This is a genomic window from Bacillus mycoides, from assembly GCF_001757995.1.
GTDB classification, from domain to species: domain Bacteria; phylum Bacillota; class Bacilli; order Bacillales; family Bacillaceae_G; genus Bacillus_A; species Bacillus_A mycoides_B.
The window spans coordinates 115344-173014 of sequence record NZ_LXLV01000035.1; the positions used below are offsets into that span (position 1 = coordinate 115344).

At 32.9% G+C, this 57671-nt stretch carries 61 protein-coding genes and 4 pseudogenes (1 of these 65 only partly in view); 20 read left to right on the forward strand and 45 right to left on the reverse strand.

What is annotated here, in order from left to right; genetic code table 11:
* Window positions 1–374, reverse strand: the 5' portion of a protein-coding gene (locus BWGOE10_RS13605; RefSeq protein ID WP_070143385.1) for a proline racemase family protein. The gene continues 664 nt to the left of window position 1, outside the view; 374 of the gene's 1038 nt are visible here — the first part of the coding sequence; its start codon is at window positions 372–374; its stop codon lies beyond the left edge, outside the window.
* On the reverse strand, window positions 371–1546 hold the full coding sequence (locus BWGOE10_RS13610) for an NAD(P)/FAD-dependent oxidoreductase (protein ID WP_070143387.1): 1176 nt from the start codon (window positions 1544–1546) through the stop codon (window positions 371–373). The genes BWGOE10_RS13605 and BWGOE10_RS13610 overlap by 4 nt, the downstream gene beginning before the upstream one ends.
* A 184-nt stretch (window positions 1547–1730) precedes the next feature.
* Here BWGOE10_RS13610 and BWGOE10_RS13615 point away from each other — a divergent pair, with 184 nt between their 5' ends.
* The 4 genes from BWGOE10_RS13615 (at window position 1731) to BWGOE10_RS13630 (ending at window position 5453) form a co-directional block, all read left to right on the forward strand.
* The gene (locus BWGOE10_RS13615) at window positions 1731–3392 is read left to right on the forward strand and encodes a sigma-54 interaction domain-containing protein (protein ID WP_070143389.1); all 1662 of its coding nucleotides are present in this window, start codon (window positions 1731–1733) and stop codon (window positions 3390–3392) included.
* 227 nt (window positions 3393–3619) lie between these two features.
* Complete coding sequence (locus tag BWGOE10_RS13620) at window positions 3620–3892, forward strand: (2Fe-2S)-binding protein (protein ID WP_070143391.1); 273 nt, start codon at window positions 3620–3622, stop codon at window positions 3890–3892.
* Window positions 3889–4221 (forward strand): (2Fe-2S)-binding protein, encoded by a 333-nt coding sequence (locus BWGOE10_RS13625; RefSeq protein WP_070143392.1) that lies wholly within the window; start codon window positions 3889–3891, stop codon window positions 4219–4221. The genes BWGOE10_RS13620 and BWGOE10_RS13625 overlap by 4 nt, the downstream gene beginning before the upstream one ends.
* Window positions 4218–5453 (forward strand): NAD(P)/FAD-dependent oxidoreductase, encoded by a 1236-nt coding sequence (locus BWGOE10_RS13630; protein ID WP_070143394.1) that lies wholly within the window; start codon window positions 4218–4220, stop codon window positions 5451–5453. Before BWGOE10_RS13625 ends, BWGOE10_RS13630 begins: the two co-directional genes overlap by 4 nt.
* Window positions 5454–5559: 106 nt before the next feature.
* Here BWGOE10_RS13630 and BWGOE10_RS33425 read toward each other — a convergent pair whose 3' ends face one another.
* From BWGOE10_RS33425 to BWGOE10_RS13645, 3 genes are all read right to left on the reverse strand, one after another.
* On the reverse strand, window positions 5560–6033 hold the full coding sequence (locus tag BWGOE10_RS33425; RefSeq protein ID WP_070143396.1) for a hypothetical protein: 474 nt from the start codon (window positions 6031–6033) through the stop codon (window positions 5560–5562).
* Between the two features lie 363 nt (window positions 6034–6396).
* On the reverse strand, window positions 6397–6705 hold the full coding sequence (locus BWGOE10_RS13640) for a YxcD family protein (RefSeq protein WP_000447767.1): 309 nt from the start codon (window positions 6703–6705) through the stop codon (window positions 6397–6399).
* Entirely contained in the window at window positions 6693–7142 is a 450-nt protein-coding gene (locus BWGOE10_RS13645; protein ID WP_002012966.1) for a hypothetical protein, read from the reverse strand. The genes BWGOE10_RS13640 and BWGOE10_RS13645 overlap by 13 nt, the downstream gene beginning before the upstream one ends.
* 260 nt (window positions 7143–7402) lie before the next feature.
* Here BWGOE10_RS13645 and BWGOE10_RS13650 point away from each other — a divergent pair, with 260 nt between their 5' ends.
* Window positions 7403–8167, forward strand: a complete 765-nt coding sequence (locus tag BWGOE10_RS13650; RefSeq protein ID WP_000447223.1) for a DUF1836 domain-containing protein — start codon at window positions 7403–7405, stop codon at window positions 8165–8167.
* 126 nt (window positions 8168–8293) lie between these two features.
* Here BWGOE10_RS13650 and BWGOE10_RS13655 read toward each other — a convergent pair whose 3' ends face one another.
* Complete coding sequence (locus tag BWGOE10_RS13655) at window positions 8294–8803, reverse strand: GrpB family protein (RefSeq protein WP_070143721.1); 510 nt, start codon at window positions 8801–8803, stop codon at window positions 8294–8296.
* Window positions 8804–9111: 308 nt separating this feature from the next.
* On the opposite strand from BWGOE10_RS13655, the gene BWGOE10_RS13660 reads away from it, so the two are divergent.
* The gene (locus BWGOE10_RS13660; protein ID WP_070143398.1) at window positions 9112–9717 is read left to right on the forward strand and encodes a DedA family protein; all 606 of its coding nucleotides are present in this window, start codon (window positions 9112–9114) and stop codon (window positions 9715–9717) included.
* A 57-nt stretch (window positions 9718–9774) separates the two neighbouring features.
* Here BWGOE10_RS13660 and BWGOE10_RS13665 read toward each other — a convergent pair whose 3' ends face one another.
* A complete protein-coding gene (locus BWGOE10_RS13665) occupies window positions 9775–10242 on the reverse strand; it encodes a DinB family protein (protein WP_070143400.1) in 468 nt (155 codons plus the stop codon).
* A gap of 144 nt (window positions 10243–10386) precedes the next feature.
* Here BWGOE10_RS13665 and BWGOE10_RS13670 point away from each other — a divergent pair, with 144 nt between their 5' ends.
* On the forward strand, window positions 10387–10611 hold the full coding sequence (locus tag BWGOE10_RS13670; RefSeq protein ID WP_002032598.1) for a hypothetical protein: 225 nt from the start codon (window positions 10387–10389) through the stop codon (window positions 10609–10611).
* 41 nt (window positions 10612–10652) lie between these two features.
* Here the strand turns inward: BWGOE10_RS13670 and dltD are convergent, their stop codons facing one another.
* The 14 genes and pseudogenes from dltD to BWGOE10_RS13735 all read right to left on the reverse strand — a co-directional run bounded on the left by dltD (window position 10653) and on the right by BWGOE10_RS13735 (window position 24739).
* Window positions 10653–11834: a D-alanyl-lipoteichoic acid biosynthesis protein DltD gene (gene dltD, locus BWGOE10_RS13675; RefSeq protein WP_070143401.1), complete on the reverse strand. Its 1182-nt coding sequence runs from the start codon at window positions 11832–11834 to the stop codon at window positions 10653–10655.
* A 336-nt stretch (window positions 11835–12170) separates the two neighbouring features.
* A complete protein-coding gene (locus BWGOE10_RS13680; protein WP_070143403.1) occupies window positions 12171–13793 on the reverse strand; it encodes a peptide ABC transporter substrate-binding protein in 1623 nt (540 codons plus the stop codon).
* A gap of 20 nt (window positions 13794–13813) precedes the next feature.
* Window positions 13814–14815: a C40 family peptidase gene (locus tag BWGOE10_RS13685; protein WP_070143405.1), complete on the reverse strand. Its 1002-nt coding sequence runs from the start codon at window positions 14813–14815 to the stop codon at window positions 13814–13816.
* Between the two features lie 39 nt (window positions 14816–14854).
* Window positions 14855–15916: a dipeptide epimerase gene (locus tag BWGOE10_RS13690; RefSeq protein WP_171903112.1), complete on the reverse strand. Its 1062-nt coding sequence runs from the start codon at window positions 15914–15916 to the stop codon at window positions 14855–14857.
* A 110-nt stretch (window positions 15917–16026) separates the two neighbouring features.
* Window positions 16027–16353 (reverse strand): DUF3870 domain-containing protein, encoded by a 327-nt coding sequence (locus BWGOE10_RS13695; protein WP_070143408.1) that lies wholly within the window; start codon window positions 16351–16353, stop codon window positions 16027–16029.
* Between the two features lie 279 nt (window positions 16354–16632).
* Window positions 16633–16989 carry an FtsB family cell division protein gene (locus BWGOE10_RS13700; protein ID WP_070143409.1) on the reverse strand — a complete coding sequence of 119 codons (357 nt, stop codon included), beginning with the start codon at window positions 16987–16989 and terminating at the stop codon, window positions 16633–16635.
* Window positions 16990–17646: 657 nt separating this feature from the next.
* Window positions 17647–17877: a hypothetical protein gene (locus BWGOE10_RS13705; protein WP_000789035.1), complete on the reverse strand. Its 231-nt coding sequence runs from the start codon at window positions 17875–17877 to the stop codon at window positions 17647–17649.
* Between the two features lie 169 nt (window positions 17878–18046).
* Window positions 18047–18185: pseudogene (locus tag BWGOE10_RS30040) on the reverse strand (invasion protein); the annotation flags it as partial.
* A 529-nt stretch (window positions 18186–18714) separates the two neighbouring features.
* Window positions 18715–18981, reverse strand: a complete 267-nt coding sequence (locus BWGOE10_RS13710; protein WP_070143411.1) for a hypothetical protein — start codon at window positions 18979–18981, stop codon at window positions 18715–18717.
* A gap of 144 nt (window positions 18982–19125) precedes the next feature.
* Window positions 19126–19686, reverse strand: coding sequence for an AAA family ATPase (locus BWGOE10_RS13715; RefSeq protein WP_070143413.1), 561 nt, complete (start codon window positions 19684–19686; stop codon window positions 19126–19128).
* A 112-nt stretch (window positions 19687–19798) separates the two neighbouring features.
* On the reverse strand, window positions 19799–20560 hold the full coding sequence (locus BWGOE10_RS13720) for a class I SAM-dependent methyltransferase (protein ID WP_070143415.1): 762 nt from the start codon (window positions 20558–20560) through the stop codon (window positions 19799–19801).
* A gap of 229 nt (window positions 20561–20789) precedes the next feature.
* On the reverse strand, window positions 20790–22586 hold the full coding sequence (locus tag BWGOE10_RS13725) for a Xaa-Pro dipeptidyl-peptidase (protein WP_070143416.1): 1797 nt from the start codon (window positions 22584–22586) through the stop codon (window positions 20790–20792).
* 136 nt (window positions 22587–22722) lie between these two features.
* Entirely contained in the window at window positions 22723–24099 is a 1377-nt protein-coding gene (locus BWGOE10_RS13730) for a sensor histidine kinase (RefSeq protein ID WP_070143418.1), read from the reverse strand.
* A complete protein-coding gene (locus BWGOE10_RS13735) occupies window positions 24092–24739 on the reverse strand; it encodes a response regulator transcription factor (RefSeq protein WP_070143420.1) in 648 nt (215 codons plus the stop codon). The genes BWGOE10_RS13730 and BWGOE10_RS13735 overlap by 8 nt, the downstream gene beginning before the upstream one ends.
* Window positions 24740–24860: 121 nt before the next feature.
* Between BWGOE10_RS13735 and BWGOE10_RS13740 the strand changes: the two genes are divergently transcribed.
* Complete coding sequence (locus BWGOE10_RS13740) at window positions 24861–25277, forward strand: hypothetical protein (protein WP_070143422.1); 417 nt, start codon at window positions 24861–24863, stop codon at window positions 25275–25277.
* A gap of 67 nt (window positions 25278–25344) precedes the next feature.
* Here BWGOE10_RS13740 and BWGOE10_RS13745 read toward each other — a convergent pair whose 3' ends face one another.
* The 5 genes from BWGOE10_RS13745 to BWGOE10_RS13765 form a co-directional block, all read right to left on the reverse strand.
* A complete protein-coding gene (locus BWGOE10_RS13745; RefSeq protein ID WP_070143424.1) occupies window positions 25345–25836 on the reverse strand; it encodes a DinB family protein in 492 nt (163 codons plus the stop codon).
* Window positions 25837–25928: 92 nt separating this feature from the next.
* The gene (locus tag BWGOE10_RS13750; protein WP_070143723.1) at window positions 25929–26357 is read right to left on the reverse strand and encodes a GNAT family N-acetyltransferase; all 429 of its coding nucleotides are present in this window, start codon (window positions 26355–26357) and stop codon (window positions 25929–25931) included.
* A gap of 129 nt (window positions 26358–26486) precedes the next feature.
* Window positions 26487–27161: an NIF family HAD-type phosphatase gene (locus BWGOE10_RS13755; protein WP_070143426.1), complete on the reverse strand. Its 675-nt coding sequence runs from the start codon at window positions 27159–27161 to the stop codon at window positions 26487–26489.
* 29 nt (window positions 27162–27190) lie between these two features.
* Entirely contained in the window at window positions 27191–27892 is a 702-nt protein-coding gene (locus BWGOE10_RS13760) for a 5'-methylthioadenosine/adenosylhomocysteine nucleosidase (protein ID WP_070143428.1), read from the reverse strand.
* Between the two features lie 33 nt (window positions 27893–27925).
* Window positions 27926–29551, reverse strand: coding sequence for a M3 family metallopeptidase (locus BWGOE10_RS13765; protein WP_070143430.1), 1626 nt, complete (start codon window positions 29549–29551; stop codon window positions 27926–27928).
* 407 nt (window positions 29552–29958) lie between these two features.
* On the opposite strand from BWGOE10_RS13765, the gene BWGOE10_RS13770 reads away from it, so the two are divergent.
* Complete coding sequence (locus BWGOE10_RS13770) at window positions 29959–30546, forward strand: GNAT family N-acetyltransferase (protein ID WP_070143432.1); 588 nt, start codon at window positions 29959–29961, stop codon at window positions 30544–30546.
* A 216-nt stretch (window positions 30547–30762) separates the two neighbouring features.
* Here the strand turns inward: BWGOE10_RS13770 and BWGOE10_RS13775 are convergent, their stop codons facing one another.
* Window positions 30763–32031, reverse strand: a complete 1269-nt coding sequence (locus tag BWGOE10_RS13775; protein WP_070143434.1) for a helix-turn-helix domain-containing protein — start codon at window positions 32029–32031, stop codon at window positions 30763–30765.
* 466 nt (window positions 32032–32497) lie between these two features.
* On the opposite strand from BWGOE10_RS13775, the gene BWGOE10_RS13780 reads away from it, so the two are divergent.
* Both BWGOE10_RS13780 and BWGOE10_RS13785 read left to right on the forward strand, forming a co-directional pair.
* Window positions 32498–32701 carry a hypothetical protein gene (locus BWGOE10_RS13780; protein WP_070143436.1) on the forward strand — a complete coding sequence of 68 codons (204 nt, stop codon included), beginning with the start codon at window positions 32498–32500 and terminating at the stop codon, window positions 32699–32701.
* Between the two features lie 81 nt (window positions 32702–32782).
* Window positions 32783–32986 (forward strand): hypothetical protein, encoded by a 204-nt coding sequence (locus BWGOE10_RS13785; RefSeq protein WP_070143438.1) that lies wholly within the window; start codon window positions 32783–32785, stop codon window positions 32984–32986.
* 77 nt (window positions 32987–33063) lie between these two features.
* Here the strand turns inward: BWGOE10_RS13785 and BWGOE10_RS13790 are convergent, their stop codons facing one another.
* Entirely contained in the window at window positions 33064–33924 is an 861-nt protein-coding gene (locus BWGOE10_RS13790; RefSeq protein ID WP_070143440.1) for a DegV family protein, read from the reverse strand.
* Between the two features lie 227 nt (window positions 33925–34151).
* On the opposite strand from BWGOE10_RS13790, the gene BWGOE10_RS13795 reads away from it, so the two are divergent.
* Window positions 34152–34583: a GNAT family N-acetyltransferase gene (locus BWGOE10_RS13795; RefSeq protein ID WP_070143442.1), complete on the forward strand. Its 432-nt coding sequence runs from the start codon at window positions 34152–34154 to the stop codon at window positions 34581–34583.
* Window positions 34584–34817: 234 nt separating this feature from the next.
* Here BWGOE10_RS13795 and BWGOE10_RS13800 read toward each other — a convergent pair whose 3' ends face one another.
* The 4 genes and pseudogenes from BWGOE10_RS13800 to BWGOE10_RS13815 all read right to left on the reverse strand — a co-directional run bounded on the left by BWGOE10_RS13800 (window position 34818) and on the right by BWGOE10_RS13815 (window position 39518).
* Window positions 34818–36134: a BC_2427 family protein gene (locus tag BWGOE10_RS13800; RefSeq protein ID WP_070143444.1), complete on the reverse strand. Its 1317-nt coding sequence runs from the start codon at window positions 36132–36134 to the stop codon at window positions 34818–34820.
* Between the two features lie 127 nt (window positions 36135–36261).
* Window positions 36262–36943 (reverse strand): annotated as a pseudogene (locus tag BWGOE10_RS13805) (CsxC family protein).
* Between the two features lie 632 nt (window positions 36944–37575).
* Complete coding sequence (locus BWGOE10_RS13810) at window positions 37576–38346, reverse strand: GNAT family N-acetyltransferase (RefSeq protein ID WP_070143446.1); 771 nt, start codon at window positions 38344–38346, stop codon at window positions 37576–37578.
* Window positions 38347–38735: 389 nt separating this feature from the next.
* The gene (locus BWGOE10_RS13815) at window positions 38736–39518 is read right to left on the reverse strand and encodes a BC_2878 family exosporium-associated protein (protein ID WP_070143448.1); all 783 of its coding nucleotides are present in this window, start codon (window positions 39516–39518) and stop codon (window positions 38736–38738) included.
* 412 nt (window positions 39519–39930) lie between these two features.
* Between BWGOE10_RS13815 and BWGOE10_RS13820 the strand changes: the two genes are divergently transcribed.
* Complete coding sequence (locus BWGOE10_RS13820; protein WP_002136820.1) at window positions 39931–40251, forward strand: hypothetical protein; 321 nt, start codon at window positions 39931–39933, stop codon at window positions 40249–40251.
* Window positions 40252–40305: 54 nt separating this feature from the next.
* Here BWGOE10_RS13820 and BWGOE10_RS13825 read toward each other — a convergent pair whose 3' ends face one another.
* The 5 genes and pseudogenes from BWGOE10_RS13825 to BWGOE10_RS13845 all read right to left on the reverse strand — a co-directional run bounded on the left by BWGOE10_RS13825 (window position 40306) and on the right by BWGOE10_RS13845 (window position 45875).
* Window positions 40306–41841: an MDR family MFS transporter gene (locus BWGOE10_RS13825; RefSeq protein ID WP_070143450.1), complete on the reverse strand. Its 1536-nt coding sequence runs from the start codon at window positions 41839–41841 to the stop codon at window positions 40306–40308.
* A 24-nt stretch (window positions 41842–41865) separates the two neighbouring features.
* Window positions 41866–42573, reverse strand: a complete 708-nt coding sequence (locus tag BWGOE10_RS13830; RefSeq protein WP_070143452.1) for a cytoplasmic protein — start codon at window positions 42571–42573, stop codon at window positions 41866–41868.
* An 18-nt stretch (window positions 42574–42591) separates the two neighbouring features.
* Window positions 42592–43302: a polymer-forming cytoskeletal protein gene (locus BWGOE10_RS13835; protein WP_070143454.1), complete on the reverse strand. Its 711-nt coding sequence runs from the start codon at window positions 43300–43302 to the stop codon at window positions 42592–42594.
* A 13-nt stretch (window positions 43303–43315) separates the two neighbouring features.
* Window positions 43316–43939 carry a YhbD family protein gene (locus BWGOE10_RS13840; RefSeq protein ID WP_070143456.1) on the reverse strand — a complete coding sequence of 208 codons (624 nt, stop codon included), beginning with the start codon at window positions 43937–43939 and terminating at the stop codon, window positions 43316–43318.
* A gap of 159 nt (window positions 43940–44098) precedes the next feature.
* Window positions 44099–45875 (reverse strand): annotated as a pseudogene (locus BWGOE10_RS13845) (ABC transporter substrate-binding protein).
* Window positions 45876–45937: 62 nt separating this feature from the next.
* On the opposite strand from BWGOE10_RS13845, the gene BWGOE10_RS13850 reads away from it, so the two are divergent.
* Window positions 45938–47143, forward strand: a complete 1206-nt coding sequence (locus BWGOE10_RS13850) for an MDR family MFS transporter (RefSeq protein WP_070143460.1) — start codon at window positions 45938–45940, stop codon at window positions 47141–47143.
* A gap of 14 nt (window positions 47144–47157) precedes the next feature.
* On the opposite strand, the gene BWGOE10_RS13855 is transcribed toward BWGOE10_RS13850, so the two are convergent.
* The 8 genes and pseudogenes from BWGOE10_RS13855 to BWGOE10_RS13890 all read right to left on the reverse strand — a co-directional run bounded on the left by BWGOE10_RS13855 (window position 47158) and on the right by BWGOE10_RS13890 (window position 52484).
* Window positions 47158–47862: a YjgB family protein gene (locus BWGOE10_RS13855; RefSeq protein ID WP_070143462.1), complete on the reverse strand. Its 705-nt coding sequence runs from the start codon at window positions 47860–47862 to the stop codon at window positions 47158–47160.
* A gap of 24 nt (window positions 47863–47886) precedes the next feature.
* Window positions 47887–48732, reverse strand: coding sequence for a DUF5700 domain-containing putative Zn-dependent protease (locus tag BWGOE10_RS13860; protein WP_070143464.1), 846 nt, complete (start codon window positions 48730–48732; stop codon window positions 47887–47889).
* A 254-nt stretch (window positions 48733–48986) separates the two neighbouring features.
* Window positions 48987–49382: a hypothetical protein gene (locus BWGOE10_RS13865; RefSeq protein ID WP_002110404.1), complete on the reverse strand. Its 396-nt coding sequence runs from the start codon at window positions 49380–49382 to the stop codon at window positions 48987–48989.
* Window positions 49383–49475: 93 nt separating this feature from the next.
* Window positions 49476–49718 carry a GlsB/YeaQ/YmgE family stress response membrane protein gene (locus BWGOE10_RS13870; protein ID WP_070143465.1) on the reverse strand — a complete coding sequence of 81 codons (243 nt, stop codon included), beginning with the start codon at window positions 49716–49718 and terminating at the stop codon, window positions 49476–49478.
* A gap of 124 nt (window positions 49719–49842) precedes the next feature.
* Window positions 49843–50807, reverse strand: a pseudogene (locus tag BWGOE10_RS13875) (nucleoside hydrolase).
* A gap of 77 nt (window positions 50808–50884) precedes the next feature.
* Window positions 50885–51073 carry a DUF3970 family protein gene (locus BWGOE10_RS13880; protein ID WP_002168186.1) on the reverse strand — a complete coding sequence of 63 codons (189 nt, stop codon included), beginning with the start codon at window positions 51071–51073 and terminating at the stop codon, window positions 50885–50887.
* A 69-nt stretch (window positions 51074–51142) separates the two neighbouring features.
* On the reverse strand, window positions 51143–51928 hold the full coding sequence (locus BWGOE10_RS13885; protein WP_070143467.1) for a class I SAM-dependent methyltransferase: 786 nt from the start codon (window positions 51926–51928) through the stop codon (window positions 51143–51145).
* Window positions 51929–52145: 217 nt separating this feature from the next.
* Window positions 52146–52484, reverse strand: coding sequence for a hypothetical protein (locus BWGOE10_RS13890; protein ID WP_070143469.1), 339 nt, complete (start codon window positions 52482–52484; stop codon window positions 52146–52148).
* 484 nt (window positions 52485–52968) lie between these two features.
* On the opposite strand from BWGOE10_RS13890, the gene BWGOE10_RS30055 reads away from it, so the two are divergent.
* From BWGOE10_RS30055 to BWGOE10_RS13915, 6 genes are all read left to right on the forward strand, one after another.
* Window positions 52969–53121: a YqbF domain-containing protein gene (locus BWGOE10_RS30055; protein ID WP_078174330.1), complete on the forward strand. Its 153-nt coding sequence runs from the start codon at window positions 52969–52971 to the stop codon at window positions 53119–53121.
* 170 nt (window positions 53122–53291) lie between these two features.
* A complete protein-coding gene (exsC, locus tag BWGOE10_RS13895) occupies window positions 53292–53726 on the forward strand; it encodes an exosporium protein ExsC (RefSeq protein ID WP_070143725.1) in 435 nt (144 codons plus the stop codon).
* A gap of 307 nt (window positions 53727–54033) precedes the next feature.
* The gene (locus tag BWGOE10_RS13900; protein ID WP_070143727.1) at window positions 54034–55236 is read left to right on the forward strand and encodes an MFS transporter; all 1203 of its coding nucleotides are present in this window, start codon (window positions 54034–54036) and stop codon (window positions 55234–55236) included.
* 163 nt (window positions 55237–55399) lie between these two features.
* Complete coding sequence (locus tag BWGOE10_RS13905; RefSeq protein ID WP_070143471.1) at window positions 55400–55693, forward strand: hypothetical protein; 294 nt, start codon at window positions 55400–55402, stop codon at window positions 55691–55693.
* A 222-nt stretch (window positions 55694–55915) separates the two neighbouring features.
* Complete coding sequence (locus BWGOE10_RS13910) at window positions 55916–56284, forward strand: hypothetical protein (protein ID WP_070143473.1); 369 nt, start codon at window positions 55916–55918, stop codon at window positions 56282–56284.
* A gap of 176 nt (window positions 56285–56460) precedes the next feature.
* Window positions 56461–57660 (forward strand): LL-diaminopimelate aminotransferase, encoded by a 1200-nt coding sequence (locus tag BWGOE10_RS13915; RefSeq protein ID WP_070143475.1) that lies wholly within the window; start codon window positions 56461–56463, stop codon window positions 57658–57660.
* Window positions 57661–57671: the final 11 nt, after the last annotated feature.

Consider the following 57671-nt stretch of genomic DNA (forward strand, 5'->3'; position numbering starts at 1 on the left):
AAGCCAGCTGGTGTATCTAGCTTTAAAGAAGTAATCGGTTCAACTACTGGAATTAAACCTGATTCAACTAAAGCTGTACATACACCGATTGTATCGTGGCCACACATCGGTAAATATCCACCTGTCTCTATGTATATAACACCTATATCAGCTTCAGGATGACACGGATCTGTTAATAATGCCCCTGACATTACATCATGACCACGAGGTTCATTCATTAACAATTTCCGAATCCAGTCGTACTCTCTTTTCATATGTAACATCTTCTCTGCCATCGTCTCTCCAATTAACTTAGGAAGTCCGCTAATTAATGTCCTCGTTGGATTCCCGCCCGTATGTGTATCAATTGTCGTAAAGACTCTTTGTGACCTCATCCGTTTAACACCCTTTCTGTAAAACGACTCAACCGAAGTGGTTCAATAGGAATGATTGTTTCTTTTTCATTTAATAACTCTTCAATCACTTTCCCGGTAACTGCCGCAAGACTAATTCCATCACCTTCATGTCCTGCTGCGATAAAGTAGTTCGGAATGTGTTCCACTCTTGAAATGATTGGTAAATGATCTTCTGTCCACGGACGTAATCCAGCATAAGAACGAATCACCATCATATCTGCCATTTTCGGATAAAAACGAATCGCTCGGTTCGCAATACATTTAATAATTTCATTATTTATTCTCGTATGAAACCCTACAAATTCTCTACTACTACCAATTAAAAAGTTTTGGCTTTCAGTTGGCTCAAATACAAGAGCTACCCCGTATTTTTCAGTTAAAGCATCCACTTGTCGTTTTCCGCTAAATTTAGAAATCAAATAACCAAATTCCATTACTTTACGAGAACCTACGTGCTGTTGCCTTGAAGCTACGATAATATGCCCTTTTCTCGGTTCGATTGGAATATTTACATCTAACATCTGTCCGATTTTAGGAGCCCAAACACCGGCTGCGTTCACCACTTGCTTCGCAGTAAACGTCCCATTTGTTGTTTCTACAATAAAGGAACCATCTATATCTCTTTTCATTTCTTTTACTTCTGTATGATTAAAAGCTTTCGTACCAAATTTCTTCGATTCTGCAAGAAGTGAAAAAGCAAGAAGATATGGATTTACAGTTGAATCCGTTGCACATTCTAAACCACCCAATAAATCATCTGCAAAAAATGGTGATTCTTCTTTTATATCTTGTCTATCAAGCATTCGAAACGGTAATCCAGCTTCTTTTTGACGATTTACCCATTGCTGTGCTGCCTCCATCTCTTCGTCTGATTCACAAACGAGAATGCTTCCTGGCGCTCTATATTCAAATGAGTGCTCCAATTCTTCACTTAATTCAGTTACTAAATTTTGACTTACTAACGACATTTGACTATCAAACCCTGGGTCTTTATCAATAGCCAAAATGTTCCCATCACACCGTGAAGACGTTCCACTGACAAATTCTCCTTTTTCAATGATCGTTACGTCTCTTCCGTATTTTGAAGTGTAATAAGCGATAGAACATCCTATAATTCCACCACCTATTATTAAAACGTCACAGTGCCTCATATATATCACTCCTCCTTTCTCCTAAATCTCTCACTTTTTATTTATGCAATTGGTGTGCCAACTCTACATACAGAACTATTTATATGAAATAATTTTTATTTGTAAAAATATTTTAAATTTATCGTAAATGGGTGTATTATTTCTTTATCACTGTCTAAATTTTTATACATACCAGGAGGACACTATGACATTTTCATTTCCAACAATAAAAGAGTTTATAAAAATTTTATCAATTGATCGTACAAGCACCATTCAGCACATGAAACAGGAAGGTAAAAATTTTTATTACCTTCCTTCATCTACTGAAGAATGTAGTTGCGCAGTTATTTATGAAGAGGACTCTTTCACTACGTTAATCGAAGCTTTTTCTAACAATTCGGCAGTTGTAATTGTGAACGAAAATCTAGATCCTATATGCTGTGTAACTGCTCAACAAATGATTCCATTTCTTTATAAGTCTTACAATGATCTGCTAGCTTTTTATAACACTGTCATTCAAACGACTGATTCTTCTGTTACCGTCATTGATGAGAAAGAATGCGTTCGTACCTGGACGGATGGCGCCGAAAAGATTTTTTCAGTCAACCATAATGAAATTATCGGACAACCCATTACACGGTTTTTTGATTATAAAGATTTAGAAATTTTACAATCATTACATGACGGAAAAAGCATAATCGCTCAGTTCCATCAGCCTCGTCCCGATTTATTCGTATTAATTAATTCAAATCCAGTATATTGTAACGATGAAATTATAGGAGCAGTCGTTTCTGAAACTGATGTTACAAATCAAGTCGCTTTGAATGAAAAACTATTTAATATGTCGCATGAAATGCACCGATTAGAACAAGAAGTAGCAAAATATAAAGATACATCCGATCCTTTCCTTGCAATGAATGGAAAAAGCCCCGTTATACAAAGAACGATTCAATTAGCTAGAAAGGTTTGTTCAGTGAAATCTACGGTTTTAATACTAGGCGAAAGCGGAGTTGGAAAAGAAGTGTTTGCGAAAGCAATTCATGAAGCAAGTGAGACAACAAATGCCCCTTTCATTTCAATTAACTGCGGTGCAATTCCTGAAGCGTTATTTGAAAGTGAATTATTTGGTTACGAGCGCGGGGCGTTTTCTGGTGCAAATAGTAAAGGTAAGAAAGGAAAAATAGAGCTCGCGCAAGGCGGTACTTTATTCCTTGATGAGATTGGAGAAATGCCTCTCGATATGCAAGTGAAACTTTTGCGTGTACTGCAAGAACGAAAGTATTACCGAGTTGGTGGAGAAAAAGAAATAAATATTGATTTCCGCATTATCGCTGCTACAAATCGTGATTTACAAGAAGAAATGAGAAAAGGAACTTTCCGAGAAGATTTATACTATCGCTTAAATGTAGTTAGCTTGCATATTCCGCCACTACGCGAAAGACGAGAGGATATTATCGAATTAACATACTCATTCTTAAACGATTTTTCAATAAACTATAACAGACCAATTCGAGACTTACCTTCAAATATTATGCATGAACTACTTCATTACAATTGGCCTGGTAATATTCGCGAGCTCCGCAACGTAGTTGAAAGACTCGTCGTATTTGCGACAGATGGTATTATTAAACAAGAATATTTACCATTTCATACAAATGAAACTTTAGACAATCATGCGGCTCAATCCCTATTACTCAGCAACAATAATACGATTCTTTCTTTACAAGAAGAAATGGATGAGCACGAGAAAAAGGTAATTGAAAGAGCTTTGCGCATTTTAGATGGTAATAAATTAGAATGTGCGAAACAACTTGGCGTAACGAGGGCCACTCTATATAACCGTTTAAAAAGACTGGGGTTACAATAAAGTGAAACTTTAATCAGTGGGGGTTTTGTTCATCCCCACTTGATTATCAGCCCTCACCAATCGGGCTTTTACGGGCAGCCCGACCCCCACCTAACTTCTTTGCTTTCACTAAATTTCGAGGTGGGGTCTTACTGCCCAGCAAATAGCGGGATAACCTATCTCCTCCTCTATGTTGGCATAGTTATTGCATAATAATTTGTGCAAACCGAACTAGAGGAGGAATACATATGACGAATAAAGAGAACTTAATTGTTTGTCGTTGTGAAGAAGTTACATACGGACAACTTCAATCGACAATTGCTGAATATAATTGCTCAGCTCGTGAGTTAAAACTAAGAACACGTGCTGGTATGGGTTTTTGCGGCGGCAGAACATGTAGAATGACGATAGAACGAATGGTAGAAAGTGCGAATCCTAACATATCCCAAAATGAAATTCCATTAAAATATCAACCACCAATACGTGCGGTTACTTTTGGAGCGGTAGGTGAAAGTAAATGAGTAGAATTACAGATCACCCTATTTTAGGTAGTTTAAATAATAGTGAACGCATCACTTTTCAATTTAATGGTCAACAATACGAAGCTTATGAACACGAAACTATAGCTGCTGCCCTGCTAGCAAACGGAATACGAACTTTAAGGGTCCATGAAGATAGCGGGACACCACGAGGTATTTATTGTAATATCGGGCATTGTTCAGAATGCCGCGTGACAGTAAATAATCAAACGAACGTAAGAGCATGCTTAACTGTTGTAGAAGACAATATGGTTGTTGAAAGTGGAAAACAGCATCCAAATATCGTGAGAGAGATGGTGAAAAAACGATGATCGATGTAATTATTATTGGTGCAGGACCAGCAGGATTATCAGCCTCCATCTCTTGTGCACATTTTGGACTTAACGTACTTGTTATTGATGAATTTATGAAGCCGGGCGGGAGATTGTTAGGACAGTTACATCAAGAGCCTACTGGGGAATGGTGGAACGGAATAGAAGAATCAAAGCGCCTTCATGAAGAAGCAAAATCCCTTTCAGTCGATATTCGGTGCAGTATTTCCGTATATAACTTAGATAAAGATGAGAGGTCTTGGTTCGTACATACAAATATCGGTACGTTAGAAGCACCGTTCGTACTAATTGCTACCGGGGCTGCGGAGTATTCTATTCCCCTTCCTGGCTGGACACTTCCAGGAGTTATGTCAATTGGAGCAGCTCAAGTTATGACGAATGTTCACCGGGTTCAAGTTGGAAAAAAAGGAATCATAATTGGCGCTAACATTTTGTCTTTCGCCATTTTAAATGAACTGCAATTAGCTGGAATTAAAGTGGATCATATTGTACTTCCTGAAAAAAGTGAGTTAAGCCAGAAGGCTGGTGAACCAGAAGAAGTTTTGAACTCTCTTTTAAATGCAGCTCACCTCGCTCCTTCTGCTTTGCTGCGTATAGGTAGCCGTTTTATGAAATATGATTGGATTCGAAAAGCTGGATTAACCTTCTATCCAAATAGCGGAATGAAAATAAACGGGACACCACTTCATCTCCGGAGAGCTGCACTTGAAATTATCGGAACGGATCAAGTTGAAGGTGTTCGTGTTGCTAATATTGATTCTAAAGGAAATGTTATTAATGGATCAGAAAAGATATATGAGGCTGACTTCGTTTGTATTGCCGGAGGGTTATATCCGCTTGCTGAGCTTGCCGCTGTAGCTGGTTGTCCGTTCCATTACATTCCTGAACTTGGCGGGCATGTCCCACTTCATTCAGAAGAAATGGAAACCTCTCTTCCAGGTTTATTTGTTGCTGGAAATATTACCGGAATTGAAAGCGGGAAAATCGCAATGGCGCAAGGTACTGTCGCTGGATATTCAATCGTAAAACAAGCTAATAAAACATCTAATTCGGTTGAAAAACATTTACAACAAGCAATTCAAAATGTTCACACTGTACGTCAGAAAGCTGCGATTCAGTTTAATCCGATGGTTGGTGTTGGTAGACAAAAGATGAATGAGATTTGGCGTGATTTTCAATCATTTGAAGAAAATCAACAAATGAAAGCGTGAAATACTAGCATATAAAAAAGGCGGTGGATTCATTTCCACCGCCTTTTTTATAATTTTTGTACTACATCTAGTATTTCTGTTACGTCAATTACAGGAACCAAAGGTATTACCTATTTTTCATTCCGACTAAAACTTTCGATATCGACATCCATAAATTTATAAACATTAAAATTCCGCAAATATCAGCGACAATTACATACAATCCTATAAATTGGTTTTCAAAGTGGAACAACGGAGTGTAATAAATGGCCATAATTAAGGATATAACCATTGAAAAAAGAAGCAGTTTTTTCCTAGTTATCATATAAATACAATACAAAAACGTATAATAAGCCCAAAATTGCGCAGCATACCATGCATGAGATAGTCGAATACCTGTTTTCGTGTGCAAAGTTGTTAATACCAGTATGCATATTACAAGTAATACAATTACTGGTGCAAATCTAACAAATTGCAAAAGATTTATTAAAAAGCGTTTTTTTGAACTTAGGTGATTTGCTTCGTATTTAAACATCTGTTTCGTTATATAATGAACAAAAAATATTAATCCTACACTAATAGCTAACATAAAAAATATCATTACTACGCCTTCTTTTCTAATGTATTAATCAACTGTATTTTAAAAATCAATAGGACTTAACCTAATAAAAATTACACCATCATTCTTCTACCTTGCTTTGAATAATAAAATATTAGATTTCTGAAATATCATATCAAATATAGTTGTGATTTATTTGTCGCAATTCGTCGAATAGATAAATAAAAGTCGTTTTATGTCAAAATTATTATTTATTTGGATAGCCAACTTTGGATTAGATAGATAAAATGATGCAAATACTAAATTGAAGACACATGAAATACTGGATTTTATTCTAAAAGAAGAAACATATTAGCAATATTAATCCAAATAAAAAAACTGTTAGAGCATACAGCTCTAACAGTTTTATTGTTCATTATTATTAAATTTCGCTAATGCGTAAATGCCTTCTTCATCATCTAATTCAAGTTGCAATCTTGCTGCAAATGAATTGACGTTGTATTCTCGATCAAGCAACAAGCGTAGTGCTTCGATTAAGTTTGCTTGAATTAAAATTTGCTGGCGACCATTTACCTCTACTTCTGCAGAGAAACCGTAGTCATCATCATACATTAGTTCAACTGAAACTTCTTCTGGACCAACTTGTCTTTTTTCAGCGATATATACGCAAAGCGCATTTATAAGTTCTTGTTCAGAAATTTTTATTGTTTCCATGCTACTTCATCTGCCTTTTTCTTACGTTGATCTTTGAAGTATTTAAATGCACGAACTGCTAACATTACGATACCAGCCATTACTAACATATTTACCATAAACGCTAATACAGAACCAAGAGCTCCCATATTTGCAAATAAGCTACCCATTAGTAAACCACCAAGACCACCTAGTAATAAACCTTTCATAAAGCCACCTTTATTACTTTTTGGTGCTGTGTTTGTTGCTTTTGTTTTTGAATCTGTTGTCGTTTTTTGTGAATTTACATTAGAATCTTTTTTGTTTAAATCAACTTTTGAATTTTGACCAGAACTTGGTGTATATGATTTTTTACCAGATTTGTAACTTTTCGCTTCCGCGTGATTTACGAACATAAAGCTACTAGCCCCAAAGATAACCATGAATGCTGTCATTACTGCTACAAGTTTTTTCAACATATTATATCCATTCTCCTTTTATATAGATATATGTGAAATCTACCTTTCTTTTAAAACAAGAATGATAGATTTGTTTTAAAACCATTTTAAAGGTTCTTATGAACTCATTATATGAACTTTTATCGAAATATGCAAGTATTATTTACTAACGACAATAATTCCATAACAAAGGAAAAATTAAGAAAAACGGAATTGACTTTAAATGAAACAAAACATATTATAAGTTCATAAGAACTTTTTATAATTTTGGAGGTGAAAAGATGGAAACATTTCATCTCACACGAAACGAAATGGCAACGCTCCTTCTATCATTAAGAGGATGGAATCCGAAAAAGCCTCTTAGCATTTTACAAGAAGCTTGGGCAAAGTCACATAAAAAAGATATTGAAAGCGGACAAAGCGTTACAGCTTTTATTACAACCGCACTTTCACCTATTTTTGAAAAATTAATTAAAATCGATGATACGGATGTCGGTTTTTCTTTAAATGAAATAGTTGCGCTTGGTAATCAGATTGAAAACACAAGTTTCTCTGTAACTGCTATGCAAAACTGGGTGAAACGAGATATAAAAGAAATGATTGGCTCCCCTCAAAAAGGGAAGAAATATTCAATCGAACAGGCAGCCTTACTATTCATTGTCGAAGATTTAAAAACAGCGCTTGATTTTGAATCTATTCGCAAACTATTACGACTCATCGTAAATGACCCGGCCGATCGAAGTGATGATTTAATTAACCCTGTTCATTTATATGTAGCTTATTCCTCTTTATTTGAAGAACTAAATCAAGGGAATTGCATACAACTAAATGCAACAGATACTATTCATACGATCGAAAATATCGTGAAAGAAAAGGCTGATAAAATCGCAAGTAAGTTCGATCAAATTAATAACGAACAACGCGAAGCAATTCGTAACGCTATTATTATCGCTACACTCTCTGTACATACCGCATATGTACAAATGCTAGCGAAACGTTATGTGACAGCAACGTTATTTTTACAAAATTTAGATGTGAAGCCGTAAAAGAGGAGCCATAGATTATGGCCCCTCTTTTTGTCATTATAAAAGATACGATTATATCGATGTTTCTATGTATATAATAAATTTATTTAATTTAGAAATGCCAATAGTTTCACATAGCCTCCTTTTTCAATTGTTTATTTTATCCAATATAGATTTAACAAAGCCTGTTTTATCATCAGCATATTTATGTTTATTATTGGGGTTAACCTGTGACAATTTCATCTTTAACTGCTCATACTCAATCCGAGCAGTTTTATTATTTATTAAGTAGTTTCTAAAACACAATTGTTCAATTAAATATTTATTCCCCTTTTCATACATATGAATTTGATGTGTTCTCGGCTCTCCTTTATTAAAATAATATCTTTCAGGTAATACATCTTTTCTATACCTATATTTTAAATGCTCTAACCTAGCAATACATTTCACACCATTCTCAAAATTTTTTAATTCAATTGCGATATCAATAATAGGTTTTGCACTCAAGTATGGAATAGAAGTACTTCCAATATGATGTATTGCCAAAATATATTCTCCGATTTGGTTTTCAATTAACTGTTTCTCTTTTAAAAATTCGACTTCCCATTCCTCAGTCCATGGAACTAAAAAAACTTCACCACGGGGTAATCCTAACATCCGATTAACTCCTCCTTCATATAACCCTTTTTTACAGCCTTGAATTCTAAACATTCCATCTTTATTGTATAACATACAAATCCCCACTATTTTTACTACATACAAAATGAGGAATTTTTAATACTCCTTTCATTCTCTCTTCATGAAAACTGGGCTTATATCCTTTACGATAAAACATATACGAGACATAAAAGTCTTGAAATAGCAATCTCCTATATAAATAAGGTATAATCTACATATAGTGAACCTTTTATATTATTAAATAAAGAGGCATATATTCAAAAATTCATGAACTAGAAGGTGCAACAATGTTAAGTAGTTTTATTCATTCAGTATTAACATTTTTTGAAGGATTAGGTTATTGGGGCATAATGCTCGGACTTATGATTGAGATTATCCCAAGTGAGATTGTCCTTGCCTATGCAGGATACTTAGTATCAAATGAAAGTATCTCATTTGTAGGCGCAGTTATATTCGGTACAATTGGCGGCGTTATTGCCCAAGTTTTTGTTTATTGGATTGGACGATACGGTGGTCGCCCTGTATTAGAACGTTACGGAAAGTATATTTTCATTCATAAAAAACAAATTGATGCTGCTGAAGATTGGTTCAATCGTTACGGAACTGGCGTAATTTTCACAGCGCGCTTCATTCCGGTAGTACGTCATGCGATTTCAATTCCTGCTGGTATCACAAAAATGCCATTACTACGTTTCACTACATTAACAGCACTTGCGATAATCCCTTGGTCTATCATTTTCATATATCTAGGTGAAAAGCTAGGTGAAAACTGGGAGAATATTAATGAAATTGCTGGACCGTATGTGAAATCTTTCGCTATTGGCGGGGTTGTTCTTATTATTTTATATTTCGTAATAAAAAAGTGGACAAAAAAACGTAAAAATCTTGCTTAAGATTATAATAAAACCGCTATAAATTCATTAAGAATTATAGCGGTTTTTATTATCTGCTTAATTATATATTATAAATTGTATTATTTCTTCTTTATGTTTTAAATCATGTTGAATGAGTGATGAAAAATAATTGTTTAATCTCACTCTTTTCGTGCCGAATTGGTAATCATCTTTAAAATTCTGGGCAGAAATTTGATTGATTTGATCAACTAACTGTTTACGAGTAAAGCTAAATTGATCTATCAGTTCTTCTTTTGAAATACCAGACCTTGCATATTTTATTGCACCCTTATTCATTTCCTCAACATCTGTTGGAACTTTAGGTACAGATTGTCCACTTATAAAATATGGAATTCTATACTTCATTAAAAACTCATCCCAAACGATAAAATGTGAAATTACATCCGCAATTGCCCATGAACCTTTTTTAAATTGTTGAAACCATATATCCTCCGATATTCCATTCAATGTTTGGCACCATTCTATTAGATTTAACTTTTCTTCCAGAATCCTTTCTTTCTCCATAATGCACTCCTTTTCCACACTAATAATTCATTCTTATTAATGATTTCTAGACATTTCATTAAAACCCTCCAGTTTAAGATTTACGTGGATAAGTTACAATTCATTTGTAAATTCGTATAGTAACTCAAAAGGAGTGATTCCCCTATGCATTGGCAGCAAAAAGTACCATACTTAATCGGACGCCCTGTGGGTGTTTCTCTCATTAATGGGCAAGGGACATCCGGCGTTTTATGCGGCGTACAAAATAATCAATTATTTGTTTATGAATACCTTTACCAAGCTCAATTTGCAATGAAACATTATGATTTTAGACAAATTCAAGATATACACGCCTTTCCAAATTGCCCACACCAAAATCCTTTATACTAAAAAACAGGAACGGCTTAATTGCCATTCCTGTTTCTAAGTTGTTATTTCTCAGAGTAAAACTTCTGCACTGCTTCATCGAAATAAATCCAGCCTTTCCAGCCCAAATGAATCGTATCTTTTAAGAAATACTTATCATATTCATGGCTAGAAAAATCGACTACTGGGTATCCCGCTTTCTCGACTTGCTCACGAACCTTATTATAATACACATCACGGCGTTCTTTCGGGAAGCCAGTGTAATCATACCACGGTCCGTTTACAGGTACAGAAATAAAGAGTGGTTTTACATTTTTTTCTTTGAAAAGATCTAAAACAATTTGTAAGTCATCGTATTCTGGTGAATCATCATACGTTTCGTTTGCTCTAAAGTTTTTTAATCCTTTTAATTTTTTCTTTAAATTATGTTTATAGTAATATGGATTTTCAATTCCAAATGTATTTGTTGTGGATCCCGCTTTACCTTCTTGTTCCGCGTGTTTTCGTGCATCTTCCCAAGTAAGTGAACGTAGTCCCGTATTTGTTTTCTCTTTCATCGGTTCGATCTTAAATAGAGAATTAAATAAATCTCGATGATCTAAAATATTCCGGTACATATATGCTAGCGGTTTAGCTAGTCCAGCTTTTATGTTATGTTTTGTATCGTCATATACAATACTTTCTAACGAGCTACTTAATATCGCATCTTTACGAACCACTTTATAATCTAGTAAACGTTTCGCAATTTTCTTCTTCATTTCAGGATTTATTTCATCATTAAAGATAAAATGATATGCTTGTTGCTTAGAGAAATTATTTGTAAAATCCCCTTCCTGTACACCACTTTTAGTAAACCACTGTGGTGAAAGAACAAACACTACTTTTTTACCATCTAATTCATCCATTGTAGACGTCATATTTAAAATATGAGCCAAACTTTGCGTACCGCCAGTCCCAATTAAAAATGGTGTAAAACCTGCTGGATTTACTTTGAAATAGTTAGATGGATGGTATGCATCCATTCGTAAAAATTCAGATGAACCGTACATTGGCAAATACTGCGAATTCTCTAACATTTTCTTCTGTAAGAAAACACTTTGTAGTTTTTCTTTTTGTAAGGACGTTGCCGCATCTTCTATCTTTTTATCACTAATTAGCGATACTAAACTTTTAGATGGAATAAGCAATACAATGAAAAAAAGTATACAGGCTAAAATAATTGGTCCGAAAGCATGCTTCATCTTCATCAAATATTCCTCTTTCCATTACTATTAAATTGTAACCCTTGTTTTTGACACGTCATCTTTTCTCTCCTTTTTCTCTATACATGTTCCATTCTATTTTTCTATTATATACATGTATGTATTTTCTCCCTTGTTCTATTAAGTCCTATACAAATAGCGCAAGAAAATGTTTCCAAAGAAACACGTTAATTATACAAGATTCTACATGAATTTCACACTGGAATTTATGTGATAATTTTATTTTTAGACAGTGAAATAATATATGAAATGTCTATAATTCATTTGAAGCTATAAGAAAAAACAGACTATCACATGCGTGAAGTCTGTTTCTCCATTACTTTATTTTTGTACATCTGCCCATTTCAAGCTTGTTCCTGGGCCAAATTGATGTACGTATAAATCTTTCACGTATGGTTTTTGTAAGTAAGATAATCCACGCTGGAATACCGGTGCGATTACTGCATCATCAAGGAGCATTTTTTCCGCATCTTGCAATGCCTTCCAACGAGCTTTTTCATCATTACCTAATTCTGTTTTAATCTTTTTAATTAACGCATCATATTCTGGATTTGCATATCCTGTATTATTTACGGTACTTCCCGAAAGGAAAACCTCTAAGTATGTCATTGGATCTGGATAATCAGGTAACCAACGTGATAACGACATTTCGTATTCTTTTTTCTTCTCTAACGCTAGTTTTTGAGTATGTGGTTGTAATTTCACATTTACTTTCAGCCCTGGTAAGTTTTTCTCAAGCTGTTCTTTAATATATTCGCCTACTTTTTTAAAGTTCTCTAAGTCATAGTTTAATAGTTCTAACGTCACTTCATTTGTGCCTGTCTCTTGCTTCGCCTTTTCCCAATATTCTTTCGCTTGTTTTACATCAGTCTTATTAAACTCACCTGCCGTACTTCTAAAATCTTTCTTATCTGGGCCTTTTAAAAATCCTTTTGGTACGTAATAATTCGCAGCAACTGATCCGTCATTTAAAAATGATGTCGCCAAGCCCTTTTTATCAAACACTGTACTTAGCGCAAGACGTGCATTTTTATTTTTAAGAATCGGCGCATTTTCATTGAAACGGAAGAAATACATAACCGGATCTGTATATTGTTTCAGCTCTTTATTATTTTTATATTTATCTACGAATTCTGTTGAAATGACAGCTCTATCAACTTTATCTGTCTCATATAAATTTACCGCAGTTGAAATTTCTTTAACAATTTGATAGTTTACTTCATCTAACTTCACTTCTTTTTTATCCCAATACTTATCATTTTTCTTCATTGTAAAACTTGCTTCGTGCTTCCACTCCGACAACGTAAACGGCCCATTATACACCGCTTTATTTGCCTCTAACCCGTATTTATCACCTTGCTCTTTCGCAAACTTTTCATTAATTGGATAGAACGATGGTAAAATAAGTAGTTTTGTAAAATACGGTACTGGATGTTCTAATTCCACAACGAACGTTTTATCATCTTTTGCTTTCACACCTAATTCTTCTAATCCTAATTGTTTCTTATTTATTTTTTCCGCATTTTTCACATCGTACGCAATATATGCATATTGAGAGGCTGTATCTGGATTAATCAGTTGCTTCCAAGCATATACGTAATCTTGTGCTGTTACTGGATCTCCGTTAGACCATTTCGCATCGCGCAAATGGAATGTATATGTCTTTCCATCTTTACTCACTTCATATTTTTGTGCTCCCGCTTGAATCACTTCATCATCTTTCGATAAACGGAACAGCCCTTCCATTACATTATTTAAAACGTTAAACGATACCGCATCTGTTACTTTTCCTGAATTTAATGATGGAATTTCACCCGTTTCTAGTAGCTGTAATACTTTCTTCTCATCTTTCGGCTTTGTAGCTGTTTTTTCTTTAGCACAGCCTACTAAAAATGAAGATATAAGTAGAGTACTAACTAATGAGTAGCGAACAACCTTTTTCATATAAACCCCCCCTATCTTTTTTAAGGTAAGTAACGACGAGCACCAGCGTATTCTTCTATATATCCTGGTGTATTTAGCGGTATAATTTCTACCGATCTTTCAGCCTTTGGAGAGTGAATCATATTTCCATCACCAATATACATTCCAACGTGATGAACACTACCTTTTCCTTGATTATATGCAAAGAATATTAAATCTCCTTTTTGAAGATTTTCTTTATCAACCGCAACTCCTGCTTTTGATTGTGGTCCTGAATCTCGAGGAATTGTAATGCCATGTGATTTATAAATCGTATGTGTAAATCCAGAGCAATCAAAACCAAACCCACTTGTACCAGCCCATATATATGGTAATCCTAAAAACATTTTACCCGTGTTTATTAAATCATCAGCTGTTGGTGCAGGAATGTCATTTTGAGAACGGTGAACAGTTCCATCATTTTTCCGTAGCCATGCCTTTTGACCATTTGGCAACAACACGCGGTATGAAATCGTATCTTCACTTAATAGCGGTAAACGCGTATTATAGCTGACTTCAAGGGATTTATGTTTTTCAGAAGGATTAATATATAAAATAGCTGTCGGTTTCGTTATTAATACGAAAGGTTGGTCTGTTTTATCTGCAAATTCTTGATTATACGTTAATTGTTTTTCAGGCATCCATCCCGGGTAACCTTCTTCATTTCGTGGTGTTGGTTGTCCGTGGACTACTACTTTCACCCAATCACCTTTCTTATCAATAACTGTTACTTCTTGACCTAGTAGCGCTTGCGTTTCTAATTTATTCGCACTCGTTAACCATAACTTCTCATCAAGCGTCATTGATTTCGTCCATTTCCATAAATCAACTGGATTTGTTGCGCTCGATGCATCAATTGGTCGTAATGAATCAGGCGCAGTCCAAAGCGTTGCAGCAGATACATCTATAAATGCTTTACTATCCTTCTTCTCTTCAGCATTTGCCGATGTAAAAGATGAAAAAATAAATAACGTTGTTAATAATGCAGTCCCCATTTTTTTCATACATATCCCCCTTGAAAAATAGTTTACTAGACGCAACTTCTAAGATTTTATATTCACTGCAGAATGCAGGTTTACCTTTGGGCCAGTGTAAGTCATCCCTTCTGGCTCTTCTACTAACCATAACGGTGCATCAAGATCAAAGTAATGAATGTTCGGATGAGCCGCAGCTAAATGTGCAACAGCGCTAACTGAAAGTGAAGATTCCATCATACTTCCAACCATACATTTCACACCTGCTGCTTCCGCAATATCCGCAATTTTCCATGCTTCTCGAATTCCACCGCATTTCATTAATTTAATATTAAGTAGGTCTGCATATCCTCCTTGGACGATCTTTAATGCGTCGCTTGCCGAAAACATACTTTCATCTGCCATAATAGGCGTTTGTACATTGCCCTTCACGTACTTTAATCCTTCCCAATCTTTCGCATGAACTGGTTGTTCTACAAATTCTATATTTAAATTTCTATTCTCCATTTCTCTAATAATAGAAACAGCCTCTTTCGGTTTCCATCCTTGATTTGCATCTAAACGTAACGTCGTATTCTTTGGCACTACATTTCGAATTGCCTCTATGCGTTCCAAATCTAAATGTGCCTCTTTACCCACCTTAATTTTTAATGTTTGGAATCCCTTTTCAATATGCTTTTTCGCTTCTTTTGCCATTAATAAAGGTTCATCCACACTTACTGTAATATCAGTATAAATCTCTTTCTTTCCACCTAGTAATGCGTATAACGGTATGTTGTGAAATTGACAATACACATCGTATAAAGCCATATCTACCGCCGCTTTCGCACTTGTATTTCCTATGCAACTCATTTGAATGTGTAACAATAACGTTTGAAATTGCAGTACATCTTTTTCAACTAATACAGAACGAATTGGTCCTAATATTGCTTCCTCGATCCCGTTGGCAAAATCACCTGTAATAACCGGCGTTGCTGCAGCAGCTCCTTTTCCAACAATTCCTTCATCTGTATGAATAAACACATCTATACTTTCGATTTCCGTTACAGTACGAAGCGCTGTTTTAAACGGTGTATGAAGCTTTACATGTCGGCGGTTTACCTTCACATCGGTAATTTTCATTTTGTTCATCCTTTCGTTGCTTATAGAGTGATACTTTAATCCACGGGAGGCTTTATTCTGCCCGTTAATGCGAAACAAAAAAATCCAGCCATAAGAAGATTCTTACGGCTGGATTTTGTCTATGAATGTGTAGACAAAGCAGCAATCTGATTATATTTTTTCTGTGCATCCTTTAGCGCTACAAGTAGCGCCTTTTGAGACGAACCGAAATATCGATTTTTTATTTCTGTTACTAATGCTGGGTCATTAATATTTTTATGTAGAAACAAATATTTAACAAATTGAGATGTTAATGCAATTGTTGCTGAGCAATCTGCATCTACAATTTCCCCTGTATCCTTCTCAAGTACAAATGCTACAAAATAACTTTTGTACTTTTCGGTAATGGGATTATTTTGAGGTGCTTTCGCATCCCCTACGATGTAAATTGTATTTGAAGCGTACACAGCTATCTTCCTTTCTTATACGAGGATAACGGTTTTCTTAACAGACGTATAAGCTGTTAACTCAACGTTGATTAAAAAATGTATCCGCTTATCTTGTATTATATACAATTGACAGAATTTTAGCAATATTTATTTCGACATATATTCCATAATTATGAAAATCTCTTAAAACAATTAAAAATGGCTCAACCTTCTCATTTCTACAATATGCTATTACTGCCCGTACCATAACATTCATACATCAAAAAACAGTTAGCGTTAACTAACTGTTTCATCACATTACTTCGGTAGTACGAATATTGTTTCGTTTGACTTAGAGAATTGATACTCTTTTCTCGCAAACTTTAAAATTTCTTCTTCATTATCCGTTAAATTCTCGATGTTAGTCTTTAAAGAACCTTGATCTTTCTTTAAAGAAACTAAGTGTTTCTTTTGGTTTGTTATTGTATTTTTTTTGCCATTAATTACTTCTTGTTGTTTCGTTAAAATATATTGAACGTACAAAGTAGTCGCAGCGATAAAAATGAACATGAAAATAAAACGCCTTAACTTCTTCTTATTTATAGTTCGATTGTCGTTAGGCTGTGATAGTTGCTCTGGTATATTAGGAACATTTACTCTTTTGAGTTTCCTCATTTTCAAATCCCCCTAACCCATATTTTTTCACTACCATAGGCACGATCTCTTACTAACTTAAATTCTATTCTTATAAAATAAGCTCCTTCACAAAAAAATCTCACAAATTAACCAATTAGAGATAACGTTCGACGACATCTCTGTATTTAAAATGAGAAATTTTATTTATGCTGCTATAAAATAGTAGTTTATGTTATTCTTTTTCCTCTATTGTAGAAGACATTTTCACACAGGTAATTTCCCCTTTGCATCTCGATGTTATATGATTTGTTTCATATTAAATTTCCATTTATAAAAATATTACATTTTATTTCCTTTATAAATTCTATTAGCAATTACTTATTCCTTTCCTAATTAAATAGTTTACATAATAATATTATCTGTACTATTTGTTATTCCAATAAAAAACAATCCGCGTAGTAAATGGATTGTTTTTTAAATTTCATTTTTATAATCATTTCTAATTTTCATCATTCTTTATTAAAACCGACTATGTATTATAAAAATGAAATAGAATTATAAACTTAATAGCTGGAAACTTTGTGCATATAAAAAACCGGTTAACTTGGTTAGTTTTTATCATTTGAAAACAAAAATGAGTTTTATCCTTACATTTGAAAAATACATATGTAGCAAGAGTCTATTACGGTACTCTTATCATACTAATCTATAACAATTCTGCCTTCTTCCCTTACCTGTATCCTTTAAAACATAAGACTTTAAAACGAGTGCTGTTAGTGAATCTGTTAATGTTTTATATGATAAATTTGAAAGAGCTAATAGATCGTTCGTATATAACATTCTATGCTTCTCTAATAATAATAGTACTAATCGTTCTGACGGTTTTAATGTTTCATCACTTTCTAGTATAAAATCTATATTTTTCATATTCCCTACTACTTACTCCTTATATAAAAAAATGATATTAGTAGTTATTTAATATAAAAATACTACATAACAAATTTGAAGATATATCGAAATAACATACCATTCAAACGCTATTATACTATAACATAAAAAAGACATTTCCCCAAATTGAAAATGCCTTTTTATATATCTACTTCTCTTTTTTATATAATTGATATGATTGTTCTAGCCCTTTATTATATTTCGTATTATTATCTGTCCATTCTCCCCATAAATTGCCTGGCCATCCTAATATATTGACAACCATATTTAAGCAACTCCCAATCCTTCTCTTCTGTAAAATCCCTTCAAGACATACAAACAGTCAGCCTTTCATGTCTAATTCATACAAGGCTGACTGTTTGTATTGAGGTAATTTAATAGAGTATAGATTTTAAATACTAATTTATCTATGCCTTAAAAGGTAGTTATAATTATATTTTATTACAATTTTTTATGTATATAGTACATTCCTACTATTATAAAACAAATTGAAATTATCGATAAAGTTGTTCCATGAATTTCATAAAATGCAGTAAAGAATTTTCCGTGTGGTCTATCCCAAATTTCTCATGAACTCCCGTAAATTGCGGTGGTTATATATGTAAGGCCAAAAAGAAGAACTCCAGAAAGAACATAGAATGCTCCAACATTTTTCATAATTAGCTCACCTCTATGGAAATTATGTATGAATAAAACAAAAAAGACCTTTAATAATTAAAGATCTTTTTATCTTTTTTCCGTTACATGATATATATATATATATAAGAATTGAAAATTATGGGGCTGCCAGTGTCTTTTTGATTAACATTTTTAAGCTTATATAACATCTCTTGCAATATGTGGTTTACTATAATGGCTTGTTCCACCACCGCCTACTATTACTTTACCGCCTTTTTCAAAGATTAATAATTTTCTTGAACCATCAGAAAGTAAAACTACTACTTCCGCATTGTCACTTGTAGCCGTATATATTACATATCCACTTTTCGAAATACAAGTTGCCCAATTTTCATCAAATTCTGATCTTAATACTCGATTAGAATACACTTGATTTTCAATTCTTCCTGGCTGTTCGTTTTCCAAATTCTTCTTACCTTCCTTCTGAAGTTGTCATTTATATATAAATGACGGTTTCTCAATAAATTAGTGACCGTCCTTAATATAAATAGTATATGTGTTTATTAAGAAAGTGCTTGGACAATGAAAACGTAACAGCATTTAAGTATTTTATAATCGAAATTTCTCCTTAATCATTACTGCTACTTCTTTAGCACTCAAATGAGTATTATTAATTTTTATATACTCTTCTTTTTCAATTTCACCACGAAGAGAGTTTAATCTATGTTTTTTCATCGTTTCTTTTAAATTTTTTTCGGACCATTCAATATCTCTTTTTTTCGGTTTATGCTCTAATCTATGTGGACTTTTATTCCGATCTAATCTTTCATCTAATTCTGCTTCAAGCTCTACAAAATATACTGCTGCACCTTTTGATTCAAAAATACTTACTACATGGTGTATGTAATCCCAATCCGATTGAAGGTCAAATGCCCATACATATGTAAAAATCATTCCATATAAATCACTTTTAGACACTTCTTCAAATATTTCATTACGAAACAAACTTACTAATCTTTTTGCTTCCTTTGTACTGTAATCAAAAAATGGACTTACTAAATCAATGGTCATGTGATTATGAAAAATTTTCAAATCGGTTAGTTTCGCTAATTCTTGTCCAACTGTCATTTTTCCAACTGCTTGTGGGCCAAATATTAAGATGAATTTCATTTGTTTTCCTCCGATTTTTCTCTATAAACAATTAAATAAAACACATCCTGAAATTGAAAATAAGGCAGTCGATGTTGTGTCGATTGCCTTATTTTCATGAATAGTTCCTATATTATTCGTTTCGCACAGCTTCAAAAGTAATAATTTGGTCTGCATTTGACGGTGCTTTTTCATAAACATAGTCAGCAGAGCAAGTAATGTTAGAGAAACCTATACTTTCTAAAAGGAGTCTAAACTCTTCCATTCCATACCACCGCATTGCAAAACGTTGTAGTTCAGTTTGTACTAGCTGTCCTTTACTCCATTTTTCATATTTTAAATATGATACAGTTACTTGGTTAAGCCAATCTATTTCAATTGATTTATTTTCTAATGTAATTCCGTCCCCGCTTGGTAGAGAAAAAGTAGATGTATGAATCTCACCCGTCTTCCAGTCATACGGAAGTCCAAGGTCTACAATTAAACGCCCGCCTGGATTAAGATGTTCATAAAAACATTTCAAAGCGTTTATAGAATCATCACGATTTTCAATTAAACAAAAGGATCCAGTAGGAATGATAATTGCCTCATATTTATGTGGCAGTGAAAATTGTTGTAAGCTTCCTTGATATAAATTAGGATTTAAACTTCTTTCTTTACAACGCTTCCGGCAAGAATCTAGCATTTCAGGTGAATAATCTATCCCATCAACTTTAAAACCAGCTTCAAGAAGTCGTATAATGACACGCCCTGATCCTACTGCTGCTTCGAGAATTCTTCCTTTACAACTGTTTAAACGATCTTGATAATATTCAATATCACCATTCAAAGAATAACCGACAGGTTTTGTGTAATCATAAAGTTCTGTACAAAGTGTACTATAAAAACTAAACATTTATTTTCTCCTCCGTTTTATGTGTACGGAAGATTTTAATTTACTTAATCTTTCCGTACCTCAAATTTTAATGAAAATTCGAAAGAGCTGACTGTCATAATTTATCACTCACTTTCCATGTAATATATTTACATTGTATAATATTCCCTTCCGATTGGAAATATTAAAATCAAAAATTCTGACTATAAATAAAAGAGCTTACTATTGTAAGCTCTTCATCATAAACCATTTACTTCACAATCGGTAATGTCAATTCACTCAATTTCACCGTTAACTTTGTCCCTGCTTTCGGTCTAATTGTATAATCGTAGTCACTTGCGATTAATACGACTCCTATTTGATGCCCTGCTTTAAATACGTAATCATCTGGCTGCATGTCCCATGTAAATGTATAATCTTTACCAGGTTGAATCGCTGTTGAATTTTCTATACTATTTAAGTTTTGCGGATCCATCCAACCTCTCGTTACAATTTCAGGCTTTGCTCCGCCGTAATCAACGAGTAAAGCTGTTAAATTTGAAACAGATCGATCAATATTTCCTATTATTGATATCTTAGGCGTACCACTTATTCGCATATCTTTTTGCAGTACAGGCATTGTATATACTAATCGATTCGCTATTTCTAACTCAGGGTTTTCTACTAGTTGATTTGACTTTATTTTAGCATCATCTACTAATGAGAAAACATTGTTTATTGATCCCATACTTAATGGTAGATTGACTGCTTTATTACTTAAATACATACGGACTTTTGATGGTACAGCCGCTGGATCTGGCCAATTTTTTATTTTTTGCCACGATTTATTTTCACGCTGTACATCTACCATCGGTTCAGTCATAATTCCATTTTCAATTCCATATAACCAATAATCGAACCATTTATTTTGCGTTTGTTGCCAGTTATTACTTGATGTTCCGCCGTGCCCGCCTTGATGCAACCACATTTTACGCGGAACATTATTTTCACCAAGAGCTTCCCACCACTGAGAAAACTGCTTCGTTTTTACATTCCAATCATTTAACCCGTGAACAACAAACACACTAGCCTTCACATTCTTAACATCTTTTACATAGTTACGTTTATCCCAAAAGTCGTTATAATCGCCTGTTTTACGATCTTGTCCAGCTGTTAGTTCTTTAATGATCTGACCGCAAACTTCTGGGTTCTTTCTTGTTAGTACTGCTTCAGCCATATTATCTGTATCTTCTCCTTGATAACCACCCGGCGCAATAACCGCACCATTTGCACGATAATAATCATACCAACTACTAATCGCTGCGATTGGGATAATTGTTTTTAACCCCTCAACTCCAGTCGTTGCGACAGCATTTGGTAACGTACCATTATAAGAAACTCCTGTCATCCCTACATTGCCCGTAGACCAATTTGCATTTACTTCCTTACCATCCTCTGTATATGCTTTTGCACGCCCATTCACCCAATCAATGACAGACTTCGTCCCTAGTATTTCTTGTTCATCTCCAGTTGTCGGACATCCATCTGATTTTCCAGTTCCGATACTTTCGCCTAAAATAACTGCATATCCTCTCGGAACATAATAATTACCATACGACCCAAGATTAACTGCCCCATACGGTTTTCCTTCATACGCATACAATTCTTCATCAACATTATAAACAGGCACATCTTTCAATCCAGAACGATATGGACTCATTTCATATATAACAGGTACTTTTACATTTCCTTCTGTCTTTGGACGCATAACCTTTATTGATACACGATCTTTTTTACCATCTCGATCACTATCAACTTCTGTCTCTACAAATAAATTTTCAATAATTGCTTCATCAAGCGAGTAAATCGGTTTCGTCATCCCATTTTCTAAATCAATTTTCGTGTTTGACATTAAAGATTCTGAAACTTGACCATTTAACTTAACATTATTCTCCTTTGCGGAGATCCCTTCTTTATTTTCTGCATGTGCAGTCATACTAGAAACTCCTGAAGTAATTGTTAAAGATAATATAGTCGATAATGTAATTGCTAATTTCTTTTTCTCCATGTACTTCCCTCCCCAGCTCTTCCCTCTCTTACTATACATCAAAAATACAGAAAATTCAGTTTATATTTATAAAAAAGTTGAGAAATTTGTAGAACTATCAAATCTTTTTATATACAAGAAAAGGAACTAATAACAATTAGTTCCTATCTATATACATATAAAATTGTATTTCCCCATCTACTACCGAAACCCCGTATTCAAATCCATGCCTTTCTAAAATACTTTTTACAATCGCTAGTCCTAATCCAGTACCTGATTTTTCTTTACTACGAGAAGATTCTAATACGTAAAAAGGCTCCCAAATTTTATCTATCTCTTTAATTCCCTCAGCAGCAATACCATTTTGAATTTGAAAATACACATTGTCATTTTTCTCTTCTAATGTGATTTTTATATTTTGATTCGTTGTATATTTTATCGCATTAGAGATTAAATTTTGAAAGACCATTCTCATTTTATTTAAATCAGCATAAACAATCGTATCACCAGCATTATAGTTCACTTGCAAATTGATTTCTTTCGACTCCAGTTCAATTTTATGCTTATCTATTATACTTTGGACTAGTGGTTCAATAGGGAATTCTTCTTTTTGTAAAATATCTCTTTCTAGTTTAGAAAATCGCAATAACTCTTCAATTAAATTTGAAATTTGATCTGTTTGTTTAATGATTGTATCAACATATGTGCCATCATCTAAACCGTCTTTTATTCCCATAGAATATGCTTTTACTAATGCGATTGGTGTTTTTAATTCATGAGTTACATCGCCCATAAATCGTTTTAAATGCTCATTTCGATTTGTTAAATCTTGATGCGCTCCATACAATTTATCACTCATGATGTTAATACTATTTGCTAAATCACCTATTTCATCATTCGTTTTAACTTTCGTCCGTTTAAATTTCAGACGTGAAATATCTTCTGCGACATCACTCAGTTCTTTCAGTGGTGTAGTGATTGTTTTTGAAAGAATCCAAACGAGCACGATAATAACAAAGATCGAAAAGCCTAAAATATATAAATAAAATGAATTAAGTGTTTTTATCACTTCATTTGAATGTGCGATAGAAACCCCTACTAAAATTAACATATCATCTTTCGCAATGTATTTCGCAAAAAAACTAGATTTTATCTTTTCTTGATCATATATTTTATTCGATTGCCCGACGTTCTTCACTTTCGTAATTTCTTCTTTTGTAATCCAAAGTTTGTTTAGTGCAACTCTCTTTTTTGTAAGTTGCATGCGTAATTCTTCATTAATAGCATCTTCTGAACTATTTATTGATGTATACGCAATCGTAACATTACCTTCATTTTCAATGCGATTTATAGCACCATCCAGTTCTTCACGCGGTATCGACTGTATTTGCGCTGTAATGCCTTCTAAGCTTTCACGTGTTTTGTGCACATTATATTTTGGTAAAAAATAGTTAATTAATAATAAAGAGATGGCAAAAATAAGGATGACTGTTAAAGAGATGCTGAAAAATAACTTTTTACCGAGCTTATTCACACTCTTCCTCCAAACTGTATCCTAAACCACGATGTGTCTTTATAATATTTTCTCCTATTTTTTTACGCAACCTTCTTACATGCGTATCAACCGTTCGCTCTTCCCCAAAATAATCAAATCCCCAAACGATATCTAACAACTTTTTCCGCGTTAAAATCGTTCCTTTATGATTTAAAAAACATTTTATTAATTGTAATTCTGTCTTTGTAATATCTAATTCTTTCTCGTTTTTATATACTTTATTTTTGGTGAAATCTATTTTCAAATCTTGAACTTGAATAATATCATCATGCTGTACAAGATTTTTCGCTCGCGTGATTAGCACTCCTGGGTGAAATGGTTTTTTCACATACTCATCTGCCCCGCTTTGAAGAGCTGCTAATTCATCTTCACTTTCACTTTTCGCAGTAAGCATTAATACTTTTACACTCGAATTCTTTTTTATTTCCTGACAGACGGAAATACCATTACTTTTCGGCATCATCCAGTCTAAAATAGCTAAGTCAATTTTCTCATCATAAAATATTTGAAGTGCTTCCTCTCCATCTTTCGCTAATAAAACTTCGAAGCCTTCTTTTTCAAAATACGCTTTTAAAATTTTCAGCATATCTTGTTCATCGTCTGCGATTAATACTTTCATTACATTTCCTCCATTACCTATAAACAAATATCAATTTTATCATACAACTTCTTTGTTACATGAATGTGACAGAAAAATATTTACAACATTTGAGGGTATAGTAAGTGTGAGGTGTTATTTTATGTTCAAAAAAATAGGAGTCATTACTCTGCTTTTCTTTTTATTATCAACAAATGCGTTCGCAAATACAAATAAACAAATTGAAGTATTTGATTGCAAAAAAGAAATGGTAGTCCAAAAACAATCTTTAGATCGGGCCATTCAAAAAGAAGCAGTTCAATTTGCAAAATCAATTACCGGTCCATTCAAAAACTTAAATGTCGTTCCGAAAGATGGACATATGATAAAAATCCCTTTATCTAAATCTGTTTCTATTACAAATCAATGGTTACATACAACAATTGATGAAGTACTCATCCTTCTTCCACTTAATGAAAAGCCTTATATTATGCTTTACGATGATGAGAATAATCCACATTTTTATTATGTAAAAGGGAATCCGCAGGGGTTATTGAAACAAATGAAAGTTAAATTATAATTACGTAAAGAAAGATCCCAGGAATACCATTCGCGGGATCTTTCTTTATTAGTTAACAAGGTGATTTTTAAATATCATTTTCACTCAAAAAATTAATGATCTGCCTTTTATGATGGTTATCGTGATCTACAAATTCTTTAATAATATATATAAGAGAATAAGGCATTCCGGTATGAGGACAATAAGCTACTCCATTGGCAGTTAAATGCTCATTTAGTTTATCAACAGACAGTCGACAAACCTCTTTTACAAGTAACTCTCTTTTAGCTTTTGCTTCTTCAATAAGTTTTCTCTTAGATATACCTGATTTTGCATAATTAGATGCTATTTTATTATATGTATCAAAATCAGGGAACTCCATTCCATGTCCTTCTCTCACTGATGATAACGTTTCACCTAAAAGATATTCATCCCAGTTCATAATATGAGATATTATCTCACCAACAGTCCATTTCCCCTCTGATATTGGTGCTGTCCACAATTCTTCTTTCATATCTTTCAATGTGCTTACCCAAATTGAATATTCTTTAAAATCATTAATAATTTTATTTTCCCCCATCATCTAATTCCCCATTCTAATAATAGATTTAGATAAATTATATCATGAATCCACATAAAAAGAACAAACGTTCTTTCATGACAAATAATAATTCACTGCATCCTTTTATCTAAGTTTAGATAATGACTCGTTTTTACATATATTATCCCTTTCGCAAATCCACTCGAAGTATAAAACTGGTCCCCTTGTTCTGTATCTGTCTGTAAGACAACAATACTAAAATAGATTTTTGCATCGCTTAAGATTCTCCCTAACAGTAAGCTTCCTAATCCTTTCCGCCGGTAATCTTTTGCAATATAAAATCTCCTTAATCGACCAATCTTATTATCTTTCGTATACGGATCTTGATTTAATCCTCCAATTCCAATTAACGTATCCTCTCGAAAGATTCCATATAAACATTCACCTGTTTTACTAAACCTATTTCTTTTACTTTCATATTCATTTTTTAATTTTAATACCAAGTTAAAACCTTCTTCTTTACTTTCCTGGACAAGGTGATTGACCTCATATTTTAGCAAATCTCCAATTCGTTTTATTTGTATATTTTCCAGCTTACTCCCCACTTTCTCTATCCAAATGTATCTTTTTAAAAAATAAAAATGCCCAAGAATATATTATCCTGAGCATTTATTTGAATGTGAATTTATTTAATTTGTTATGTAAGTATTCTTTAATTCTGGTAATATCCCCTTCAACTCCATTAAATCATCAATTACTAAATCAGCATGAGCAAGCTCATCTTCTTTTGCAAAGTCAAAATTGCATCCAATCGCAATCAAGCCATTATCTTTAGCTGCATTTATATCAGATAAACGATCACCAACTACCACTGCCTCTTTTATATCATATTTCATCAAAATATTTTTTACTAAGTCACTTTTATTAAGCGATTGTATTTGCTCAATACTGAACGTTTCCGTAACCCATTGGTCTAAATCATAATGAGATACGATTGCTTGCAAATATTCTGTTAAACCATTACTAGCTATGTAAATTGAGCAATCATTTTCTTTTAAATAATTGAAAACTTCTTTTACATTCGGATATAAAGCACCTTTTCCGCTCTTTATATTCTCAATTAACCTTTCTAAAAAATATGCATCTGTTTGTTCCCTTACTTCATTAGAATGATTGGGTAACAAAGCTTCCCAAACTTTAGGTAAAGGCACACCCATAATTTCACGGTATTTATCAATTGGAGTTACCGTATTCCATAATTGTAGTGAACGTAAATGATCAAATGTATCATCTAGTGATAACTCTAAAATTTTGTCTGTTTGAAATAAAGTTCCATCCATATCGAAAATTAGTGCTTGTAACATGACATTCTCTCCCATTCTTTACTTATGAACTACAATACAGTTTTACTCGAAATATTTTTAATCATCTCAACAATAATTTCTGAACAATAATTCGCTGCGGTTTTCGCAAAGTCATCATATGAAACTTGCGCTGAATCATCTGCACTGTCAGAAATACATCTCATAACTAGAAACGGTATGTCATTTATATGAGCAACATGTCCAATTGCTGCCCCTTCCATTTCAGTACAATGAGGTGCATATTCAGTGACTAATTGCTCCTTTAATCTTGAATCCTCGACGAAGCATTCTCCGCTGACGATTCTTCCTTCATGAACAGTAATATTTAAACTACTACTATTAACAGCTTTTCGGGCTAAATCTCTTAATTCCTCGCTTGCATGAAAAGCTTCTTGAAACGGAAATAGATTCTTCATTTGATTTTTATTAACATCATGATGGGTAACATTTGTAGAAATAACTAGATCGCCGACTTTCACATCCGGATGTAATCCACCCGCAACACCTGTATTTATGATAGAATCCACATCAAATTTATTAATTAAAATTTGTGTACATGCCGCTGCATTTACTTTCCCTACACCACAGCGAGTAATTATGATCTCTGTACCCATGAACTCTCCCTTATAGAAAGGCATGTTGGCGACTGTATGTTCCTCTTTTATATGTAGTTTTTCTAAAAGTAAGTCTATTTCAATTTGCATTGCTCCGATAATACCGATTCTGTTCATGTATGTATTCCCCTTTATTAATTTGTTCTCCCCCTACATAAGCTGCAAATATTCATCAATATCTTTATTTATTTGTATAAAAGCTTTATTCCAAAATTCATAATCTGTTAAATCAATTTCAAAATGTATTTTCATCAGTTCTTCAACTGGAGCTTTTCCCGTTTCTCGCAAAAATTCTTTATACCTCAAATGAAATTCACTTTTATTTTCTTTCGCTAATTCTAGTAAACTAAAACTTACTAAATAACCAAATGTGTATGGATAATTATAAAAAGGAACATCTGCTATATAAAACTGAACGTATTTCATCCAAACAAACGGCTGATATTCTGTTAGTGCATTTCCGTATGCCTTTTCTTGCGCTGCTATAGATAATTTCTCAATTTCATCAGCACTTATAGGACCTTCTTTACTTTTTTCATAAAAACTCTTTTCGAACTGGAATGATGCACGAATTGCCATAACATAATTAAAGCTATTTCTAATTTTCCAGCTAAGCAATGCCTTTTTCATTTCTGTACATTCTGCTGTTTTTATTAAGTGATCTACAAGTACCATCTCAAAGAAAATAGAGGCTGATTCAGCTGTACTCATTGGCAGATAATCATCTAAAAATGAAGTAGATTGTTCCAAACTCATAACATAAAAATGCCAAGCATGTCCTAATTCATGAGCAAGTACTCTTACACTATCAATTGTTCCATCATAGCGCATTGAAATACGTGATTCTTTTTCGCTAAAAAAAGGAGCACAAAATCCACCCGGTGGTTTATTATCTCTCGGTTCAGCATCGACCCAGCCATTCGCTATCGCATTCCGCGCGAACTTTACCAATTCTTCATCTATATTTTCAAATGCATCATATATGGTTTGTACTCCTACTGAAAAAGGAAAAACATTCTCATTACTTTCTTTTAATGTCATGAGTTCATGCCATGTAATCGAATTCTTTTCCTTTTTAAAAGCGTTTAAAGCACTTACTAGCTTATCAAGTTTAGATTCCGTTGCATCCCACATTTGTGATAATACAACTTCAGAAATGCCATTCATTTGAAGGGATTGAGTTAAAACTGCTCTCCTTTCTAATTCATTACTCTTTGTGTTACGTAATCTTCCTATTTGATTCAATACAGTAGCAAAGATTTCTTTTTCCTTATTCAAAGTATTTGTAAGAGAATCGAATACTTTTGACCTTTCATTATGATCATCACTATTCATCGCAACATAATTCGCTTGTCCAAAAGATAAAGTCTCTTTATCGTGAGTTATTTCTAATTTATTCCGTAATTGTATGTACATATCTTCCCAAGCTTTTAGTTCATTTTCTATTAGTTTAATACTTAAATTATTAGTTTTAATATCTTGTTGCTTACTAGATTCTATTAATAGCTGAACTTCTTTCTTTAATTGGTTTATTTTTACACTTAGTAAAGCATTTTCAGGTTGTACATCCTCTTCAGTGGAACGGCAATACAAATAATATTCCGCCTTTTCGATAGCTTGAATAAGTTGTGAAAGGATTACTGAGTCTTTCGTTGCTTTATATTCAATTTTTAATCTTTCTATCGTTTCTATAGAAAACGTGAAGTTTTGTTCTTGAGGATATAACCTGTCCAAATCCCATTGAGATTGAGATTGGGCTTGTATTATTTTATTCATTTTGCACCCTCCTTTTTTTACAAATAGTTACAAAAATTCACTCTCTTCACTATTATATATTAACTATCTAAATTTTAATATCTTGAAATCTTCAAACTTATATGAATGTAATTTGATATTTCAATTTTCTATTTCTTCCTAACTTATTAGATGATAAACTTTAGGATGCTCTAAAAAATAATGACTATTCTTTTTATGTTATTCTAAGCTTATTAAGCATCAAATAAATCAGAGCTTTTACTTGCGATTCAATATTTTTAATAACATTTATGCTAGCTCGAATGACTGGAACTGATTTTTAAATATATTTCAAACAGATCGAAAAAAATATCAACCTAACAATCTAAAGATGCTGACTTTTACCGATATATATAATTTAAACATAGAAGAAAGTGAGAAAATAACTTATGACAACTCATATTGTACAATCGACCAACTATAATCAAGCATCTGATGCATTACGACGCGAAATTGCTGTAATGCTACATCGGGTTTGGCCAGATTTTGATCCCCTGCCTGAGGAAAAAATACCAGAAACTCACCTTAAAGAATTTAATGTACGCACATTTTATTCCTACATAGATGGAAAGTTAGTCAGCTATGCAGGTGTAGTGCGCAAAACTATCCATCATAATGGGCAAACATTTAATATAGCCGGACTTAGTTGTGTAGCGACTGATCCAGATTATCATGGGCAAGGTTTAGGTTTACAAACAGTTGCTGCAGCTACTGTTTGGATTGAAAAACAAAGCGATATAGATTTCGGTATATTCACGTGTAAACCATCTTTAGCTCCCTTTTATAATCGCGCTGGTTCCTGGCCTGTTTTACCGGATATAGTGCTTATTGGTAGAGAAGATGAAGATGCTTTATCTAGTGAATCCTTAGAAGTTGTTGTTTTAATGCGTTTGTTTTCAAAGAAAGCGAACTTCCATAAATCAATGTTGCGCCATACCACTATCAATCTTGATTTTCCAGTTGGCCAGTTTCTATAATACAGATAAACAAAAGCCAATTTCCATACGATAAGGAAATTGGCTTTTTCTTTTTTATTTTACTTAACATACGCAATTCACATTAGCGGTTCTTCCCATCCAGAACCGCTAATGCGGGATAAAAAAAGGGTCTCCCTAGGAGCGTTAAAACACGTAATCTTTAGGATAACCTCTAATAATTTATAAACTAAGAAAACATATTACTGAAACCCTGTTTTAATCCATTTTATTTTCAGCTGATATTTTAAAATACTTAGCAGATAATTTATATGAGCGATTCTCATAATAATAATCCCCCAATTTATAAGCTAATGCGGCAACTAAGCTATATTGCTGTTTTTCTATCCCCATCTCAATTGCTGTTTTCATATTCTTCTCATATCCATTATAATCTACCCATATTTTAGATTTTTCCGCTTTAAATCCATATAGTTGAACATGGGCATACGGTACATCACAAATCGATAAAATTTCAAATGCCTCATCTATAAGTTTAGTTACTTTTTGCCAATCTTTTAATTCTATATAAATTTCCATTAAATTCTGAATTGTATATACCTTACCTTCTTTGTTTGGTAAATACTCACAAAGAATCAAGTTTTCCTCGTAACACTTTATTGCATTTTTATAATCTTTTAATGCTTGATAAATTTTCCCATAATTATATTTCAAAAAACATAAATTTAATGGCTCATTTTCCACCTTTGATTCATTTTCTACTTGTTTTAAAGTTTCATATGCTTGTTCATACTGTTTATCTTTGTTATATTGCATCGCAAGAAGTATTAACGCATAAATTTTATATTGTTCTATATTAAACTTTTTATACAATTTATATGCTTTTTTTGCATATATGCGACTAATACTTTGATCTTTATTAAGATTCTGACTTACTATACTTAGATTGTAATACGTATCTGCGTGCAACTCGGTCTCTTCTGGTTCCAGCATATTTTCTATCTTTTTGTAAACTTCATATGCTGTAAAATAATCCCCTTTATTAGAAAAATAAAGACCTCGAGCTCTTAAATAATATATATAATCTTCAGTATTTTGCATTTCCACTTGACTTGGAATCATTTGCGAAGCTTGTTCTACAAATAACTTCACATATAATAAGTTTTTATTTCGGACATGATAGTATATGATGACGCCATACGTCTTTAATAATAAAGGAATTGAGTCCACTTCACGAACGTATAATTCTAACAAAGATAATTCAGCTTCAGTTATACTTTTATCTTTTTTATATTTATCACATATTTCAAGAATAGTAAGCTTTATCTCCTCATGATTACCATCTATAAGAAAATCACAATTAACACCCAGCTTCTTTGAAACTTTTATTAAAAAAGATGATGATGGTTTGATTTTCCCACTTTCTATTCTGCTTAAATATGTTATTGAACATATTCCTGATACGAGATCCCCCTGTGTTAATCCTTTATGCATACGAACTTGCCGAATACGTTCCCCTATTTCCATCCCTCTACTCTCCCTGTTTAACCATTTCAAGCTTTTTACTAATTAAGTCATTATGTATCTCTTAAACTTACATACTAAATAAAATGGACATTCTCCCATATGTAAAAAAATGTATCAACTATTTAAATTGTACATTCATACTTTGATTATTTCTATATTTCTTGTTAAATTAAATGGTAAAAAATCGGTTTTTTTGGCTATTTTTTTCATACAATTTTACTACTTGTTATTAACAAAAACAGCGCTGTATACTTTAATTACGATAAATTTAATAAAAAGGATTTTAATCAAATGTAAACTATCATTCTTAATTTGGATAGTATGGTTGATTAAACTTGCCAATTACATAGAGGGCATCTATTGTAAATTCAAAACACATTAATTAATCTTAATAGTTTGATTATAACTGTCATATCCTATAAGTTAGTTTATCGAATTATTTATTAAATATGAAAGGGCGATAATCATGATTGTAAGACTTAAAGATGAATCCGCACGAAAAATAGTAAGATATGTTGGAGGCGCTGCTTTACTTTTAATAATCGCTTCTTTCCTTTATCAATGGAAAAATGACTTAGTAATTGATCATACTGAAAGAGTCGGCTTTGGACTAGCTATCATCACTTTCCTATCTACCTTCTTACCTATTAACGAGAAAGTTAATAAATAGACTCCATAGATGAATTTATCCATATCACATCCTAGAAATTATTTCGTCGAATTATTTAGTAAATATGAAAGGATGATAAATATGATTGTAAAAACAAAAAAAGATTCAACACGAAAAATAGTAAGATATGTTGGAGGCGCTGCTACTCTTTTATTGCTAGCATCCTTCCTTTATCAGTGGAACAATGGTTTAGTAATTGATGATACTGAAACATTTGGTTTCATGCTAGCCTTCACCGGTTTCCTATCTACCTTCTTACCTACTAAAAAGAAAGTTACTAACTAATATAAAATTACATATTTTTCTTTCGCAAAAAACAATTATAATAGAATAAAAAAAGGATTGATCAAAAGATCAATCCTTTACTCTACTTCATTTAAGAAGAACAATGTTAACGCACCTGGTCCTGTATGCGCTCCGATTGCTGCTCCAATTGTATTTACAATAAATACTTCACAGCCGAATCTTTCAGTAATTAATGCTTTTAATGCTTCGGCAGTTTCTAAATCATCACCGTGAGTCATACCGATTGTTTGACCTTTAAGGTCTTTGCCACGCTCTTCCATAATATCAACAATGCGGCTTAATACTTTCTTTTTCCCTCTTACCTTTTCAAGTGGTACAAGTTTTCCTTCATCCACATTTAAAATCGGCTTAATGTTTAGCAAACCACCGATGAAACCAGCTACTTTACTTAAACGGCCACCTCTTACAAGGTACTGTAAATCAGCTACAGTGAAGATATGCTCCATATGCTCCATTAGAAAAGCGACACGGTTTAAGATTTCTTCTTTTGATGCGCCCTCTTTTGCCATTTTTGCAGCTTCTAATACGACAATACCTTGACCGAGTGAGGCACATTTTGTATCAATAATTTCTAAATCTAAATCAGTGTATGTTTCTTTCACTTCTTCTTTAATGAGAACTGACGATTGATATGTACCAGACAATTCAGATGAAAAAGCTAAATATATACAAGGGTTACCTTCTTTTGCATAGGAAACAAATTTTTCTTGGAATGTTTCAAGTGAAGGCAATGATGTTTTATAAACCGCGCCTTCTCTCATTTTTTGTAATAAAGTAACTGATTTTAATGTAACCCCATCTAAATACTCTGTTTCTGCTTCATCATATACACGGAGTGGAATTAAATCTATATCATATGCTTGCAGCAATTCTACCGGTAAATCCGCCGCACTATCCGTAATGATTTTAACACTCATTTTTAAACCTCTATTCTGTTATAAATATATAAAAAAATAAAATAAAAATATTACTTTTAAATTATATACGTAAAACAAGAATGAAGAAAGGGAAAGTACTTTATATTGTATGCACTCTTCCTCAAAACTTGAACTGTTAAGAAAAATGATTTTGATTTATCCTCTTTTCACTAGTTATTGAGCTATATATAATGAGAATATTAATACTTTTCCAAAGGGGGTTACTTATGAGTATACAACTAGCTACTTCTAAAGATTTAGAATGGATTAATAATCAATACGAATCAATAGGATTTGTACCAAGTGATTTAAAGCGGGATAAAGTTGCGATTATTACATACAACGGCGAGTATGCAGGTGTAGGTCGTTTAGTTCAAATTGATAAAGATACTATTGAAATGGGTGGTATTTTCATACTTCCTAAATTTAGAGGATTACAATTAGCGGGAGAACTCGTTTTATTTTTAGTACAAACAGCGAAGGAATTATATATTCAAAATGTATTTTGTCTCCCTTTCGAGGAATTAAAAAACTTTTATAAAAAATACGGTTTTACTGAAGTCGATACTACGCAAGAGGTTGTCCATCCAATTATTCTAAAAAAATATAATTGGTGTTTAAAAACGTATGATAAACATGTATTACTATTTAAGTTGTGAGTTTTCTCTAATTAGAGGGGATACACATTGTATTACACCTCATGTTTTAACAAAGATTTATCCGTTTCATCTATCTTAATAACTAGTATTTTCAATCGACCCATCAGTTATAGTTCACATCTTTTCCCACCCCTTATTAGCTAGCTCGTTTGTAAACTTGCTAGCACTATTTTTAAGTTTCTCTATTACATACTCCTGAAGAAATTTTTAGCTAATCGATGGAGATATGATTATTTATGTAATCCGCACACGAACTTCCTGTTCTTGCAATAATTGGATAGTTAATTCCAATACAATATTTTGCATTAACTGATAGAGCTTATCATGAGATGTACTTCGTTCTGATATAAATTCAATACATTGAAATATATAGCCTTCTACAAGTAAGCTCCCTTTTTCAATTATAGATGGATTATGTCCTTTCTTTATTATTTTTGGCAATAAGAATTCTTTTTTTGTCAAAATAATTTCCTGTGATACCTCTTTTATTCCTATAACTTTTTCTTTAAATACCATCTTTTCTTGTAAACTAATTTCACCTTTATATCTCCCTATTTCTATTGGTAATTTCGCAGTTATATAATTATTTACGTCTGCTTCATCTTCCTTCTCTAATATTATACCGTGGATAGGAATCCACGAAGATGTGCCTACCCAATTCTCTTCCATATTCCCTTTTACTTTTTGATTAGAAAGTTCTAAAAGCACTCTCTTTTCATGAAGGTTTGAAGAAACTAAATTACAATTAACTTCTCCATGATAATGTTGCACTGTAGTTAATAACTTAGCATCTAGTTCTCGACACCCTGCTTTTTTTTCATTTTGAAATACAAATGCTTCTTGATTTTTCACATTAATATTAGGAAATTTCAGAAAACTAGTCACATCCGAAATAATAGAAAATGGAGTTTTCAGTACTATTGAACGTACTGAAGTCACTATTTTTGATCCTGAATCTATACTTTCTTTCTTTGATTCAGTTTCTACACTTTTTTTCTCTGATTCATTTGCTACTTCTTCTTTCTCTAATCCAATCACTTTGTTTTTTTTTGCTGGTTCAGTCTCTTCACTTTCTTTCTCTAATCCAATTACTTTATCTTCTTTTATTGATTCAGTTTCTTCACTTTCTTTCTCTAATTTAATTGCTTTATCTTCTTTTTTTGATTCAGTTTCTTCATTTTCTTTCTCTAATCCAATTACTTTATCTTCTTTTTTTGATTCAGTTTCTTCACTTTCTTTCTCTAATTTAATTGCTTTATCTTCTTCTTTTGATTCAGTTTCTTCATTTTCTTTCTCTAATCCAATTACTTTATCTTCTTTTGTTGATTCAGTTTCTTCATTTTCTTTCTCTAATCCAATTACTTTATCTTCTTTTGTTGATTCAGTTTCTTCATTTTCTTTCTCTAATCCAATTACTTTATCTTCTTTTTTTGATTTAGTTTCTTTACTTTCCTTTTTTTCTCTTATTTCGCGCGAATCATCTTGAACATTCAGCATTTTCCATTTGTAAACTTTGTTCCATATTTCTTTACCAACCCATGGCTTATTCATCACCATCCCCCCATCTGATGAAATTCATAAAAATATGCTTTTTATACGCGACCATTTCATCATTATATATGTTTTATAATAATAAAAAAGACATTGTCTTTTTATTAAAGACAATGCTTTTTTAGTTTTATACTTGTACTTGTTGTACTTGTAAAACTTTTAAAGTAAGATTTAGTACAATTTTTTCACGAAGAGTATCAAATGGTTCGTTTAAGTCTGTTGGACAAGGGGAAAAGTCTAATTCGAAAAATTGAGCGCTGACTAATTCACAATATGGTTGTTCATTATAAAAAACTGTATTTTCGAAGAAGTATTTGTCTAAACGTGGTAAATCACCATTTTTAGGATTAATAAAGTGAGATGTAGTGTCTGAGGAAAAAGCTACTAAAGCTTGTGATAGAAAATCACCATCTGCTAAATCTGCAAAACCAGAGAATGGAACATTTGCAATACGATCAAATAACACTGCATTACATCCTGCGCCTGCATATTCAATATTTTTACGAATATATCCTTGTACAAATAATTTTGCTCTTGTAACTCGGCGGTAATTTGTACCTGCTACTGGAGTGAATGCTACAGGAACTAGCTTACATTGTGTTAAAAATACGTTTAATTTCAACTGCTGGAGGCTCTAATGAAATATCGGATTCTACAACAATTTGAATTGTTCTCTCAGCTAATACAACTGGTATTTTTATAATCGGTGTTCCTGGAGTAAGAATTGGTGTTGCAGTTTCATCACTTAATGGTGTTTGAATTTGTCCTTCTACCTGACATGGTACATTAATTGGGCATTGTTCGCTCATATTTTATAATCTCCTTTATATGAAATATTTAGAGCTTTTTTAACTCTCTATACTGTATATGTTTGTCTTCTATTAATGCGTGGGTTCCTGTAATAGTTACTTTCATCATTTACAAAATAAAGTAGCGATTTTGGGTTGCTAGTTAAACACACAGAACTAAATATATGGAGCCTTTATAATTATCTACCTATAAAAAAGAGAATTTCTGAACCCTCATAGCGGAAGTAGGAACTGATGGGTTAATTATATTCAATAGTAATGGAAGAAAAATCAAATTTATTGAGACAGATACATTTAATTTTTTCATTTAATACTTTCCATAAAACAACAAATCAATATTGGTGGCACTCTACTGACAAAAAATAAAAACCGACTTAAAAAAGTCGGTTTTTATACCCAAAATTTTGTGAAATCCCATCATTCTTATCATTGATATCATTGTTTTATCCTCAAATTCTACAATAGAATTTATCAACACTTCTAAGGAAACTAATCTGATTGTCGTTTCCTCCTTATTTAACATATCCTTAAACGCCTTTAGCTAATTTATGTTTGCAATTTTATAGAAAATACAACTAATTAACGTTAATTCACTAGATTTGATAGCCTTATGACGTTGTATACTTGTTCATTTACCTATTATTCACAAAATAAGTATCATACGCTTTATCAAAAACATAACCTAACTTTTCTGCTAATTTAGCAGAAGTACTATTAGCTGCATCCCAGTTTGGATATTGCTCCTTTTCTAAACAATCCAATATTAAGGCCGCACTAACTACAGTCGCTAAACCCTTTCTTCTATGATTCGGATCAGTAGCAAGTTCAATTTCAATACCATCATCATAAATACTATATGATGATGCGCCGCATACGACTTCTCCATCATATAAAATACTATAACCTATGCCTCGATTTACATAATCATCTATTGATTGGAATTGACTTGTAAAATCTTTAGAAACCTTATGCAGGGTTGGATTATTCGCAATATGCTTATCTATTTTTCTTAATTCATAGCCTTTTGGAAGTGCAGTTATAAAAGATTTTAATTTTGAGTGATTAAATACTTTTGGATTTCGTTTGAATTTATATCTCAAAAACTTATCTATTTTTCTTTCATGAAATGTTTCTAAACGCTTTCTCCACTCATCACTATTTACGATTACTAAAATTCTTTCAGGGATGTTACGTATTAACTCTTCTGTTTCTTTCGCATTTGAGTCTCCAGCGTAAAATGTAAAAATTCCTACCGAAATTTGTGCTACTGTCGGATTTTTAAGGTCATTCACCCAAGCAGTCCCCATATGTCCTTGCAAATAAGAAAGAAGAACAACATTATTAAAATCCTCAAACATAGAAACTAACTTTTTTCTTGTATGTATATTTGCTTCATATATCATTTACATTCCTGCTTTCTTTAAAATCAACTAGGCTCAACATTTTCATGAGTTAACTTTTATTAGTATTTTTATACACACTTATTTATTATCTAAGTAAATGTCTATGAAACTCAACCTTCAAATATCAAATAATTATAAATTATACGTAAATGCAAATTTATTATAACATCTAATTCTATTGAAATGATTTTCCTATAAAAAATGCTACATACTTATCTACTCATTAATTTAGAATTAATATTCCTACTTTATGCAAACTTTACTCAGTTTCAGTAAAAATTTAAAGAATTAGAGCGATGGGATCCAAGATACATTTAATCGATTAATATATTTTATGTAACAACTCTCATACATAGCATAGTGTATGAGAATTAATTGAAATAGATACGTTATACCGCCTTCTTAGAAGTATAAGATTCCGTCTCACCATTTATATATAGTTTAGTTAACTTAATAATTGAATTGTACATCATACTATCGTCGTTAATAATCTCTTTTTTCATCTCTTCTATTTCGACATTACCTGTTCCACTCTCTATTTTTAAACAGTTCGTTATATTGAGGTATCCCCTTGATGCGAAAAGAATGATAAACGTAATATCAGGAAAATTAATAAACAGTAATCCAAATTTTAATGAATTTCCAGTTATATCCGATAAGATTAATCGAAAATCTAACAGTTCAGGTACCGGAACGAAATCTTTAGAAACAATCGCTTCACCTACTATAGTAATTTGCTTTATTACATTCCCAAGCTCATCTACAAATTCAATACATCTAGGTGGATCAATCGTTGTTGCCTGTAAAGATAAACTTAATTCAGGATTATTAAAATCGAAGAATAGTGTACTTCCCTCAGTTAAACAATGTGGACAAACATTTCCAAGTAAACTGAATTCCTCTTCAATAAATTTAACTTTCGTTTTACAACTACAAACTTTCCCTATTCGAATCGCATCAATTCTTGAACAATCTACAAATATTACCTCACTGTCTTCTTGTGCAAACGACACTATACCTTTTATCTCATTAAATGAAATAAAATAGGATACAACTATTTCGTTTCCGTCTATTACGATACTCTCAACCCTAGAATAAGGATCTAAGCTTTTCAAAAATTCACATATACTATTTTGACAACATTGACAATCACGTTTCGGCTCACAATCCACTGATTCTCCATTCCTTTCCTATATGTTTTACCTAATAAATATAATATGAAAGGCATGTAAGAAAAGCTTGGACAATATAACTCTAATATTAGTCTAGATAAGTATACAGACATATGCCTGTTAAATTAAGAAACTAATCGTTCCTCAAATAAGTAATAAAATATATTTTTCACTATAAATGCATATAACAATTTCATCTTTCAACAAAAAAGCGTTATAATAAAGTGAAACTTCTATTAGGGGGGAACTTTATCTCCTACTAATGGTTAGCCCTCACCAATCGGGCTCTTACGGGCAGTTATCTCCTGCCGTCCTCATCATTTCTTTCTTCATCTTGAGGTGGGAGTCTACTGCTCGTTATTGCGGGATGAATTGCAGCCTCTACGATTACGTTATAAAGGAGATTAAAACAATGACTAAAATTAAAGTATATCAAGTAAAAGAAGAAAATATGGAAGCAGTAAAAAACATTATTGATGTTGAGGAACAAAACCCAACTGCTGAAAACTTACAAAATCTATACGCATGTGTGTTAGATACTGAAGATATGGCATTGCCTGAATCATACATTGAAGAAGATATCTTAATTGATTCTATGGAAGTTATGGTTAACGCTTCTCAAAGCAAGCTAAGAGACTTAGGTACATATGATGTAATCGAAGTTCAAAACAAAGGTAAGAAAACACACATTTTATTATTAGCAGACGAAGAATACGAAATTATCGAAGGCTAATTCGACTCCGTACATAAGAAAAAGCTCCTTTCAAAATTGAAAGGAGCTTTTTCTTTACGCTTTTGATGTTTCACTTTTCACCTTGTTTTGTTCTTTCTTATATACCATGCGCTCATTTCCCATAAAGAAAATGAATACGAACGCTAAACTTGCTGGAACTAACGCCCACATAAATGTCTGAACGATTGAACTAGAAAGAGCATCAATAATTTCATCTAATATTTGCGGCGGAATTTGAGATCTTGCCGATTCTGATAGAATAGCTCTTGAATCTCCTAAAGCGTTTGTATTCATTCCCCCGCTCATACCTTTAAACGCTTCTTCTAATTGATCCTGGAAACCAGTCCTTTGAATCATTCCGAAGATTGTAATACCAAGTGTCATACCTAATGAACGAATGAAGTTACTCGTTGAAGTCGCAGACCCGCGTTGCTCCATACCGAAGTTATGAATAGCAGCCATACTTAGTACAGAGAATGAGAAACCAACTCCAAAACCGATAATAACCATATAAATTGTTAATAATATACGACTTGTTTCTGGCGTTAATGTACTTAATAAGAATAATCCGATTAGCATAATTACAGCAGAAATAATCATAATGTTTCGGTAGCTAAGTTTTGATGTTAAAAATCCACCTAACTGCGCTGTAACTACTGATCCTAACATCATTGGTAATAACAATAATCCTGAGTTTGTTGCCGTACCACCGTATACACCTTGAATAAATAACGGAATGTACACAGTTGCTGACATAAATGCCGCCCCGTAACATAAAGCAATAATTGTACTCACTCCGAATAGACGTTGTTTAAACATCTCAAATGAAATGATTGGTTCTGCTACTTTTCGTTCAATAAAAATAAAAGCAATTACTAAAATAGCGAACCCTGCAAATAAACTTAAAATAAAGCTAGAATCCCAATCATACTTTTGTCCGCCTAATTCTAAAGCGAACATTAAACAAACTACTGCACCAACTAAAGTAATTGCGCCAAACCAATCAATCTTTTGTTCTCTATGAACTCGTGACTCTTTATAAAATAATGTAATAAAAATAAGTGCTAAAATTCCAAGTGGTAAGTTAATATAGAACACCCAGTGCCAGCTAATGTAATCCGTAATATATGCGCCAAGTAATGGTCCGAAAATACTTGATAAACCAAATACTGCTCCGAATAAACCACCCATTTTCCCACGCTTTTCTGGAGGGAAAATATCAAAAACGATAGTAAATGCGATTGGCACTAGTGCCCCGCCGCCAATACCTTGAATGGCACGATAAATACCTAACTGTGTAATATTTTCAGCAGTACCACAAAGTGCCGAACCAATCATAAAGACGATTAAACCGAAAATAAAGAATCTCTTTCTACCATACATATCTGATAGCTTACCGAAAATCGGCATACCTGCCATTTCTGCAACCATATAGGCAGAAACAACCCATACAAAGTTTTCAAGACCTCCTAAGTCACCAACAATAGTTCCCATTGCTGTTACGACAATGGTATTATCCATTGATGCCATTAAGATACCTAGCAATAAACCGGCAACAACGAAGCCAAGTTTATTATTCTTCTCAACCATATCTCTTGCTCTCCCTCATACTACTTATATTTGTTTATGTTCTTTTACGACTGCATTTCCTTTTTGGTTAAAACTAGTATGATATTCTACAATACTAATTTCACAGCCAGGGCCAATTATAACACGATTCCCTCTTACTACGTCTGCTATTGTATGCTCTAAATAAATATCATCCCCCTCAATAATTGATGTTTGAAGGCTTCCTGCGTGACTTGTAAAAGGAATAAATCTCGCTTTTTTACGTACTGTAATCTTTTTCCCACCGATTTCTCTCACTTTACTTCCTTCATAACGAAGTGAGATTTCAATATTTTCAGCATTAAGCAAACCATCACTTTCAAGACCACCAGTTAGTAATAATTCCTCTACTTCTATATCTCCCTTCACATTTAAAGCGCCTTTCACATCTACGAAATCACCGGATAGCTTCCCTTTAAATTCTATCATACCTCTAACTTTTGTTTTATTAATTTGTCCATCGCCTTGTACTTGGGCATTGCCATATACTTTTACATATTCCGCCTCCATATTCCCTTGTACTTCACTATCTCCATACACGACATAAATTTTCGCTTTCATATTGCCACGTACTTCACTCGTACCATACGTTTTAAAATCATTACAACTCATATGATTAGAGATTGTTCCTTCGCCGCGTATCTTTACTTTGTTATAATCTCCGCCTGCTGAACTACCTGATCCATTTACAGTAAGACTATGTTGATTTTCCATATCGATTGCTCCCTTCCTTTAAACCTGCTTAATTTCTTTCACACTTGCGTTTTTATCAACATTAAGTACACCTGTATATTCAATAAGATCAATCTCACAGTTCGGTCCTACTGTAACATTGTTTCCTCTTACCGTTTTAATGTGAGCATAATCAATATCGATATTGTCACCTTCTAACAATTCAGCCTCTAACTGCAGGCCAAATACTGTTTTAAAAAGTTTACTAAAAGTACTCAATCTATGTCTTACTTTAATTGTTTGACCGCCAATTTCTTTCGCTCTACATGTACCGTGAATATTAATATTAATTTCATCTGCGCTTAATAATCCACCAACTGTAAATTGTCCTTCAGAAGAAAAAACATCAACCTCGCAATTACCATCAATCGTCGCTTGACCATTGATTTTAAATTCTTCACCGGTGACATTTCCACCTATCGTACCTTTTCCTGCAATTTTTAAACTGTTCGCCTTTACATCTTGTGTAATTGTCGCTTTCCCATCGATTCGCATCATTTCTGCGCTAACTGTACCATCAACTTTACCCGATCCGCTAATTCTTGCATTACTACTTTTCAAATCACCAGTAACTGCACCGTAACCATTACATTCAAATTTCTCACATTCAACGTTTCCATTAACAGTTCCTTTTCCGTTTAGCTGCACTTTGTGAAATTCACCGCCATTCGATGAACCGTAACCATTTATAATTAAATTTTCTGTACGCATTATTTCTCCTCCACTACAACAGTTTAGTTTTTAATGCTTCGGTATATTTCATAATTGCTTCACGTAAAACAATTTTTGTTCCTTTTTCAAAAATTAAATCATCCACGTTTGAAACTAAGAAACATGTAGAAATCCCTAACTTTCGAACGATAATTACGTCACAATTTTTATGCTTAATCGCTTCGTAATTTTCACTTAGTACTTGTAAGACCATTCTCCCCTCTTCTAAACTAACGTCTCCCGATTGAAGAAATTCTTCTAACATATACACATAAAGAATATCTACAAATTGAAACTCTGCTGTTTTATTCGTTTGTTCTATAAAGAATTGTAAAACTGGTTCTGATGCAATACCCTTACACACAACATCATCTTTTGTTAAATGAATTTCTGTCACGCTCGGTGAAAACATATTTGCTAATTCATCAAGTGATAAATCCTCTTTCATCGTTTGGATTTTATCAATACGTTCTAATATCTTTTCTTTCGGAAAAAATGTTTCCTGACCTGTGAACGTTGACTTCCGTACAAACCAATCTTCCGGTATTAAATTTTTTCTCTTCCACCTATATAACTGTCCGTATGAAATACCAGTTAGTTCTAATAAATCTTTTTTTGAAATTAAATCTGTACTCAACTGTATGTCACTCCTTCCTGACAACAATGCAACATAACACTGTTACGTTGTAAACGAACTTTTATAATAAGTAGCGTAACAATGTGTAAAACAAACCTCCTTTTTATAAGAAAAAAGATTCTTACGCATTTTATTAAAATGCATAAGAACCTTTATATATCAAGATTTAAACCATATATCATAATAATCAATCCAGCCTTGTGAATTAATCATTATATTTTGTATTTTTTCGTGTGAACTTACTCGCTGTTTATTACGATATAAAGGAATGATATGTATTTCACGTAACAGTGTGTCCTCAATATCGCGTAACAGTGTCACCCGTTTCTCTAATTGATTTTCTGTAAAATAAAGCTGCAATACTTCGTTAAAGTTTATATTACTATGCTGATGAATAAAGCTGTTTTTTGTAAGAAACATATATAGTAAACTATCTTCTATCCGTTCGCTAATCGTCGCACTATCGTGCATTATATCAGCCTTTTGTATCGTACTCATTTGTAATAACTCTTCTTGTTCAAGAAACTCAATATCAATTTTAATTCTGTATTTTGCACATTCTTTTTGTATCCAATGCGCATCTTCAACGTGATCTTCTCCTGTAAATGTATATAGTCGCAGTGTTTCATTACGATAAGAGCTGCATTTAATAAGTGTATGTATATCCCTGTTAATTTGAATTGTACCGTTCTTTGTGAGTACTAATTCATCCGCTACTTCTCCGCGCTCTCCCTGTAATTCTTCAACAATATTATTACCATGAATAATTTTATATAAAGCTCTCCGAAACATCACATTTTGCATAGGTCCTTCTTTTGCAGTATTTAACGTAATGTAAGTTACATTCAACTCAAGTCTAGATACTTCTTTATGGTGCTTTTCTATATTATTATAACGTGCTTTCGCTAATATATCGCACGTATTAACTCTGTGCTCTACATTCCATAATTCAATTCGGTCGAGAAATGGTCGCTCGCAAAAATATAAATCATTTGCTTCTAATACGAATACATCCTCATTCTTTTCACATAACCGAAACGGTCCAGTACCAATTAACTTCCCGTCTTCATCTTCATTTACAATCGAACACTGTTCTGTACTTAAAGCATGTAAAAACAACTTATTATCTGTAGATAAACGAATCTGCACAATGTAGTCATCAAGAATATGTAAACTTTCAACGTGCTGTAACATCCAAGCATGCGGGTTATTTTTTGTTTTCATAAATCGTTTAAATGTATGCACAACGTCATGAGCGGTAAATTCTTTCCTGTTATGAAACTGAACACCTTTTCGTAAGTAAAAAGTCCATATATATTTCTGGTCATCATATTCCCAATAAAACGCAAGTCTTGGCTCTACACTATTTGTATTTCCTTCTACATACACTAATGTGTCGTATATATGTTTTACCATATGACATTCCGAACGCATCGTAGCGTATACAGGGTCTAATGCAATATCTAGATTCATTTGCACTTGCAAACGTAGCACATCTCTTCTCCCTTTAGATGTCCTTTCGACTTGATAACCGAATATCGAATCAATCCACGTTTGAAATTGCGTTTGAAGTGATGGGAAATACGAGCTATATCTTTCAATAAATGCACTCCCGCTTTTTACGTCCCCTTGTTTCGTTATTTCTTTTCCTCTTTCTAAAATTAAAGAAAGTGGATGTTTTTGAAATAACAACTTTGAACGATTCCCTCTCCCTCGGCCTGGAAACCACATAATCCAATTAAATTCTTCTAATTTTTTTATGATTAATTTACTATTTCGCTCTGTACAAAATAATGTTTCAGATATATTTTGTATAGTTATTTCTAATTGTTCCCCCTCTGATCTCCCTTTTCCATACTGGAGCCATAGGTGCATATATTGCTCCAAAATAGTCATAAAACGCCCCCCTAAAAGATGAAAAATCTTCCTCTTTCATTCTACCCTTTTTCATTTCTAGCTTCCATCTTATCATTTCAATATAGAAAGGAGGAAATAAAAATGAAGTATCTTTTAAAACGTTATAATAAGCCCATTCTCATTCGATTGTTCGGTGAATTGATAGTCCGAACGACTGAAGCAATGTTAGCTATCATTTTTATTGTTCATGTTAATAAAGCGTTAAATGGTAATGTCATCGTTACAATGCTTCTTTTCGGATTGCAGCCTCTCGCTGATATTGTGTTTACATTAATCGCTGGAGGTGTAACAGATAAATACGGTCGTAAGAAAATCATGTTACTCGGATTAGTTTTACAAGCTTTCGCCGTAAGCGGATTCGTTTTTGCTGAAACAGTCGCCTTTTTCGCCTTATTGTATGTAGTAAATGGTATTGGCCGCTCTTTATATATTCCGGCACAGCGCGCTCAAATCGCTGACTTAACGAGGGAAGAACAACAGGCAGAAATATTTGCTGTTCTGCATACTACGGGAGCGATTGGCTCTGTAATCGGACCATTAATTGGTGCTTTTTTCTATACTAGTCACCCTGAATATTTATTTATTTTGCAAGGTGTAGCCCTTACGCTATATGCTATTCTCGTTTGGACGCAGCTTCCTGAAACGGTCCCACTCAGACAAAGCGTTAATAAAACTAAAGAAGTATATTCGCCAAAACAATTTATTTCAAAGCATTATGCTGTGTTTGGACTTATGGTTTCTACACTACCTATTAGTTTTTTCTACGCTCAAACCGAATCGAATTATCGTATATTCGCCGAAAGTGTATTTCCAAATTTTTTATTCATACTCGTATTTATCTCAACTTGCAAAGCAGTCATGGAAGTTATTCTCCAAATTTCCCTTGTGAAATGGTCTGAACGATTTTCTATGCCTAAAATCATTGTTATTTCCTATACTTGCTATACGTTAGCTGCGATTGGCTACGGTTATTCCACAACAATATGGTCATTATTCTTCACATTGCTCTTTTTAGTAATTGGGCAAAGTATAGCTTTGAATCACTTACTACGATTTGTTTCACAAATCGCTCCAAGTCATAGACGCGGATTATATTTTTCTATATACGGTATACATTGGGATATTTCAAGAACTTGCGGGCCTTTTGTAGGTGCATTGTTATTAAGTAAATTAAACGGTAGTACTCTATTTTATATTTGTGCCTTCTTATTAATAATTGGTGGTATCATTCAAGCAGTTTTTGTTCAGTCGTTAGAGAGAACAAAAACAAAAGAGCTGTCCCTATAGGATCAGCTCTTCATTTAACCCGCCATTTTATTAATACTATCCTCCGGTGAAAACACAGAAATATGATGTACTTTACCAGTTGACTTTGGAATAACGAATTTCAATTCAAATTGGTCATTTACTTTATAAACGTATATTTTGTCATTACCATTTACTTTAACAGACGCTGGTTTTCCTAAAGCCTTTTCGATTTCTTGTAACGTAATCACTTTAAGTTCTGAATGGTAAGATCGCACGTCAAAGACTTGTGATCCTTTATTAAAGCCAAATACAACATTTTTATTTGTAAACGTCGCATACATCCCGCTTCCTGCTTGCTCCGTCTTATTTGCTTTCCCCCATGCCTTCTCTATTTCTTCAATATCACCTGAATGTGCTGCATATGGAACATTAGGTACTTTACCTTCTTTCGCTAGCTCAAATAAATCTTTAATATGGTTAATTGATTTTTGATTAACTGCTGTATTTTTTGAATTAGAGTCTTTTGAAGGTTTGGATGAGTCTTGATCTTTTGGTTTTTCCACAGGTTCTTTCTCTTTTTTCGGAGCAGCCTCCTCATTCTTTTTACTCGTTTCCGGCTTATCGTTCTTTTCTTCCGTACTATTTTCTGATGTTGGATTAGTTTGTTTCTTTTCTTCTGCACTCTTACAAGCGGTTAATGCCATTACACACGTTAAAATTAGGAAAAATATAAGTACTTTCATATATACTTTCATCATTTTCAGCCCCCCTCTTCAACATATTCACTTTTGTAACCATTCCATTACACTACTCTTCAAATTATTTTCACTCCAAAAAGTAAGTGCTTCGTTTTCTCCAAAAGTATGGACTATATACTCTATATATGATTTTCCTAAAAAATAACCGAGTCGATTGTATCCGAAATAATTCCCGCCTGATAGACGGAACCATTCTTTCTCTTTTTCAGCTGTCCATCCTTCAATGTAATCTTGTAAAAAACGATTCTTAATCTGCTTCTCATTTTCTCTATAACATTGGAACCATGGATCACCGTCACTATTATATGAATAGTAAACAGACTCACTTAAATCTTTAACAATTTGTTTTGACAGATAAGTTGCAACACCTTCACGATACAAACTTACCAACGCATCAGTCCATTCAGCATTAGTCCAATCCATTCCGCTCTCTTGTAATACGAAATTATGATATATATGTCCGATTTCATGAGCAACGATAACACGAAGATGCTCCCTTTCAGGAGATAATTTTTCTGCCGCAAGAAATATATCCCCCATAATATCTCTTTCTACAAATGCATTGGAACCAAATCCACCTACAAATAGATGAAAAGTCAAATCTATATTAAAACCAAATTGAATGCGATACTCCTCACTAATTTCTTGAATAATAGATGGTAAAGTTTCCGAAATAATACGAATGTCTTCTAGTTTTTCCGGATACTTTTTAATTGCACTAGAAAGACGTTCTTCCGTCTTAGGACAATGATAATTAAAATACTCTCCAAATGCTTCTGGATACATATCATAATATTTGTTCAAGTCATGTAATCCTATATCATCGCTTTCCAAAAGCTTCAAAAAGCTTGGAATTGTATTGTTAATCATCTTATTCATCTCCTTGTATACACCTTCTCTCCATACTCGCTATATCCTTTTTTGTAACTTGAAATAAACTGCTACAAAATCTCCTTTAAATGCAAAAAACCAGCAGAAAGTGAATACTCATTCCCTGCTGGTTTAATGTTTTGTTCCTTCTGAATCTTATTCAAATCATTTGTCATGATCAGAAATCCATTAAGATTGCCTATTTATATAATTAAAAAAGCTGTCCTATTAAAGGACAGCTTCAAATATGTATATTATACTTCGATAGATTTACCATCTTCAACGATATGGTAAAGTAAGTGCGCTAAATGATGAATTGGACCATTTTCTTCCTCTTCTTCATTTGTTTCACCTTGGAATTCAAGATCATTTAAGTATAGTGCTAAAAATTGATAGAACAATTTCAAATCAAATCCGTAGCAAGCACTTGGTTCTTCATGATCTCCTTCATATTGTAACATTAAGTATTGCTCGTTTCCTTCTGCATCTTCAGCATCAAAGAATACGAAAAAACCAACGTTTGTATCTAAATCAAATAGATGACGAGTACCTTTTTCTGTTGCTTTATCGAAGTCCTCTTCACTTAATTTATGTACTGTTGTTGCCTTTGCATTATCCTCTTGATGAAAATTTACTGTAAATGATTTCAATGCTGACACCTCCTGATTGTATAAAAGTAGCATAACAGATTAAACAACATAATACAAAGGGACTGCTCACAAATGTAAACAGCCCCTTATTATTTATTTCCGTATAGCTCGTAATAAGAAGCTCACAATGAAAATTAATATTACTGCACCTATTAAAGCGGGAATAATTGCAAATCCGCCAATAACAGGACCGAATTTACCAAGTAATAACGTACCCAGCCAAGAACCGATAATACCCGCAATAATATTACCAATTACACCGCCCGGTACATCCTTTCCAGTAATCAAGCTTGCAAACCATCCTAATATACCACCGACGATTAAATACCAAATCATATCATTACCTCCTAATATATTTTACCAATAAAAATATAATCTGAAACAATTGCTTACCATTAGTTATGTTTCATTTTTCGTAAGTTATTCGTCTTATGAAAATCATTCAAATCTGCTCAACCTTTTAAGGACAATCCGGCTTCAATGTTGTACTCATAAATTCGTCTTTAAACGCTTGATAATTAAATTCAACGGCAATCCTTTGTATAGGACGATTATCAAACGTCGTTGGCTCAGCTATTTTTCTAAAATCCGCAACACTTTGACCTCTCGTTACATCATTTGTCGTACTAATCCAAACTGCTGATTTTTTATATTCAAAAATATCATCATTTATAAAAGAAATGAACGGCAGTAAATCATGGATCGGACTTCCAGCAATACCTGGATATTCTTTTTTATAAAAGTTTTCAAAATAAAAATCAATCATTGGTTTAATAAGTTTCGCCTGTCCTGTTCCTTCTTTATCGATAACATCGACCATTTCAGGAGTAATAAGAGCTTCTTGTGTTACATTTAACGGATATATAGTAGCATTCTTCGCATATCTCATTACGATATTTGCTGCAATTGGATCACCGTAAAATTAGCTTCAGATACTGGTGTGACATTACCTGGAAATAGAAAAGCACCGCCCATTATATAATAAGAATATACTCGATTCATTAAATTTGGATACAATAAAAATAATGTTGCAAGTGTCGTTAATCGTCCCGTCGCCACAATAATAATATTTTCAGGACAAGGCTCAATTAATTTAATCAATTCGCAAAAATTTTCGTTGTTACAAAATCTCATTTTCGGTGGAATGATTGGACCTAAACCGTGATCTCCATGAATTTCAGGGAAGAACACAGGATCTTCAGCTGTCATTGGTCTACTGGCACCTTCGATAATCTTTATTTCTGTAGCATAGTATCTTTCTAAAAAATATACATTTTCGGTAACAATTTCTCTTGATACATTTCCATACTCTGCAACAATACCTATAATATCTAATTTGCATGTTTTATTCGCATAAATTAACGTTACTGCATCATCAATTCCAAAATCTCCGAAAAAGATTATTTTTTTATTAACTTTCCTCACCCCTCTCCAGCATAATCTACTATCATTATTATGCGAAAAAGACAAGGTGGTGAAACGGAGATAATTAAAAAAGCCGCCTATTTATTGGCGACTTCAATCTTCTTATAAGATAAATATGCTAATACATTTTTGCTTGAATCATATTTCGGATTATTCCCTTTTCTTGGTTCTCTCATATGTGTTTTTTCAAACCCAGAAATGTCCGGCATTTTCTCTAAAAATTCAAGCATCTCTTCCTCGGTTCCCTCAATACGTACACGAATCATTATTACTATTCCTCAATTCTCATTTTCTCTGTACTAAGTATATCGTACATCAGAAAGACTGCAAGAAATTTATCTTTTTAATGTTGAACTTTTTTTACATACAAATAGTGCCATTTCAGTATAGAATGATTCTACTTTATTATTATCAAAGTGTATGTTGAAAAATCCCTGCATTTCATTTGATGTTTTCATCATACACTCTGTTAACTTTACACGTTTTTGCATAGGTACATCCATCATATCGCACCACCAATCAAAATCAAACTTCTTATCAAAAGTATGACATGACTGCATTTGCAAACCATGTTTTTCTAATAAAGTAATCCATTCTGTTTTTTTCAAAGCTCGTTCATGGCTTGGATCTCGCTTCTTTTCAATAAAGTTATAAAATGTATCAAACTCATTATTTTCTGGTGAAACATTATCAATTAATATAAATAATCCTTCATCCTCTAACGTTCGATTTACTTCAAAAATAAATTGCAAAGGATCAACAAAGTGATGTGCTGCAATTCGGCATGTAATTGTATCAAAGGATGCATCAGCAAATGGTAACCTTTCTGCATTTCCTGCTACAAATGATACATTTTCATGCCCGTTCCCTTCTATAAAACCTTTTGCTTTTTCTAGCATTTTTTCTGTTAAATCAAGAGCGACTACCTCTTTAAACATTGGGGCTAACAAATTTGCAACGTGTCCACCACCAGTAGCAATGTCAAGAAGACGAGTATTATGACGAGTTTCAACTTGCTGAACTACATATTGTAAATCCGGTCCTTTTGCATGAATTTTACTTTTCACATACTTCTCTGCATTACTACCAAATTGTTGTTTCACAAGTTCTTCTTTACTCATTTTTATCATCTTCTTTCTATAAAGTATTATATTTATAAATTCTCTTTATATAATTTCAAATCCTCTTTTAGGCTTATCTCTTGTATTAGAGTCCTTCTATCAAAATCATTTAACTCTTTTATTTTTAAGTATAAAACAAAAAAGGTTATGGGAAGTTATCCCACACCCCCACAAAATATCTCTTATATTGGAGGATCATCTTACTCGTCTAAATAACTTAATCCCCCTGTAACTTCACAAGAACTTCTAATTCGCTATTAGTAGCCTCTCTTGCATGCAATCCATATTGATCTATGCCAATCCATATCCACCCAGGACTATCATAAAGAATATCTATGTTGAAATGCTCCAACTTAGTAAGTTCTGACCTAATAAATTTATTCCTACTAGCGATTTGCTTATCAAGCAAACCATATTCTTTCCCATTTTCAAATAGTGCTATAATTTTTCCTGCAAGTGGATGTATACGAACAATAAAGTGATATTGCTTTTCATTTATATTCACCACAATCGTACTAGAATCAGGTACATCACATCTAGAATTCGGCATCTTCATATCGATCAGCTCCTTTATTGGTTTCACTAACATCATAACAGATGAATATTTAAATATTATTAATATAATGTAAAAAATATAAAAGCTGACTTCCCTTTAGAAATCAACTTTTACACATTGTTTATCTTTAAACTTTTTACAAATTTTATAATGTTTCTTTCTCTTCATCATTTCCGGAAACTAAATCTCCTAAAACTTCCACCGTAACTTCAACTACAAATTCACAAATCCCTGCTACAACTTCTCCAATTACTTCCTCCATCTTTCTCCCCCCTTGTTTTATGAAACTTATTTGTAGTATAGGAGATATTGGTTAATTGTAACTATCGTTAAAGGTGACAAAAACATTACAGATTTGTAAGCTGTTTCAATGTTTTTTTGAATTTATACTTCTTCCCTTTGAAACTTTAAGTATTATTAACAACCAGATAGGTCATCATAATAGAAAGTATTTAAGAATCCTAATTTAAAGGAGGCGTGTAAAATATACTACGTAAAATTAATTAAAGGTCAATCTTTCTATGCTTTTGATCATCGTTTCTTAATATCCGAGGAAAAAGAGGTTTCAGAGAAAATTTTTAATTACTTACGCCGGAATGAATTCTTCGAAGTACGTAAAGAAGAGTTTTCTGCCTAAAGTATGAAAAGCATCAAAAAACAGCTCACATACTTGTGATTCCTTTTTGATGCTTTTATATTAACTTCCAGTATTCAATATTATTTCTCAATTCTATTAATATCTTCTATTATATGTCCAATCTAATCCATCGTTCCCTTCATATTTTAGTATATGAGGAGGTGACGAATATAACTCATATCATTGATTACCAAGCTACTCAACCAATAAATAAAACTGGTGAAACAACTTTTACAATTCCCCATTCCCCAAACAAAGCAATTCTAGCTAATATTAAATTAAAAATTTCAAGAATAGATTCACGTAATAATCGAGTAGAATTAATTGCTACAGTTGGAGTTGAAGGTATAACTGAGATTTCACAAGTTTTATTCCGAATTTTCCGTGACAATACAGAAATCTTCAACGCTCAAGTAGGGATTGAATCTACAGATTCTGAGCAATTTTACGCGCAAACATTTCAAGCTATAGATCAAAATGTTTGCTGCGGGACTCACGAATATTCATTAACTGTAGAAAACCTTACTAGTGGTGCAAGTGCAGATGTTGTTGGTCCACTATCTTTTAGCGGTTTAGCTATTGGACAAGATCATAAGTGTTGCTAAGTAAATTTATTGTTTAATTTTGTATTTCAAAAAAGCGAGACGTAGTATATACGTTCTTGCTTTTTTATTTTTTCTATGTTTATCTTTACTATCAATTGGTATTTAAGCATAAGCTTTTTTACATTTTGAATTGCTTATTTCAGTACTTAATAAAGTGATTTTTTTACAAATCAAAAAAATTGAAATCCACTAATGAAACACGTAATATAGACTCTGACTCTAAAAAAAGAACGTTAAAAAATAATGAATAAATTAGGAGGTTTTATATACGATTTTTAAATTATAAATGACTGCGAGGTTTTTAATTATGTGGCGTAATAAAAATGTTTGGATCGTATTAATTGGGGAGTTTATTGCTGGTCTTGGATTATGGCTTGGTATTCTTGGCAACCTTGAATTTATGCAAAAATACGTCCCTTCTGATTTTATGAAATCCGTTATATTATTTATCGGACTGTTAGCTGGCGTTCTAGTTGGTCCAATGGCTGGTCGTGTCATTGACCAGTATGAAAAAAAGAAAGTTCTTCTTTACGCTGGATTTGGTCGTGTTCTTAGTGTTATTTTCATGTTTTTCGCTATTCAATATGAAAGTATCGCCTTTATGATTGCTTTTATGATTGCACTTCAAATTTCAGCGGCATTTTATTTCCCTGCATTACAATCTGTAATCCCACTCATCGTTCGGGAACATGAGCTATTGCAGATGAACGGTGTACATATGAATATCGGTACAATCGCTCGTATTGCAGGTACTTCACTAGGTGGAATTCTTTTAGTTGTAATGAGTCTACAGTATATGTATGCCTTCTCAATGGCAGCATACGCTTTATTATTCCTCTCAACTTTCTTCCTACAATTTGAAGATGAAAAATCAGCTACATCAAGTAAACAATCAGCTAAAGATAATAGTTTTATGGAAGTATTCCGTATTTTAAAAGGCATCCCTATTGCTTTTAAAGCACTTATATTAAGTATTATCCCTCTTTTATTTATAGCTGGATTCAATTTAATGGTTATTAACATTAGCGAAATGCAACATGACCCGACAATTAAAGGATTCATATATACAATTGAAGGTGTAGCGTTTATGTTAGGTGCATTCGTTATTAAACGTTTATCTGATCATTTCAAACCTGAAAAGTTACTATACTTCTTCGCATTTTGTACCGCTTTTGCACACCTTTCGCTGTTCTTTAGCGATATTAAATGGATGGCACTTACCTCATTTGGTTTGTTTGGATTTAGTGTTGGCTGCTTCTTCCCTATTATGTCGACAATTTTCCAAACGAAAGTGGAAAAAAGCTATCACGGCCGTCTCTTCTCATTCCGTAATATGTTTGAGAGAGTTATGTTCCAAATCGTTTTACTCGGTACTGGTTTCTTCCTAGATACGATTGGATTACAGTATATGGTTCTAATTTTCGGCGTCATTTCATTGTTGATTATTTTCATTTCCCTATCTAAGCAGAAACAATTTGAAAAACAAACGTCGCAATCTGCGAACTTATAACATAAACATCTTGGGCATGGATTTAGTATTATACTGATCCATGCCTCTTTGTTTTATATGAACAAAACCTAATTACTATGTTCACTGTAAATATTTAAAGGAGTATTCCTTCCTACTTTCGAATACAGTATTGAAAAGATTATCTAAAAAAGGAGTTGTGGAAATGACTGCCTTCGTACAGTTATTAATGATTTTTCTTATTGTTATAATTATGTTTAGCGTAATTAACTTTTTAGCCATTTCCCTATCTCAACATAGCTTTAAAAGAAGAATTGTTGCAGGTTTCGTATTTTTACTGTTAACTCCCATTGTCTTTCTTACTACTACAGCATTCGCTTCTATATTCAATAAAGGTGGTTTTAGCCTAGGTGCTCTAGCCTTTATTATTGCAGGTATTTACATTTTAAATGGAATAGCAATCCTTCTTTCCTCCACATTCATTATCAAAAAAACATAGTATTGATTTAAAATAAGTTAGAAACATAATTTACTTAAATAGTTGTAAGGCATGCATCTGGCATTCTACTGGATCATGTCTTTTTTTATGCCTTCCTTTTCAAACACAGCCAATATTTTCATGTAAAATTTATTAATTCTTTATAAAAATTTAAGCTTTATTCATTACAATATTCCTATCGTATTCGCACGTTTATAAATACTAATAAGAAAGGAGTACACAATGAAAAGGTTTCTACTTATTTTTCCTATATTAGTCGTTCTGCTTAGTGGATGTAGCAATAATGATATATACGGCTCTTGGGAAGTCATTGATAATAAAAAAGGTGAATGCCCTGTATATTATAAATTTGAAACAGTTGTAAAAGAAGAAAAGAAAGAAAAGGTTGTTCACAATTTAGTGGAAATGCAAACAACAAATAAAAAAGAGGATTTATTTAAAGGATCGTTTGTTAAAAATTCTAACGTTTATCGTATTGATTATGGTAACTCGTTTACATCGGATCAATCTTTAAAAGTTGTCGATAGTAAATTAAATGTATACTTTTTTACAACTGAAAAAACATGTACGTATAAAAAAACAAACAATTAATCTTCATTTATAACGTAGAAAATATTTTCTGCGTTATTTTTATTTTGCTCCTTATTATCCTCCCTCTAAATTTGTCAATCGTTTTAATTTTCTTAAAAAAATGATAAAATGTAAACATGTGTTTTCAGAATAATTAAAAACGCAGAAAGAAAACACTGTTTTTAGGAGGGATTTTGATGACTTACACGTTAGCAACTAGAATGAAAGCATTCCAATCTTCTATATTTAGTGAATTAGGGGCCTATAAAAAAGAGAAAATTGCAGCAGGTCATAAAATGATTGATTTAAGTATTGGAAATCCCGATATGCCTCCTGCTGATTTCGTAAGAGAAGCAATGGTACATACGGCAAGTGAAAAAGAAAGCTATGGATACACATTAACAGGCATACAAGAATTTCACGAAGCTGTAACTGAATATTACAACAACACTCATAATGTTATATTAAATGCTGAAAAAGAAGTTTTATTATTAATGGGTTCACAAGACGGACTCGTTCATTTACCTATGGTTTTTGCAAATCCGGAAGATATAATACTAGTTCCTGATCCAGGATATACAGCTTATGAAACAGGCATTCAAATGGCCGGTGCAACATCTTACTACATGCCATTAAAGAAAGAAAATGATTTCTTACCTAACTTACAAGTTATCCCTGAAGAAATCGCTGATAAAGCGAAGATGATGATTTTGAACTTCCCAGGGAATCCAGTTCCAGCAATGGCTCATGAAGATTTCTTTAAAGAGGTAATCGCATTCGCGAAAAAACATAATATTATCGTTGTCCATGATTTTGCTTATGCTGAATTTTATTTTGATGGCCAAAAGCCGATTAGCTTCTTATCTGTACCTGGTGCAAAAGAAGTTGGCGTTGAAATTAATTCTTTATCTAAAAGTTATAGTTTAGCTGGTAGCCGTATTGGTTATATGATTGGTAACGAAGAAATTGTCGGCGCGCTTACGCAATTTAAGTCTAATACAGATTACGGTGTGTTTTTACCAATTCAAAAAGCTGCATCCGCTGCATTACGACACGGCGCTGCATTTTGCGAGAAAAACCGAAGCATTTACCAAGAACGTAGAGATACTTTAGTGGACGGATTCCGCAAATTCGGTTGGAATGTCGATAAACCAGCTGGAAGTATGTTCGTTTGGGCTGAAATTCCGAAAGGATGGACTTCTCTAGAGTTCGCTTATGCACTTATGGATCGTGCAAATGTCGTTGTCACACCAGGCCATGCATTTGGTCCTCACGGCGAAGGCTTTGTACGTATTGCACTAGTTCAAGATAAAGTAGTATTGCAAGAAGCAGTTGAAAACATTAAAAACAGCGGTATTTTCTCTATTGAAAAAGTAGCGGAATTAGTTGAAAATTAATAATAACTCCC

What these genes read in the sequence shown, in the direction of transcription:
- BWGOE10_RS13610 (WP_070143387.1), bottom strand. Translation starts at nt 1,546, where the DNA reads ATGAGGCACTGTGACGTTTTAATAATAGGTGGTGGAATTATAGGATGT.
- BWGOE10_RS13615 (WP_070143389.1), top strand. Translation starts at nt 1,731, where the DNA reads ATGACATTTTCATTTCCAACAATAAAAGAGTTTATAAAAATTTTATCA.
- BWGOE10_RS13620 (WP_070143391.1), top strand. Translation starts at nt 3,620, where the DNA reads ATGACGAATAAAGAGAACTTAATTGTTTGTCGTTGTGAAGAAGTTACA.
- BWGOE10_RS13625 (WP_070143392.1), top strand. Translation starts at nt 3,889, where the DNA reads ATGAGTAGAATTACAGATCACCCTATTTTAGGTAGTTTAAATAATAGT.
- BWGOE10_RS13630 (WP_070143394.1), top strand. Translation starts at nt 4,218, where the DNA reads ATGATCGATGTAATTATTATTGGTGCAGGACCAGCAGGATTATCAGCC.
- BWGOE10_RS33425 (WP_070143396.1), bottom strand. Translation starts at nt 6,033, where the DNA reads ATGATATTTTTTATGTTAGCTATTAGTGTAGGATTAATATTTTTTGTT.
- BWGOE10_RS13640 (WP_000447767.1), bottom strand. Translation starts at nt 6,705, where the DNA reads ATGGAAACAATAAAAATTTCTGAACAAGAACTTATAAATGCGCTTTGC.
- BWGOE10_RS13645 (WP_002012966.1), bottom strand. Translation starts at nt 7,142, where the DNA reads ATGTTGAAAAAACTTGTAGCAGTAATGACAGCATTCATGGTTATCTTT.
- BWGOE10_RS13650 (WP_000447223.1), top strand. Translation starts at nt 7,403, where the DNA reads ATGGAAACATTTCATCTCACACGAAACGAAATGGCAACGCTCCTTCTA.
- BWGOE10_RS13655 (WP_070143721.1), bottom strand. Translation starts at nt 8,803, where the DNA reads ATGTTAGGATTACCCCGTGGTGAAGTTTTTTTAGTTCCATGGACTGAG.
- BWGOE10_RS13660 (WP_070143398.1), top strand. Translation starts at nt 9,112, where the DNA reads ATGTTAAGTAGTTTTATTCATTCAGTATTAACATTTTTTGAAGGATTA.
- BWGOE10_RS13665 (WP_070143400.1), bottom strand. Translation starts at nt 10,242, where the DNA reads ATGGAGAAAGAAAGGATTCTGGAAGAAAAGTTAAATCTAATAGAATGG.
- BWGOE10_RS13670 (WP_002032598.1), top strand. Translation starts at nt 10,387, where the DNA reads ATGCATTGGCAGCAAAAAGTACCATACTTAATCGGACGCCCTGTGGGT.
- dltD (WP_070143401.1), bottom strand. Translation starts at nt 11,834, where the DNA reads ATGAAGATGAAGCATGCTTTCGGACCAATTATTTTAGCCTGTATACTT.
- BWGOE10_RS13680 (WP_070143403.1), bottom strand. Translation starts at nt 13,793, where the DNA reads ATGAAAAAGGTTGTTCGCTACTCATTAGTTAGTACTCTACTTATATCT.
- BWGOE10_RS13685 (WP_070143405.1), bottom strand. Translation starts at nt 14,815, where the DNA reads ATGAAAAAAATGGGGACTGCATTATTAACAACGTTATTTATTTTTTCA.
- BWGOE10_RS13690 (WP_171903112.1), bottom strand. Translation starts at nt 15,916, where the DNA reads ATGAACAAAATGAAAATTACCGATGTGAAGGTAAACCGCCGACATGTA.
- BWGOE10_RS13700 (WP_070143409.1), bottom strand. Translation starts at nt 16,989, where the DNA reads ATGAGGAAACTCAAAAGAGTAAATGTTCCTAATATACCAGAGCAACTA.
- BWGOE10_RS13705 (WP_000789035.1), bottom strand. Translation starts at nt 17,877, where the DNA reads ATGAAAAATATAGATTTTATACTAGAAAGTGATGAAACATTAAAACCG.
- BWGOE10_RS13715 (WP_070143413.1), bottom strand. Translation starts at nt 19,686, where the DNA reads ATGAAATTCATCTTAATATTTGGCCCACAAGCAGTTGGAAAAATGACA.
- BWGOE10_RS13720 (WP_070143415.1), bottom strand. Translation starts at nt 20,560, where the DNA reads ATGTTTAGTTTTTATAGTACACTTTGTACAGAACTTTATGATTACACA.
- BWGOE10_RS13725 (WP_070143416.1), bottom strand. Translation starts at nt 22,586, where the DNA reads ATGGAGAAAAAGAAATTAGCAATTACATTATCGACTATATTATCTTTA.
- BWGOE10_RS13735 (WP_070143420.1), bottom strand. Translation starts at nt 24,739, where the DNA reads ATGAAAGTATTAATCGCAGACGATGAACAAGATATGCTGAAAATTTTA.
- BWGOE10_RS13740 (WP_070143422.1), top strand. Translation starts at nt 24,861, where the DNA reads ATGTTCAAAAAAATAGGAGTCATTACTCTGCTTTTCTTTTTATTATCA.
- BWGOE10_RS13745 (WP_070143424.1), bottom strand. Translation starts at nt 25,836, where the DNA reads ATGGGGGAAAATAAAATTATTAATGATTTTAAAGAATATTCAATTTGG.
- BWGOE10_RS13755 (WP_070143426.1), bottom strand. Translation starts at nt 27,161, where the DNA reads ATGTTACAAGCACTAATTTTCGATATGGATGGAACTTTATTTCAAACA.
- BWGOE10_RS13760 (WP_070143428.1), bottom strand. Translation starts at nt 27,892, where the DNA reads ATGAACAGAATCGGTATTATCGGAGCAATGCAAATTGAAATAGACTTA.
- BWGOE10_RS13765 (WP_070143430.1), bottom strand. Translation starts at nt 29,551, where the DNA reads ATGAATAAAATAATACAAGCCCAATCTCAATCTCAATGGGATTTGGAC.
- BWGOE10_RS13770 (WP_070143432.1), top strand. Translation starts at nt 29,959, where the DNA reads ATGACAACTCATATTGTACAATCGACCAACTATAATCAAGCATCTGAT.
- BWGOE10_RS13775 (WP_070143434.1), bottom strand. Translation starts at nt 32,031, where the DNA reads ATGGAAATAGGGGAACGTATTCGGCAAGTTCGTATGCATAAAGGATTA.
- BWGOE10_RS13780 (WP_070143436.1), top strand. Translation starts at nt 32,498, where the DNA reads ATGATTGTAAGACTTAAAGATGAATCCGCACGAAAAATAGTAAGATAT.
- BWGOE10_RS13785 (WP_070143438.1), top strand. Translation starts at nt 32,783, where the DNA reads ATGATTGTAAAAACAAAAAAAGATTCAACACGAAAAATAGTAAGATAT.
- BWGOE10_RS13790 (WP_070143440.1), bottom strand. Translation starts at nt 33,924, where the DNA reads ATGAGTGTTAAAATCATTACGGATAGTGCGGCGGATTTACCGGTAGAA.
- BWGOE10_RS13795 (WP_070143442.1), top strand. Translation starts at nt 34,152, where the DNA reads ATGAGTATACAACTAGCTACTTCTAAAGATTTAGAATGGATTAATAAT.
- BWGOE10_RS13800 (WP_070143444.1), bottom strand. Translation starts at nt 36,134, where the DNA reads ATGAATAAGCCATGGGTTGGTAAAGAAATATGGAACAAAGTTTACAAA.
- BWGOE10_RS13810 (WP_070143446.1), bottom strand. Translation starts at nt 38,346, where the DNA reads ATGATATATGAAGCAAATATACATACAAGAAAAAAGTTAGTTTCTATG.
- BWGOE10_RS13820 (WP_002136820.1), top strand. Translation starts at nt 39,931, where the DNA reads ATGACTAAAATTAAAGTATATCAAGTAAAAGAAGAAAATATGGAAGCA.
- BWGOE10_RS13825 (WP_070143450.1), bottom strand. Translation starts at nt 41,841, where the DNA reads ATGGTTGAGAAGAATAATAAACTTGGCTTCGTTGTTGCCGGTTTATTG.
- BWGOE10_RS13830 (WP_070143452.1), bottom strand. Translation starts at nt 42,573, where the DNA reads ATGGAAAATCAACATAGTCTTACTGTAAATGGATCAGGTAGTTCAGCA.
- BWGOE10_RS13835 (WP_070143454.1), bottom strand. Translation starts at nt 43,302, where the DNA reads ATGCGTACAGAAAATTTAATTATAAATGGTTACGGTTCATCGAATGGC.
- BWGOE10_RS13850 (WP_070143460.1), top strand. Translation starts at nt 45,938, where the DNA reads ATGAAGTATCTTTTAAAACGTTATAATAAGCCCATTCTCATTCGATTG.
- BWGOE10_RS13855 (WP_070143462.1), bottom strand. Translation starts at nt 47,862, where the DNA reads ATGATGAAAGTATATATGAAAGTACTTATATTTTTCCTAATTTTAACG.
- BWGOE10_RS13860 (WP_070143464.1), bottom strand. Translation starts at nt 48,732, where the DNA reads ATGATTAACAATACAATTCCAAGCTTTTTGAAGCTTTTGGAAAGCGAT.
- BWGOE10_RS13870 (WP_070143465.1), bottom strand. Translation starts at nt 49,718, where the DNA reads ATGATTTGGTATTTAATCGTCGGTGGTATATTAGGATGGTTTGCAAGC.
- BWGOE10_RS13880 (WP_002168186.1), bottom strand. Translation starts at nt 51,073, where the DNA reads ATGATTCGTGTACGTATTGAGGGAACCGAGGAAGAGATGCTTGAATTT.
- BWGOE10_RS13885 (WP_070143467.1), bottom strand. Translation starts at nt 51,928, where the DNA reads ATGAGTAAAGAAGAACTTGTGAAACAACAATTTGGTAGTAATGCAGAG.
- BWGOE10_RS13890 (WP_070143469.1), bottom strand. Translation starts at nt 52,484, where the DNA reads ATGAAGATGCCGAATTCTAGATGTGATGTACCTGATTCTAGTACGATT.
- BWGOE10_RS13900 (WP_070143727.1), top strand. Translation starts at nt 54,034, where the DNA reads ATGTGGCGTAATAAAAATGTTTGGATCGTATTAATTGGGGAGTTTATT.
- BWGOE10_RS13905 (WP_070143471.1), top strand. Translation starts at nt 55,400, where the DNA reads ATGACTGCCTTCGTACAGTTATTAATGATTTTTCTTATTGTTATAATT.
- BWGOE10_RS13910 (WP_070143473.1), top strand. Translation starts at nt 55,916, where the DNA reads ATGAAAAGGTTTCTACTTATTTTTCCTATATTAGTCGTTCTGCTTAGT.
- BWGOE10_RS13915 (WP_070143475.1), top strand. Translation starts at nt 56,461, where the DNA reads ATGACTTACACGTTAGCAACTAGAATGAAAGCATTCCAATCTTCTATA.